55 protein-coding genes, 2 pseudogenes and 1 riboswitch (2 of these 58 cut by a window edge) are annotated in these 54,955 nt (G+C 64.7%); of the genes and pseudogenes, 34 read left to right on the forward strand and 23 right to left on the reverse strand.

The genetic code is table 11. From position 1 onward, the window contains the following. Together ACFOHJ_RS15775 and ACFOHJ_RS15780 are read left to right on the forward strand one after the other, a co-directional pair. Positions 1–505: the 3' portion of a ribonuclease T2 family protein gene (locus tag ACFOHJ_RS15775; RefSeq protein ID WP_378222074.1), read on the forward strand. It extends 236 nt beyond the left edge of the window; the window shows 505 of its 741 coding nt (coding positions 237–741); its start codon lies off the left edge, out of view; it ends in the stop codon at positions 503–505. A gap of 75 nt (positions 506–580) precedes the next feature. Continuing rightward, positions 581–1,177, forward strand: coding sequence for a glutathione S-transferase (locus tag ACFOHJ_RS15780; protein WP_378222075.1), 597 nt, complete (start codon positions 581–583; stop codon positions 1,175–1,177). Between the two features lie 79 nt (positions 1,178–1,256). Here ACFOHJ_RS15780 and ACFOHJ_RS15785 read toward each other — a convergent pair whose 3' ends face one another. The 3 genes from ACFOHJ_RS15785 to ACFOHJ_RS15795 all read right to left on the reverse strand — a co-directional run bounded on the left by ACFOHJ_RS15785 (position 1,257) and on the right by ACFOHJ_RS15795 (position 3,384). Then, entirely contained in the window at positions 1,257–1,913 is a 657-nt protein-coding gene (locus tag ACFOHJ_RS15785; protein WP_378222077.1) for an outer membrane protein, read from the reverse strand. 338 nt (positions 1,914–2,251) lie between these two features. Continuing rightward, positions 2,252–2,614 (reverse strand): dihydroneopterin aldolase, encoded by a 363-nt coding sequence (locus ACFOHJ_RS15790; protein WP_378222078.1) that lies wholly within the window; start codon positions 2,612–2,614, stop codon positions 2,252–2,254. Positions 2,615–2,616: 2 nt separating this feature from the next. Beyond that, positions 2,617–3,384: an SDR family oxidoreductase gene (locus ACFOHJ_RS15795; RefSeq protein WP_378222079.1), complete on the reverse strand. Its 768-nt coding sequence runs from the start codon at positions 3,382–3,384 to the stop codon at positions 2,617–2,619. A 192-nt stretch (positions 3,385–3,576) separates the two neighbouring features. Here ACFOHJ_RS15795 and uvrC point away from each other — a divergent pair, with 192 nt between their 5' ends. The 5 genes from uvrC to ACFOHJ_RS15820 all read left to right on the forward strand — a co-directional run bounded on the left by uvrC (position 3,577) and on the right by ACFOHJ_RS15820 (position 7,932). Further along, complete coding sequence (uvrC, locus tag ACFOHJ_RS15800; protein WP_378222081.1) at positions 3,577–5,634, forward strand: excinuclease ABC subunit UvrC; 2,058 nt, start codon at positions 3,577–3,579, stop codon at positions 5,632–5,634. A gap of 101 nt (positions 5,635–5,735) precedes the next feature. After that, entirely contained in the window at positions 5,736–6,332 is a 597-nt protein-coding gene (gene pgsA / locus ACFOHJ_RS15805) for a CDP-diacylglycerol--glycerol-3-phosphate 3-phosphatidyltransferase (protein ID WP_378222082.1), read from the forward strand. 9 nt (positions 6,333–6,341) lie between these two features. Next, positions 6,342–6,593: a molybdopterin converting factor subunit 1 gene (gene moaD, locus ACFOHJ_RS15810; RefSeq protein ID WP_378222084.1), complete on the forward strand. Its 252-nt coding sequence runs from the start codon at positions 6,342–6,344 to the stop codon at positions 6,591–6,593. A gap of 4 nt (positions 6,594–6,597) precedes the next feature. Then, positions 6,598–7,068, forward strand: coding sequence for a molybdenum cofactor biosynthesis protein MoaE (locus ACFOHJ_RS15815; RefSeq protein ID WP_378222085.1), 471 nt, complete (start codon positions 6,598–6,600; stop codon positions 7,066–7,068). Positions 7,069–7,164: 96 nt separating this feature from the next. Further along, positions 7,165–7,932 carry a YbaY family lipoprotein gene (locus ACFOHJ_RS15820; protein WP_378222087.1) on the forward strand — a complete coding sequence of 256 codons (768 nt, stop codon included), beginning with the start codon at positions 7,165–7,167 and terminating at the stop codon, positions 7,930–7,932. A gap of 95 nt (positions 7,933–8,027) precedes the next feature. Here the strand turns inward: ACFOHJ_RS15820 and ndk are convergent, their stop codons facing one another. Next, a complete protein-coding gene (gene ndk, locus ACFOHJ_RS15825) occupies positions 8,028–8,450 on the reverse strand; it encodes a nucleoside-diphosphate kinase (RefSeq protein ID WP_378222089.1) in 423 nt (140 codons plus the stop codon). A gap of 105 nt (positions 8,451–8,555) precedes the next feature. Between ndk and ACFOHJ_RS15830 the strand changes: the two genes are divergently transcribed. From ACFOHJ_RS15830 to ACFOHJ_RS15845, 4 genes are all read left to right on the forward strand, one after another. Then, positions 8,556–9,068: a DinB family protein gene (locus ACFOHJ_RS15830; RefSeq protein WP_378222091.1), complete on the forward strand. Its 513-nt coding sequence runs from the start codon at positions 8,556–8,558 to the stop codon at positions 9,066–9,068. A gap of 274 nt (positions 9,069–9,342) precedes the next feature. After that, positions 9,343–9,810, forward strand: a complete 468-nt coding sequence (locus tag ACFOHJ_RS15835; RefSeq protein WP_378222092.1) for a hypothetical protein — start codon at positions 9,343–9,345, stop codon at positions 9,808–9,810. Positions 9,811–9,925: 115 nt separating this feature from the next. Further along, positions 9,926–11,803 carry an ABC-F family ATP-binding cassette domain-containing protein gene (locus ACFOHJ_RS15840; protein WP_378222093.1) on the forward strand — a complete coding sequence of 626 codons (1,878 nt, stop codon included), beginning with the start codon at positions 9,926–9,928 and terminating at the stop codon, positions 11,801–11,803. 71 nt (positions 11,804–11,874) lie between these two features. Then, the gene (locus ACFOHJ_RS15845; RefSeq protein WP_378222095.1) at positions 11,875–13,995 is read left to right on the forward strand and encodes a molybdopterin-containing oxidoreductase family protein; all 2,121 of its coding nucleotides are present in this window, start codon (positions 11,875–11,877) and stop codon (positions 13,993–13,995) included. A 9-nt stretch (positions 13,996–14,004) separates the two neighbouring features. Here the strand turns inward: ACFOHJ_RS15845 and ACFOHJ_RS15850 are convergent, their stop codons facing one another. The 4 genes from ACFOHJ_RS15850 to purM are packed head-to-tail and all read right to left on the reverse strand — an operon-like array spanning position 14,005 to position 16,402. Further along, positions 14,005–14,298 carry a type II toxin-antitoxin system RelE/ParE family toxin gene (locus ACFOHJ_RS15850; RefSeq protein ID WP_378222096.1) on the reverse strand — a complete coding sequence of 98 codons (294 nt, stop codon included), beginning with the start codon at positions 14,296–14,298 and terminating at the stop codon, positions 14,005–14,007. Between the two features lie 4 nt (positions 14,299–14,302). Next, positions 14,303–14,575 (reverse strand): type II toxin-antitoxin system ParD family antitoxin, encoded by a 273-nt coding sequence (locus ACFOHJ_RS15855; RefSeq protein ID WP_378222098.1) that lies wholly within the window; start codon positions 14,573–14,575, stop codon positions 14,303–14,305. A gap of 52 nt (positions 14,576–14,627) precedes the next feature. Then, positions 14,628–15,341, reverse strand: coding sequence for a phosphoribosylglycinamide formyltransferase (gene purN, locus ACFOHJ_RS15860; protein WP_378222099.1), 714 nt, complete (start codon positions 15,339–15,341; stop codon positions 14,628–14,630). Continuing rightward, complete coding sequence (purM, locus tag ACFOHJ_RS15865) at positions 15,338–16,402, reverse strand: phosphoribosylformylglycinamidine cyclo-ligase (protein ID WP_378222100.1); 1,065 nt, start codon at positions 16,400–16,402, stop codon at positions 15,338–15,340. The genes purN and purM overlap by 4 nt, the downstream gene beginning before the upstream one ends. 158 nt (positions 16,403–16,560) lie before the next feature. Here purM and ACFOHJ_RS15870 point away from each other — a divergent pair, with 158 nt between their 5' ends. Genes ACFOHJ_RS15870 through hdaA form a run of 3 tightly spaced genes read left to right on the forward strand, consistent with a single transcriptional unit; the run spans position 16,561 to position 18,951 of the window. Beyond that, on the forward strand, positions 16,561–17,118 hold the full coding sequence (locus ACFOHJ_RS15870; protein ID WP_378222102.1) for a CDP-alcohol phosphatidyltransferase family protein: 558 nt from the start codon (positions 16,561–16,563) through the stop codon (positions 17,116–17,118). Beyond that, positions 17,090–18,253, forward strand: a complete 1,164-nt coding sequence (locus ACFOHJ_RS15875) for an AI-2E family transporter (protein WP_378222103.1) — start codon at positions 17,090–17,092, stop codon at positions 18,251–18,253. Before ACFOHJ_RS15870 ends, ACFOHJ_RS15875 begins: the two co-directional genes overlap by 29 nt. Continuing rightward, positions 18,253–18,951 (forward strand): DnaA regulatory inactivator HdaA, encoded by a 699-nt coding sequence (hdaA, locus tag ACFOHJ_RS15880; RefSeq protein WP_378222335.1) that lies wholly within the window; start codon positions 18,253–18,255, stop codon positions 18,949–18,951. The genes ACFOHJ_RS15875 and hdaA overlap by 1 nt, the downstream gene beginning before the upstream one ends. Before the next feature lie 27 nt (positions 18,952–18,978). On the opposite strand, the gene dprA is transcribed toward hdaA, so the two are convergent. The 4 genes from dprA to ACFOHJ_RS15900 are packed head-to-tail and all read right to left on the reverse strand — an operon-like array spanning position 18,979 to position 22,975. After that, positions 18,979–20,103 (reverse strand): DNA-processing protein DprA, encoded by a 1,125-nt coding sequence (gene dprA, locus ACFOHJ_RS15885; protein WP_378222105.1) that lies wholly within the window; start codon positions 20,101–20,103, stop codon positions 18,979–18,981. Beyond that, the gene (plsY, locus tag ACFOHJ_RS15890; protein WP_378222107.1) at positions 20,100–20,687 is read right to left on the reverse strand and encodes a glycerol-3-phosphate 1-O-acyltransferase PlsY; all 588 of its coding nucleotides are present in this window, start codon (positions 20,685–20,687) and stop codon (positions 20,100–20,102) included. Before plsY ends, dprA begins: the two co-directional genes overlap by 4 nt. A gap of 33 nt (positions 20,688–20,720) precedes the next feature. Next, positions 20,721–22,016: a dihydroorotase gene (locus tag ACFOHJ_RS15895; RefSeq protein ID WP_378222109.1), complete on the reverse strand. Its 1,296-nt coding sequence runs from the start codon at positions 22,014–22,016 to the stop codon at positions 20,721–20,723. Next, positions 22,013–22,975 carry an aspartate carbamoyltransferase catalytic subunit gene (locus tag ACFOHJ_RS15900; RefSeq protein ID WP_378222111.1) on the reverse strand — a complete coding sequence of 321 codons (963 nt, stop codon included), beginning with the start codon at positions 22,973–22,975 and terminating at the stop codon, positions 22,013–22,015. Before ACFOHJ_RS15900 ends, ACFOHJ_RS15895 begins: the two co-directional genes overlap by 4 nt. A 163-nt stretch (positions 22,976–23,138) precedes the next feature. Here ACFOHJ_RS15900 and ACFOHJ_RS15905 point away from each other — a divergent pair, with 163 nt between their 5' ends. Together ACFOHJ_RS15905 and ACFOHJ_RS15910 are read left to right on the forward strand one after the other, a co-directional pair. Next, on the forward strand, positions 23,139–24,770 hold the full coding sequence (locus ACFOHJ_RS15905) for a DNA alkylation response protein (RefSeq protein WP_378222112.1): 1,632 nt from the start codon (positions 23,139–23,141) through the stop codon (positions 24,768–24,770). 263 nt (positions 24,771–25,033) lie between these two features. Further along, the gene (locus ACFOHJ_RS15910; protein ID WP_378222113.1) at positions 25,034–25,372 is read left to right on the forward strand and encodes a DUF6105 family protein; all 339 of its coding nucleotides are present in this window, start codon (positions 25,034–25,036) and stop codon (positions 25,370–25,372) included. On the opposite strand, the gene ruvX is transcribed toward ACFOHJ_RS15910, so the two are convergent. Then, on the reverse strand, positions 25,293–25,796 hold the full coding sequence (gene ruvX, locus ACFOHJ_RS15915; RefSeq protein WP_378222115.1) for a Holliday junction resolvase RuvX: 504 nt from the start codon (positions 25,794–25,796) through the stop codon (positions 25,293–25,295). The genes ACFOHJ_RS15910 and ruvX overlap by 80 nt on opposite strands. Before the next feature lie 72 nt (positions 25,797–25,868). Here ruvX and ACFOHJ_RS15920 point away from each other — a divergent pair, with 72 nt between their 5' ends. From ACFOHJ_RS15920 to ACFOHJ_RS15965, 10 genes are all read left to right on the forward strand, one after another. Continuing rightward, the gene (locus ACFOHJ_RS15920) at positions 25,869–26,576 is read left to right on the forward strand and encodes a metal-dependent hydrolase (protein ID WP_378222116.1); all 708 of its coding nucleotides are present in this window, start codon (positions 25,869–25,871) and stop codon (positions 26,574–26,576) included. A gap of 88 nt (positions 26,577–26,664) precedes the next feature. Then, positions 26,665–26,952, forward strand: a complete 288-nt coding sequence (gatC, locus tag ACFOHJ_RS15925; protein WP_378222118.1) for an Asp-tRNA(Asn)/Glu-tRNA(Gln) amidotransferase subunit GatC — start codon at positions 26,665–26,667, stop codon at positions 26,950–26,952. Positions 26,953–27,034: 82 nt separating this feature from the next. Next, the gene (gatA, locus tag ACFOHJ_RS15930; RefSeq protein WP_378222120.1) at positions 27,035–28,516 is read left to right on the forward strand and encodes an Asp-tRNA(Asn)/Glu-tRNA(Gln) amidotransferase subunit GatA; all 1,482 of its coding nucleotides are present in this window, start codon (positions 27,035–27,037) and stop codon (positions 28,514–28,516) included. Continuing rightward, entirely contained in the window at positions 28,510–29,025 is a 516-nt protein-coding gene (locus ACFOHJ_RS15935; protein ID WP_378222122.1) for a Panacea domain-containing protein, read from the forward strand. The genes gatA and ACFOHJ_RS15935 overlap by 7 nt, the downstream gene beginning before the upstream one ends. A 12-nt stretch (positions 29,026–29,037) precedes the next feature. Then, the gene (locus ACFOHJ_RS15940) at positions 29,038–29,730 is read left to right on the forward strand and encodes a hypothetical protein (protein ID WP_378222123.1); all 693 of its coding nucleotides are present in this window, start codon (positions 29,038–29,040) and stop codon (positions 29,728–29,730) included. Positions 29,731–29,734: 4 nt separating this feature from the next. Next, positions 29,735–30,529 carry a YdcF family protein gene (locus ACFOHJ_RS15945; protein ID WP_378222125.1) on the forward strand — a complete coding sequence of 265 codons (795 nt, stop codon included), beginning with the start codon at positions 29,735–29,737 and terminating at the stop codon, positions 30,527–30,529. Between the two features lie 143 nt (positions 30,530–30,672). Continuing rightward, positions 30,673–32,076 (forward strand): L-serine ammonia-lyase, encoded by a 1,404-nt coding sequence (locus ACFOHJ_RS15950; RefSeq protein WP_378222127.1) that lies wholly within the window; start codon positions 30,673–30,675, stop codon positions 32,074–32,076. A 65-nt stretch (positions 32,077–32,141) separates the two neighbouring features. Next, entirely contained in the window at positions 32,142–32,579 is a 438-nt protein-coding gene (locus tag ACFOHJ_RS15955; RefSeq protein WP_378222129.1) for a DUF1489 family protein, read from the forward strand. 88 nt (positions 32,580–32,667) lie between these two features. After that, a complete protein-coding gene (locus tag ACFOHJ_RS15960) occupies positions 32,668–33,396 on the forward strand; it encodes a VWA domain-containing protein (RefSeq protein ID WP_378222130.1) in 729 nt (242 codons plus the stop codon). Next, positions 33,396–34,091: a DnaJ domain-containing protein gene (locus ACFOHJ_RS15965; protein ID WP_378222132.1), complete on the forward strand. Its 696-nt coding sequence runs from the start codon at positions 33,396–33,398 to the stop codon at positions 34,089–34,091. Before ACFOHJ_RS15960 ends, ACFOHJ_RS15965 begins: the two co-directional genes overlap by 1 nt. A 46-nt stretch (positions 34,092–34,137) precedes the next feature. On the opposite strand, the gene ACFOHJ_RS15970 is transcribed toward ACFOHJ_RS15965, so the two are convergent. Then, positions 34,138–35,508, reverse strand: a complete 1,371-nt coding sequence (locus ACFOHJ_RS15970; RefSeq protein ID WP_378222133.1) for a D-alanyl-D-alanine carboxypeptidase — start codon at positions 35,506–35,508, stop codon at positions 34,138–34,140. 336 nt (positions 35,509–35,844) lie between these two features. Between ACFOHJ_RS15970 and ACFOHJ_RS15975 the strand changes: the two genes are divergently transcribed. The 7 genes and pseudogenes from ACFOHJ_RS15975 to ACFOHJ_RS16005 all read left to right on the forward strand — a co-directional run bounded on the left by ACFOHJ_RS15975 (position 35,845) and on the right by ACFOHJ_RS16005 (position 41,657). After that, positions 35,845–36,174, forward strand: coding sequence for a phasin family protein (locus ACFOHJ_RS15975; protein WP_378222134.1), 330 nt, complete (start codon positions 35,845–35,847; stop codon positions 36,172–36,174). Positions 36,175–36,434: 260 nt separating this feature from the next. Next, positions 36,435–36,764 (forward strand): ATP-dependent Clp protease adapter ClpS, encoded by a 330-nt coding sequence (gene clpS, locus ACFOHJ_RS15980; RefSeq protein WP_378222337.1) that lies wholly within the window; start codon positions 36,435–36,437, stop codon positions 36,762–36,764. Positions 36,765–36,770: 6 nt separating this feature from the next. Continuing rightward, positions 36,771–39,230 carry an ATP-dependent Clp protease ATP-binding subunit ClpA gene (clpA, locus tag ACFOHJ_RS15985; RefSeq protein ID WP_378222136.1) on the forward strand — a complete coding sequence of 820 codons (2,460 nt, stop codon included), beginning with the start codon at positions 36,771–36,773 and terminating at the stop codon, positions 39,228–39,230. A gap of 251 nt (positions 39,231–39,481) precedes the next feature. Beyond that, positions 39,482–39,625 (forward strand): annotated as a pseudogene (locus ACFOHJ_RS15990) (GH25 family lysozyme); the annotation flags it as partial. 186 nt (positions 39,626–39,811) lie between these two features. Next, positions 39,812–40,513 (forward strand): annotated as a pseudogene (locus ACFOHJ_RS15995) (glycoside hydrolase family 25 protein); the annotation flags it as partial. Positions 40,514–40,622: 109 nt separating this feature from the next. Next, positions 40,623–41,141, forward strand: coding sequence for a DUF2478 domain-containing protein (locus ACFOHJ_RS16000; protein WP_378222137.1), 519 nt, complete (start codon positions 40,623–40,625; stop codon positions 41,139–41,141). 15 nt (positions 41,142–41,156) lie between these two features. After that, the gene (locus ACFOHJ_RS16005; protein WP_378222139.1) at positions 41,157–41,657 is read left to right on the forward strand and encodes a GAF domain-containing protein; all 501 of its coding nucleotides are present in this window, start codon (positions 41,157–41,159) and stop codon (positions 41,655–41,657) included. Positions 41,658–41,675: 18 nt separating this feature from the next. Here the strand turns inward: ACFOHJ_RS16005 and ACFOHJ_RS16010 are convergent, their stop codons facing one another. The 3 genes from ACFOHJ_RS16010 to ACFOHJ_RS16020 all read right to left on the reverse strand — a co-directional run bounded on the left by ACFOHJ_RS16010 (position 41,676) and on the right by ACFOHJ_RS16020 (position 46,215). Continuing rightward, the gene (locus ACFOHJ_RS16010; RefSeq protein ID WP_378222141.1) at positions 41,676–43,436 is read right to left on the reverse strand and encodes a cytochrome c biogenesis protein DipZ; all 1,761 of its coding nucleotides are present in this window, start codon (positions 43,434–43,436) and stop codon (positions 41,676–41,678) included. Positions 43,437–43,901: 465 nt separating this feature from the next. Further along, positions 43,902–45,431 (reverse strand): 3-hydroxyacyl-CoA dehydrogenase, encoded by a 1,530-nt coding sequence (locus ACFOHJ_RS16015; protein WP_378222142.1) that lies wholly within the window; start codon positions 45,429–45,431, stop codon positions 43,902–43,904. A 1-nt stretch (position 45,432) separates the two neighbouring features. Next, the gene (locus tag ACFOHJ_RS16020) at positions 45,433–46,215 is read right to left on the reverse strand and encodes an enoyl-CoA hydratase-related protein (protein ID WP_378222144.1); all 783 of its coding nucleotides are present in this window, start codon (positions 46,213–46,215) and stop codon (positions 45,433–45,435) included. A 218-nt stretch (positions 46,216–46,433) separates the two neighbouring features. On the opposite strand from ACFOHJ_RS16020, the gene ACFOHJ_RS16025 reads away from it, so the two are divergent. Beyond that, a complete protein-coding gene (locus ACFOHJ_RS16025) occupies positions 46,434–46,853 on the forward strand; it encodes a GFA family protein (RefSeq protein ID WP_378222145.1) in 420 nt (139 codons plus the stop codon). Between the two features lie 191 nt (positions 46,854–47,044). Here ACFOHJ_RS16025 and ACFOHJ_RS16030 read toward each other — a convergent pair whose 3' ends face one another. The 6 genes from ACFOHJ_RS16030 to ACFOHJ_RS16055 form a co-directional block, all read right to left on the reverse strand. Then, complete coding sequence (locus tag ACFOHJ_RS16030) at positions 47,045–47,419, reverse strand: hypothetical protein (RefSeq protein ID WP_378222147.1); 375 nt, start codon at positions 47,417–47,419, stop codon at positions 47,045–47,047. A 340-nt stretch (positions 47,420–47,759) separates the two neighbouring features. After that, positions 47,760–51,554, reverse strand: coding sequence for a vitamin B12-dependent ribonucleotide reductase (locus tag ACFOHJ_RS16035; RefSeq protein ID WP_378222149.1), 3,795 nt, complete (start codon positions 51,552–51,554; stop codon positions 47,760–47,762). 627 nt (positions 51,555–52,181) lie between these two features. After that, complete coding sequence (locus ACFOHJ_RS16040; RefSeq protein WP_378222151.1) at positions 52,182–52,673, reverse strand: NUDIX hydrolase; 492 nt, start codon at positions 52,671–52,673, stop codon at positions 52,182–52,184. A 140-nt stretch (positions 52,674–52,813) separates the two neighbouring features. Beyond that, positions 52,814–53,314, reverse strand: coding sequence for a xanthine phosphoribosyltransferase (gene gpt / locus ACFOHJ_RS16045; protein WP_378222152.1), 501 nt, complete (start codon positions 53,312–53,314; stop codon positions 52,814–52,816). Between the two features lie 309 nt (positions 53,315–53,623). Then, positions 53,624–54,061, reverse strand: coding sequence for a 6,7-dimethyl-8-ribityllumazine synthase (locus ACFOHJ_RS16050; protein ID WP_378222153.1), 438 nt, complete (start codon positions 54,059–54,061; stop codon positions 53,624–53,626). A 75-nt stretch (positions 54,062–54,136) separates the two neighbouring features. Further along, positions 54,137–54,276: riboswitch (FMN riboswitch) on the reverse strand. 149 nt (positions 54,277–54,425) lie between these two features. Beyond that, on the reverse strand, positions 54,426–54,955 hold the 3' portion of the coding sequence (locus tag ACFOHJ_RS16055; RefSeq protein ID WP_378222155.1) for a universal stress protein. The gene runs 307 nt beyond the window's last position; only the last 530 of its 837 coding nucleotides appear in the window; its start codon lies beyond the right edge, outside the window; the stop codon is at positions 54,426–54,428.

Genomic DNA, 54,955 nt, shown 5'->3' on the forward strand with positions numbered 1-54,955 from the left:
TGCCAATCGCCAGCAATGCGGGACGGCGCGGCCTTACGCCTTCGTGGTTCACGGTCTGTGGCCGCAGTTCGAGCGCGGCTATCCACAGGACTGTGCTACCGATCAGCGAAACGTTCCCGACCGCACTCTGCGGGGCCTTTTCGACATCATGCCGTCGGCCGGCCTGATCCGCCACGAATGGAAGACGCATGGCAGTTGCAGCGGCCTTTCGCAGGGCGACTATTTCGACGTGCTGCGGGCGGCGCGCGAAAGGGTCGTGATTCCCGCGCAGTTCCGTCGGCTCGACAGCTATCGCACGCTGTCGCCGAATGAGGCCGAGGCCGCTTTTCTCGAGGACAATCCCGGCTTGCCGGCCGACGGCATCGCCGTTACCTGTGACCGGCGCCTCCTGCGCGAGGTCCGCATCTGCATGACCCGGCAGCTTGCCTTCCGCAGGTGCCCCGAAATCGACCGCCGCGATTGCAAACGACGGACGGTGGTGATGCCTCCCGTCCGTGGCGGGTAGGCTTATCCGCCTGGCGAATCGTTTGCGCCGTCATTTCAGGACCGAACCATCCCTTCGAAACAACAGGAAACCGCAATGCCCAAGCTGCTCTACTCTTCCGCCTCTCCCTACAGCGCCAAGGTGCGCATGGCTGCGGCCTATGCCGGCATCGCCATCGAGGCCGTTTCTGTCCAGACGTCGGAACGGCCGGCCGTGCTGGTTTCGGCCAACCCCCTGGGCAAGATCCCGACGCTGCTGCTCGATGACGGGCGCAGCATTTTCGACAGCCGCGCCATCACCCAGCATCTCAACCGCGAATCGAAGAATGCGCTGTTTCCGCGCAACCCCGACAAGCGTACCGAGGCCGAGGTGCTGGAAGCGTTGGCCGACGGCATCTGCGATTGCGCGCTGTCGATGGTCTACGAGCAGCGGTTGCGGCCGGAAGGCATGGTCTTCCAGCCTTGGCTGGATGGGCAGTGGACCAAGATGACGGCCGCGCTCGATCTCCTGAACGCCAATCCGCCGAAACTGCCGAAGAAGATAACGGTCGGCCAGATCGCCTTGCGCGCCTGCCTCGGCTACCTGGCGCTGCGCTTTGCCGGAAAGTGGGAGAAGGGGCGCAGCCGGCTGGTGCGCTGGGTGGCGCGCTTTGACGAAAAGTTCCCCGAACTCAAGGCCTACGCCCCGGCCTGAGCCGCAGGCAGGAAAAACGAAGGCAAGAAAAAAGGCCGGGCATCGCTGCCCGGCCTTTCATGTAAAGTGATCGGTTCGATCAGAACTTCATACCGATGCCGAAGGTCACGCGGTTGTCGCGTTCCTTGACCTTGCCGGCGACGTTGTCGAACGTCTTGGAACCGTAGTCGGTGTAGCGGTACTCGACGCGGCCGAACACGTTGTCCGTCAGCTTGATGTCGGTGCCGACACCAGCGGTCCAACCGAACATGCCCTTGCTCTCGCTGTCGCCGGGAACGCTTACCTTCACGTTCTTGCCAGCGCCGCCGGCGGTGCCGTAGAGCAGGATTTCCGGCGTCACGGCGTAGCCGAGACGGGCGCGGATCGAGCCCTCGAAGCCCGACTTCGACTTGATGCCGCCCGACGAGCCCTTGACGCCATTATAGCCGAGGTCGCCTTCGAGGCCGTAGACGAAGTTGTCCGACTGCCAGTTGTAGCCGGCAAAGGCGCCGCCGATGAAGCCGTCGGTCTTGATGTCCGGGCCGCCGTTGGGGATACGGGTGCGGCCGCTGAAGCCGTAGCCGAGGTTGATACCGGCATAAGGACCGGCCCAGGAGGCTACCGGCAGCTCAGCGACGGGCGCGGGCGCCGGCGGCTCTTCCGACACGACGTCAGCAGCGAACGCGGGGACGCCGGCGAAGGCGATGAGCCCAAGGGCCGCCGCGAGCGGCCGCGCAAATTTCAGATTGGCTTTCATTTATTCCTACTCCTTGAGCCAGGATACACAGGCTGGTTTGTGAGCGCCCCCACTCGTCCGGGAGGAAAAACAGTCTGGCCGCTCATCGGTTCCAAATGTCGTGTCGAAATGCGGCCGAAGCGAACCTGAAAGCAGGTCATTCCTTGGCAGCGATGTGGCAGAAATCGGGCGTTGCCCATAAGCAACAGAAATGCGCTCAATCGCTTGGAACACCGGGGTTTTGCGGCGTTTTCAGCCGCCCACTGGGAAGGCCAAAAACGCCGTTCGAAACGCCTTTGCCGCTATTTAGCCGTATTAATTGAAGGTTTCTTGCGATGATGGTCGCAATTGAGGCGAGTCTAGCCCTTGGTGCCGAAGAAGCGGGTTCCGACGAAGGCGCAGTCCTTGAAAATGTCGGGCTTGCGGGTCTCCACGAGGGCGGAATCGACCCCCGGCATGGCCAGGACGAAGGCGAGTATCCGCCGCGCGACCGTTTCCTGCAGTTCGATATGGTCCTCGCGGCCGATCGCGCGGATGAAGTCGCAGATCTTGTCGTAGTCGAGCGTGGCGGCGATGGCGTCGGCCGCTTCGCCTTCGCCTTCCAGCGTCGCCTCCACGCTGACGATCAGTCGCTGCGGTGCTTTCTTCTCGTGGTCGTGGACCCCGATGCTGATCGTCAGCTCGAGGTCGCGCACGATGACGGTCCGCTGGGTGATCTTCATTGTCATTCCACCACGAAGGCGACGTCGCGCTGCAGCCCCATCAGGTGCTGGCCGCCGTCCAGCGTCAGGATCGAGCCGTTGAGCGAGCGGGTGTTCCAGATGAATTCGACCGCGCCGGCGATGTCCTGTGGCGTCGGCCCGCTGCCCGTCAGCGTATGACGCCAGCTTTTCTCGAAATTCTCCGGCGTCTGGTCGCCGCTGATCAAGGTGACGCTGGGGGCGATGCCGCAGACCCGGACCCGGCCACGAAACTGCATGGCCTGCATGTCGATCGCGCTCTTCAGGGCCATCTTGGCGAGGCTGTAGCTGAAAAAGTCCGGATTGGGCGAAAACACCTTGCTGTCCAGCATGTGGACCAGGGTCGCCTGCGGCGTGCCGGCGCGGGCCAGTTCCCGCCCCAGCGTCATCGGCGCGACGAGGTTGACGGCGAGGCTTTTCAGCATGGCGTCGGTCGAGAAATCGGCCGGGTTGTCGTAGTCGAACAGGGAGGCGCTGCTGACGACCAGGTCGACGCGGCCGAGTCGCTGCACGATTTCCGGGATGAGGCCGGCCGCTTGCGCAGGATCGGCAAGGTCGGCCCGAAAGATTTCCGCCCGACCGCCTTCGCGAAGCAGGGCGCGCGCAAGTTGTTCGGCATCCTCCCCCGAGGAGCGGTAGTGGATCGCAAGGTCGAAGAGCGCCGCCAGATGGGTGGCAATGGCCGCGCCCAGCCGGAGGGCGCCGCCGGTGACCAAGCAGACCGGCCTTGATTCGTCGCTTACCTTCGCCAAGCGGCACTCCTGCTTTTCTGCCCGCGCGACCTGTCAGCAGCCTGTCGCCGTTGCGGCGATGACGCTTCCTCCCCACGGCCAGGCCCTATAATGGTTCGAGGCGAGTCGTTTTTGAACGATGAAACAGCGCCCGGCAATTCTTAACTGGTAAAGAGTGTTGACGCATATACCCGAACTGTCAGGTGAAAGGCCATGAAGGCGCGCGAGAGCAGGCGCGGCACGCGCGGTTTGGCGGCGGGCGACGACCTGCCGGATACCGATATCGACGATGACGGCCCCGAGCCTGCCGAAGCGCCTTCCGGCCCGGACGTCTCCTTCACCGCCATAGACTGGACGCCGCCCGCCGGCGACGGCGGCAACAAGGTCGTCGGCGCCGAAGTCATCCAGGCGCTGGTCAAGCGGCTGCCCAACGCGCCGGGCGTCTACCGCATGATGAACGCGGCCGGCGACGTGCTCTACGTCGGCAAGGCGCGCAGCCTGAAGAAGCGCGTCACCGCCTATGCGCAGGGTCGCTTCCACACCAACCGCATCGGCCGCATGGTGCGCGAGACGGCGACGATGGAGTTCGTCGTCACCCGCACCGAGATCGAGGCGCTGCTTCTGGAAGCGAATCTGATCAAGCGCTTGCGGCCGCGCTTTAACGTGCTGATGCGCGACGACAAGTCGTTTCCCTACATCCTGCTTACCGGCGACCACCCGTCGCCTGGCATCTACAAGCATCGCGGCGCGCGCTCGCGCCAGGGCGACTATTTCGGCCCTTTCGCCTCGGCCGGCGCGGTCGGGCGCACCATCAATTCCCTGCAGCGGGCGTTCCTGCTCAGGACCTGCACCGATTCCTTCTTCGAGAACCGCACGCGCCCCTGCCTGCTGTTCCAGATCAAGCGCTGCTCGGCGCCGTGCACCGGCGAGATCTCCCATGCCGACTATGCTGCGCTGGTCGCCGAGGCCAAGGCGTTCCTGTCGGGCCGCAGCCAGAAGGTGAAGACCGAAATCTCGGAGGCCATGCAGGAGGCTTCGGAGGCGCTGGATTTCGAGCGCGCGGCCATCTACCGCGACCGGCTCGCCGCTCTTTCGCATGTGCAGAGCCATCAGGGCATCAATCCGCAGAGCGTCGAGGAGGCCGACGTCTTCGCCATCCATCTGGAAGGCGGGCAGGTCTGCATCCAGGTGTTCTTCTTCCGCACCGGGCAGAACTGGGGCAACCGCGCCTATTTCCCAAAGGCCGACCTGGCGCTGGGCGCGGCCGAGATACTGGGTTCCTTCATCGCGCAGTTCTATGACGACAAGCCGGTTGCTCGCACCATCCTGTTGTCGCAGGAAGTGGCCGAGCAGGAACTTCTGGCCGAGGCCCTGTCCACCCGCGCCGGGCGCAAGGTGACGGTTTCGGTGCCGCAGCGCGGCGAGAAGAAGGAACTCGTCGACAACGCCTTGCAGAACGCCCGCGAGGCGCTTGGCCGGCGGCTGGCGGAAACCTCGACCCAGGCGCGGCTGCTTGCCGGCTTTGCCGAGACCTTCGGGCTGGAGAAGCCGCCGCAGCGCATCGAGGTCTACGACAACTCGCATATCATGGGCACCAATGCGGTGGGCACCATGATCGTGGCCGGGCCGGAAGGCTTTGTGAAGAACCAGTACCGCAAGTTCAACATCCGCTCGACCGAGATCACCCCCGGCGACGATTTCGGAATGATGCGAGAGGTGATGGAGCGGCGCTTTTCGCGGCTGCTGAAGGAGCATGGCGAGGAGGCCGCCGGCGAGCAGGCGGAAGAGGGAGTGGAGATCGAGGGCAACGGCTTTCCGGCTTGGCCGGACGTCATCCTCATCGACGGCGGCCAGGGCCAGATGACGGCGGTGCGCCAGATCCTTTCCGACCTCGGCGTCGAGGATCGCGTCGTCGCCATCGGCGTCGCCAAGGGCCAGGATCGCGAGGCCGGCCGCGAGCGGTTCTTCGTCAAGGGCAAAAGCTCGTTTTCGCTGCCGGTTCGCGACCCTGTCCTCTACTTCGTCCAGCGCCTGCGCGACGAGGCACACCGCTTCGCCATCGGCACGCACCGCGCCCGCCGCAAGAAGGAACTGGTGAAGAACCCGCTCGACGAAATCAGCGGCATCGGGCCGGGCCGCAAGCGCGCGCTGCTCCTGCATTTCGGCACGGCCAAGGCCGTCAGCCGCGCGGCGGTCGAGGACCTGATGGCCGTGGAAGGAATTTCCGAACAGATCGCCAAAGTGGTCTATAACCATTTCCATGAAAATTGAGGGGATATGCGCGCTTCGATAGGGCCAATCGATTTCGCCTGTTGACCCCTGATGCGGCCATCTGATTTCTAGTAGGCAGGACACGAAGAGTTTTCAAAGACATGGCCAAGCGCGCATTCAACCTGCCTAATATTCTCACCTACGCCCGCATCATCGCGGTGCCGCTGGTGGTGTTGTGCTTCTTCCTCGAGGGCCACCTGAAATCGAGCGACTTCGCGCGCTGGTCGGCGCTCGCCATCTTCGTCGCGGCCAGCATCACCGACTATTTCGACGGCTATCTGGCGCGCGCCTGGCAGCAAACCTCTAATATCGGCCGCATGCTCGATCCGATCGCCGACAAGCTGCTGGTTTCCATCTGCCTGTTGCTGCTGGCTGCCGATACCGACCGGGCCGGCGGCATTGCCGGCTGGTCGCTATGGGCGGCGGTCATCATCCTGTGCCGCGAAATCCTGGTGTCGGGCCTGCGCGAATATCTGGCGGCGCTGAAGGTCAGCGTGCCGGTGACGAAGCTGGCGAAGTGGAAGACGACGATCCAGATGATCGCCATCGCCTTCCTGCTCGCCGGGCCGGCGGGCGACAAGATATTTCCCTTCACCACGCAGACCGGCCTGGTGCTGCTTTGGGTGGCGGCGCTGGTCACCCTATATACGGGCTATGACTATTTCCGTGCCGGGCTCAAGCATATCGTCGACGAATAGGGCGGCGCGATGAAACTGATCTACTTCGCCTGGGTGCGCGAACGCATCGGCAAGCCGGAGGAGGAGGTCGAGCTTCCGGCCTCCGTCGCGACGGTGGCAGACCTTCTGCAATGGCTGCGCGCGCGCGGCGATGAATACGAGAACGCCCTGCAGCAGCCGCAAGTGATCCGGGTGGCGATCGACCGCGAGCATGTCGACCATGCCGAAGAGATCGCCGGCGCGCGCGAGATCGCGCTGTTCCCACCGATGACCGGAGGCTGATGCCGTGACCGGCGCCGTCCTGCCGATGGTCCGCATCCAGCGCGACGATTTCGACGTTGCCGCCGAGATCGCCAGGCTGACGGCCGGACGGGCCGATATCGGCGCGGTCGTCACCTTTTCCGGCCTGTGCCGCGACGAGGCCGGCGCGCTTTCGGCACTGGAACTCGAGCATTATCCGGGCATGGCCGAGGCGGAGATCAGCCGCATCGCCCAGGAGGCGCTGGCGCGCTGGCCGTTGCAGGGGCTCGTCGCGATCCACCGCTACGGCAAGCTGAAACCGGGCGAGAACATCGTGCTTGTGGTGGCCGCTTCCACGCATCGCCACGCGGCTTTCGAGGCAGCCAGCTTCCTCATGGATTTCCTGAAATCGCGCGCCCCGTTCTGGAAGAAGGAGCATCGCGCCGACGGCGCCGAGGGCGATTGGGTGGACGCCAAGGAAGCGGACGAGGAAGCCGCGCGGCGGTGGAAACGTTAATTTTCATTTACCTCAAATCCGAATTATGCCCATCCGTCGCCACGGATTGTCCGTAATCCTGCGTCCTCTTTAGCCCTCGGAAAACGGGGCAAGGCCATGCTGGACAGGATCGCGGAACTACTCATTTTCGGCTTCACGCCGCTGGTGATCGGCATGCTGATCGCGCCCGGGGCACCCAGGGCGGCCGAGCATGTGCTGCACGGCGAGGTTCTTTATCGCGAGCGCATCGCGCTGCCGCCCAACGCCGTGGTTTCGGTGCAGCTTGCCGACGTTTCGCTGGCCGATGCGCCGGCTGCGATCCTGGGCGAGCAGAAGATCGACCCGGCGGGCCAGGTGCCGGTCAAATTCGAGATCAGGTTCGATCCCTCCGTCGTCCAGCCGAACATGAGCTATGCCTTGCAGGCGCGCATCACGGTGGACGACAAGCTGTGGTTCATCACCGATACGCGCCATTCGGTCGATCCGCTGACCGACGAGCCACAGACGGTGCTGGTCAGGAAGGTGGACGGGCAGGCGCAATCCGGCGACGGGCCGGCGATCTACGGCAAGGACTGGAAGGTCGAACGGGTCGACGGCATCGAGAGCCTGCCTGAGCGGCGTGCGACCTTCCGCATCGCCGAAGACGGCGCGATCGGCGGCAAGGGCTTTTGCAACGGCTATTTCGCCAGCGCCAAGATCGAGGCGGAAAAGATCGAGATCGGGCAGGCCGGCGCCACGCAGATGGCTTGCGCGCCGGAATTGATGGCGGCCGATACCGCACTGTTCGACGCCTTCGCCCGGGCGGCAAGCTTCCGTGCCGAAGGCAAGGACCTCGCGATCGCCGACAAGGAAGGCCGTGACATCCTGCGCTTCAGCCCCATGTAAGGCTGTTGCGCCTGTCCGGAATAAGAAAAGCCGGGGCAGGACCCCGGCTTTGCTTTTTTAATCAGCTATTTGCGCGGTAGAAGTCGCCTTTTGAATCAGCCGACGATTTCGGTGTCGGAGAACCAGTAGCGGATTTCCTGCGCGGCGGTTTCCGGGGCGTCCGAGCCGTGCACGGAGTTTTCGCCGATGGAAAGGGCGTGCACCTTGCGGATGGTGCCCTCGGCGGCCTGGGCAGGGTTGGTGGCGCCCATCACTTCGCGGTTCCTGGCGATGGCGTTGTCGCCTTCCAGTACCTGCACGATGGTCGGGCCGGAGGACATGAACTCGACCAGCTCGCCGAAGAAGGGGCGCTCCTTGTGGACGGCGTAAAAGCCCTCGGCCTCGCGGCGGCTCATCCAGACGCGGCGGGAAGCGACGACGCGCAGGCCGGCGTCCTCCAGCATCTTGGTGATGGCGCCGGTGAGGTTGCGCCGCGTAGCGTCCGGCTTGATCATGGAAAAGGTGCGTTCGAGCGCCATGGGAAGTCCTTCTGGATTGGTAATTGATGGGTGGCGGCTCTATACAAGCGCGCCGGCCCATTGCCAAGGCCGGAAGAAACGTCGAAGCGGGGAACCATTATGCCGATGAAGCGCCATTTTATGATGTTCGCCGCCTATAACCGCTGGGCCAACCGCCTCGTCTATGAGGCAGCGGCCGATCTTGCGGAGAAGGAATTCAACTACGATACCGGCGCCTTCTTCGGCTCGATGATGGGTACGCTCAACCATATCCTCACCGCCGACCGCATCTGGATGAAGCGGTTCACCGGCGAGGGGGATGCGCCGGCGCGGCTCGACGCCATCATCCATGCGGCGCTGCCCGAGCTTGCCGTGGCGCGCGAGGCGGAGGACCAGCGCATCATTGACTGGGTGCAAGGCCTGGACGATGCCGCGCTCGCCGGCCGCTTCACCTATATGCCGATGACCGACATGCGCACCGTTTCACAGCGGCTGTCGCCGGCGCTTGCCCATTTCTTCAACCACCAGACCCACCACCGCGGCCAGGCGCACATGATCCTGACCACGCTCGGCCGCCCGTCGATACCGCTCGACCTCAGCTATTTCCAGCGTAGCGAAGAAGGCAGGGCCTTCGCGTAACTTCATTATAGTCTTATTTTGAAATAAATTTCTATAAATGACAATATTTTCCAGCCATTAATTGCTGACGGCAATTGCGGCATTTTATTGGCCTAAAGGTCAATATACAGATCGACGTTCCTGTCACTCAATGGCAATCGTAAATTCCTAGTCCATTGGAGTGAACAGGAGGCCTTCGATGACTTATTCCTCAGGTAAAGTAACGAACATCTTGGCGGGAGGATTAATTCTTGCCGGACTTTGCTGCCTTCCGGCGAATGCAGGAGGGCTCGGCGTGAGCGCTTCCATTGGAGGAAGCGGCGGCATCGGCGTAGGGGTTGGTGCCTCGGTCGGTGGTAAGAGCGGTATCGGAGCAGGTGTCGGGGCCTCGGTCGGAGGCAAGAGCGGCATCGGTGCCGGTGTCGGCGCGTCGGTCGGCGGCAAGAGCGGCATCGGTGTCGGCGCCGGGGCCAATGTCGGCGGCACGAGCGGCCTCGGCGTGGGGGCTACCTTGGGCATCGGCAGCACCGGGATCCGGGCGGGCGTCGGTGTCGGTACCAGCCCGACGGCACCCGGAAAGCCGGGAACGTCTGGAAATCCGTCGAACCCTAATGCTCCGCAACTTGCGAGCGTGGTGTCCGGCATGTCCGCCGCCCAGCTTGCCAAATACCGCGTCCGCTGCCGCGACGTCCTGAAAGGGCAGGGCAATTACGATCAGGCGTTGCGCGAACTGTGCCTGATGATCCGGACAGCCGCCCGCTGACCGGGCGAGGATAGGATCGGCGCGGCCCGCTTCGGCGGGCCGTTTGCTTGTTCGGGGCCGGCGATATGCCGGGGCAGGCTTGCACTTCGCGCCGACCTCCGCCAAAAGCGCAGCCATGCTGACCATCAACGACCTCACGCTTCGAATTGCCGGGCGCCTGTTGCTCGACCACGCTTCGCTGGTGCTGCCGGCCGGGGCCAAGGCGGGCCTTGTCGGCCGCAACGGCACCGGCAAGACGACGCTGTTTCATGCCATCACCGGCGACTTTCCGTCCGAAACCGGCTCGGTCACCCTGCCGAAGAACACCCGCATCGGGCAGGTCGCGCAGGAAGCGCCGGGCACGGAAGAGCCGCTCATCGACATCGTGCTCAAGGCCGATGTCGAGCGCGCGGCCCTCCTGGCCGAGGAAAAGACCGCCAGGGACCCCAACCGGATCGCCGAAATCCACATGCGGCTTGCCGATATCGACGCGCATTCAGCGGAAGCGCGCGCGGCGACTATCCTGGCCGGCCTCGGTTTCGACGAAGCGGCGCAGCAGCGCCCGGCCTCGTCCTTTTCCGGCGGCTGGCGCATGCGCGTGGCGCTTGCCGCCGTGCTGTTTTCCGAGCCTGACCTCCTGCTTCTCGACGAGCCGACCAACTATCTCGACCTCGAAGGCACGTTGTGGCTCGAGAACTACATCGCCAAATATCCGCACACCGTGCTGCTGATCTCGCACGACCGCGACCTGCTCAACCGCTCGGTCAATTCCATCGTTCATCTCGACCAGAAGAAGCTGACCTTCTGGCGCGGCGGCTACGACCAGTTCGAGCGGCAGCTGACCGAACAGCGCGAATTGCAAGAGAAGGGCCGTATCAAGCAGGAGGCGGCGCGCAAGCACCTGCAATCCTTCGTCGACCGCTTCCGCGCCAAGGCCTCGAAGGCCAGGCAGGCGCAGTCGCGCATCAAGGCGCTGGAGAAGATGAAGCCGATCGCGGCACTGGTGGACGACCAGGTGCGGCCGTTCTCCTTTCCTGAGCCGGTCAAGACGGTGGCCTCGCCGATCGTCGCGCTGGAAAAGGTCGAGGTCGGCTACCAGCCCGGCCATCCGGTGCTGAAGCGGCTCAATCTGCGCATCGACGCCGACGACCGCATCGCGCTGCTGGGCGCCAACGGCAACGGCAAGTCCACCTTCGCCAAGCTGCTGTCCGGGCGCCTGAAGGCCGAAGCCGGCACCATGACCGTCGCGCCCGGCCTCAAGGTGGCGATCTTCGCACAGCACCAGCTGGACGATTTGCGGCCGGAGGAAAACGCCTATGAGCATGTGCGCCGGCTGATGCCGGAAGCGCCGGAGGCGAAGGTGCGCGCCAAGGTCGCGCAGTTCGGCCTTGCCACCGAAAAGATGAACACGGCCGCGAAAGACCTTTCGGGCGGCGAGAAGGCGCGGCTGCTGATGGGGCTGGCGGCTTTCGACGGACCGAACCTGTTCATCCTCGACGAGCCGACCAACCACCTCGATATCGATTCGCGCGAGGCGCTGGTGCATGCGCTGAACGAGTTTCCAGGTGCGGTGATAGTCATTTCGCACGATCGCCACCTGCTGGAGGCGACCGTCGACCGGCTGTGGCTGGTCAAGGACGGGCAGGTCAACCCCTATGACGGCGACCTCGAGGACTACAAGACGCTGGTGACCGGCGTTTCCGGCGACCGCCGCGAAAAGCGCGAGGCGGAGAAGGCGTCCAAGGCCGACCGTCGCCGCGAGGCCGCCGCGCGCCGCGCAGCACTGGAGCCGCTGGCCAAGGAAATCCGGGCGACGGAAGGGCTGATGGAGCGGCTGCGCAAGCGGGTCGACGCCATCGAGGACCAGCTTGCCGATCCCGCGCTGTACGAAAAGGATCCGGTGGGCGCCACGCGGCTTGCCAAGGAGCGCTCGGACCTTGCCGGCCAGATTGCCCGGCACGAGGAAAAATGGCTGGAAATGAGCGCGGAATACGAGGAAGGCGTCGCGGAATAGGGGCGAACTGGCGCAGAGGCTGCGTGACATTTGCCCTACACGCGATCGGCAAAACGCTATAGGTTTTGCCCATGAACCAGCATGTCGCGCTTCGTATCGGTCATTCGGCCTGCCCGCATGATTGCCCTTCCACCTGTGCGCTCGAGGTCGAGCTGCTCGACGAGCGAACCATCGGGCGCATCCATGGGGCGAAGGCCAACAGCTATACGGCGGGCGTCGTCTGCGCCAAGGTCGCCCGCTATGCCGACCGCGTCCACCATCCCGACCGCCTCACCAAGCCGCTGATCCGCTCCGGCGCCAAGGGCGAGGGCGGCTGGAAGGAAGCAAGCTGGGAAGCCGCGCTCGACCTGGTCGCCGAAAAGTTCATCGCCGCGGAGGAAAAATACGGCTCGGAGACGGTGTGGCCCTATTTCTACGCCGGCACCATGGGCCTGGTGCAGCGCGACGGCATCGAGCGGCTGCGCCATGCCAAGAAATATTCCGGCTTCTTCGGCTCGATCTGCACCAATCTCGCCTGGACCGGATGGATGATGGGCACCGGCAAGCTCGCCGGTCCCGACCCGCGCGAAATGGCGAAGTCCGATTGCGTGGTGATCTGGGGCACCAATGCGGTGGTGACGCAGGTCAACGTCATGACCCACGCCATCCGCGCCCGCAAGGAGCGCGGCGCGAAGATCGTCGTCATCGACGTCTACGAGAACGCGACGATGAAACAGGCCGACATCGGCCTCATCGTGAAGCCGGGCACCGATGCCGCGCTCGCCTGCGCGGTCATGCACATCCTGTTTCGCGACGACCTGGCCGACCGCGCCTATCTCGAAAAATACACCGACGATCCCAAGGGGCTCGAGGCGCATCTGCGCGACAGGACGCCGGAATGGGCGTCCGCCATCACCGGTCTGCCGGTGGCCGAGATCGAGGCGTTCGCGCGGCTGGTCGGCACCACTAGGCGCACCTTCTTCCGCCTCGGCTACGGTTTTTCGCGGCAGCGCAACGGTTCGGTCAACATGCATGCGGCCTCCTGCATCGCTGCCGTCACCGGCTGCTGGCAGTATGAGGGCGGCGGCGCGTTCCATTCCAATTCGGGCATCCTGAAGTTCAATACCGAGCTTTTGGAAGGCACGAAGCTGCGTGACCCCAACATCCGCTATCTTGACCATTCGCGCATCGGCCCGGTGCTGACAAACGCCGAGGACGCGCTTTACGGCGGGCCGCCGGTCACCGCCATGCTGATCCAGAACACCAACCCGGCCAATGTCGCGCCCGAGCAACGACTGGTGAAGCGCGGCTTCCTGCGCGACGACCTATTCACCTGCGTGCACGAGCAGTTCATGACCGACACGGCAAAACTCGCTGACGTGGTGCTGCCTGCGACCATGTTCCTGGAGCATGACGACATCTACAAGGGCGGCGGCAACCAGCACATCACGCTCGGCCCCAAGCTGATCGAGCCGCCGGAAGGGCCGCGCACCAACCATTTCGTCATCGAGGAACTGGCCAAGCGGCTGGGCGTAGCGCATTTGCCGGGCTTCGGCATGACCGAGCGGCAGCATATCGACGTCATGCTGGCCAAGAAGGGGTTGGGCAGCTTCGACACCTTCCGCGAGGAGAAATGGGCCGACCTGCAGCCGCCTTTCGAGGAGGCGCATTACATCAACGGTTTCGGCCACGCCGACCGAAAATTCCATTTTCGCCCGAACTGGACCGGACAGGCCGCGCCCAACAGGCCGCCGAGGCGCATGGGCGTGCTCGGTCCCCATGAGCGCCTGCCGGAATTCCCGGACCATGTCGACCTGATCGAGGTAGCGGACGAGGAGCATCCGTTCCGGCTGGCGACTTCGCCGGCGCGCAATTTTTTGAATTCCAGCTTCACCGAGACGCCGGTTTCCAAAGCCAAGGAAGAACGGCCGCAACTGCTGATCCACCCGGATGACGCAAACGGGCTTGGCCTCGGCGAGGGCGACCGCGTCGAAATCGGCAACCGGCGTGGCGAGGTGGTGTTGCACGCGAAGCTGTTTGCGGGCGTGCGCCGCGGCGTGGTGATCGCGGAAGGCGTGTGGCCGAACAGCGCGCATGAGCGCGGTGAAGGCATCAACGTGCTGACCGGCTCCGATGCGCCCGCGCCCTACGGCGGCGCGCCGGTGCACGACAACAAGGTGTGGGTTAGGGCAGCGCCGCCGCTTACGGCGTGATGCGGGCTACTACAGGAGCGACGTGAGATCACGGGCGCCATGGACGATGCGAATGATATCGACCTGACGTTGTTTGACCGTGTACAGGATAAGATAGTTGCCTTCGGTCAGGAAACGCGCGCTAGCAGCGATTTCCGGTCGCAGGTGGCCGGAGTTTGGGAATCTTGCCAATTGTTCGGTGCGTTCTCTGATCGTGTCGATCGTCCCATCGGCCGCTAGGAGGTTATGCTGGGCAATCTCCCACCAGATGTCGTCGAGGTCTCTTTCTGCTGCGGGCGTAAAGACGACGGCAGCAAGACGCATCCTATTATTTTCCAGCGCGTGCCAGGCGCTCGCGGCCGCGCCGCTTTATTTCTTCAAAATCTAACGGTCGCGGCTTGCCGCTCTCGACGCCTTCCTGCCATGCCTTTCTCAGCCGCTCGATTTCCGCTTCGCGTAGCGGCTTGCGGAGGTTCCATTCACGGAGCGCCTCGCGGATGACTTCGCTGGTCGACGCATAGGCGCCGCTTGCGACGGCCTCCTTGGCGATCCCAAGCAGTTCGGAAGACAAGGCGACGCTTACTTTTTCGATCTTGCCCATGTTGGTCTCCATTGCGGATAAGGTAGTAAAGCTAACCACCGCAATGCAAGTCCTAAGGCGTGATGCGGGCCAGTTGCTCGAGGTCCACGGTGCCTTCGAGGGGGGTGGGCGCAGCGATGGTCGTCTCGCTCTTGTCGCTGTCCTCGGTGAAGCCGGAAAAGGCGGTGCGGCCGGCTTCCATGCGTGCCTTGCCCTCGGCCACCAGCTTCAGCGCCACCGGATAGAGCCGGTGTTCGGCCTTGAGCACGCGCGCGGTCAGGTCGTCCTCGCTGTCGCCGACCAGCACCGGCACCGCCGCCTGCGCGATGATCGGGCCGTCATCCATCGCCGGTGTCACGAAATGCACCGTGCAGCCATGGATGCGCACGCCATCCGCCAGGGCGCGCTTGTGCGTGTCCAGGCCCTTGTAGGAGGGCAGTAGGGCAGGATGGATGTTGATGATGCGGCCCTGCCATTTTTCGACGAAGGAGCGGCCGAGAATACGCATATAGCCCGCCAGGACGATGATTTCGGCGCCGAGCGCGCCAAGTGCGGTGTCGATGGCCTCGTCGTGGGCCTGCTTGTCGGGATAGTCGGAGCGGGCGATCGCCTGCGCCGGCACACCGCGCGCGGCGGCCATGCCGAGGCCGGGGGCGTTGGCCTTGTCGGAGATCACGCCGACGATCTCTGCCGGGTAATCGGGGTCGCTCGCCGCTTCGATCAGCGCGGTCATGTTGGAACCGCGCCCGGAAATCAGGACGGCGGTGCGTTTACGCGGCGTTTTCATAGATCGATCGCACCCCGGTAGATGACGCCACGGTCGCGGCGCGGCACGATGCGGCCGATCGGTTCGGCCTTTTCGCCGGCTTCCTGCAGCACGGCGGCGACCTGCGCGGCCTGGCCGGAGGCCACCACGATGATCATGCCGATGCCGCAGTTGAAGGTGCGCATCATCTCCTCGGGCTCGACGCCGCCGGTCTTGGCCAGCCAGGAGAACACCGGCGGCACGTCGATGGCGTCGAGGTCGAGTTCGGCCGAAAAATCCTTGGGCAGCACCCGCGGAATGTTCTCGGGGAAGCCGCCGCCGGTGATGTGGGCGAGCGCCTTGATGCCGTGCGTGTTGCGGATCGCCTTGAGGATCGACTTCACGTAGATGCGCGTCGGCTCCAGCAGTGCCTCGGCCAGCGTCCGATCCTCGTCGAACGGCGCGGGCGCGTCCCAGGCAAGGCCGCTTTTCGCCACGATGCGGCGAACCAGCGAGAAGCCGTTGGAGTGGACGCCCGACGAGGCGAGGCCGAGAAGAACGTCGCCCTCGACGATGTCGTCGGTGGGCAGGAGCTGGCCGCGCTCGGCCGCGCCCACGGCGAAGCCGGCGAGGTCGTAGTCGCTGCCGTGATACATGCCCGGCATCTCGGCCGTTTCGCCGCCGATCAGCGCGCAGCCGCCCTGCCGGCAGCCTTCCGCAATGCCGCTGACGATGGCGGCCCCCTGGTCCGGGTCGAGCTTGCCGGTCGCGAAATAGTCGAGGAAGAACAGCGGCTCGGCGCCCTGGACCACGATGTCGTTGACGCACATGGCAACGAGGTCGATGCCGATCGTGTCGTGCTTTCCGGCCTCGATGGCGATTTTCAGCTTGGTGCCGACGCCGTCATTGGCGGCGACCAGGACGGAGTCGGAAAAGCCGGCCGCCTTGAGGTCGAAGAGGCCGCCGAAGCCGCCGATCTCGCCATCGGCGCCGGGCCGGCGGGTCGACCGCACCATCGGCTTGATCTTCTCGACCATGGCATTGCCGGCGTCGATATCGACGCCTGCCTGTGCATAAGTGAGCCCGCTTTTCTTGTCGCTCATCGCCGTTTCCCTGACTCCGGCCCGGCTCTTCGCATGAACGGCTGCCTGCCGCAAGACAAGCCGCGTCGCCGGCCGCCAAAACCGTGGACAGTATAACACCCCTTGCCGCAACCGATGCAGTTGGCCATCTATCGCGAGGCTAACGGGTAAGAAGTGTGGTGACCATTCCCAACCTGATCACGATCCTGCGCTTCCTGCTGGTGCCCGCGGTCGTGCTGGCGATGTTGCAGGCGCGCTGGGACTGGGCCTTCGCGGGATTCGCCATCGCCGGCATCTCGGACGGTGTCGACGGCTTCATCGCCCGCCATTTCAACCAGCACTCGCGGCTTGGCGCCTATATGGACCCGATGGCGGACAAGCTCCTGCTGGTCAGCGTCTTCGTGGTGCTGGGCATCGCCGGCGAACTGCCGCTTTGGCTGGTCGTCCTCGCCGTTTCCCGAGACGCGCTGATCGTGTTCGCGGTGCTGCTGTCGAGCGTGATGGGCCAGCCGATCGAGATGAAGCCGCTCGTGGTTTCCAAGCTCAACACCGCCGTGCAACTGGTTCTGGTGGCTCTGGTACTGGCCGAACTCGCCTTCGGCACCGGCATGGGAATGGTCCGTCCCGCCTTGATAATCCTGTCCGGCCTCTTGACCGTGGCTTCGGCGGCAGCCTATCTCGTGGCCTGGCTGAGACATATGAGTGGTTATGGCGAAGGCGGCACCTCCAGCACCTGAAGAACTCGCCGTCGCTGTCGAGGCATCGACAGCCTTTCGACGCCATGTCTTTTTCTGGCTGGCGGCGGCCATCGTCCTGGTGCTGTTCCTTTATCTATTCCGCGACATCCTGCTGCCCTTCGTGGCCGGGTTGGCGCTGGCCTATTTCCTCGACCCGGTGGCGGACCGCCTGCAGCGGCTCGGCCTGTCCCGCATCATGGCGACGGTGGTCATCCTCATCGCCTTCATCATCGTCCTGGTGCTGGCCTTCGTCATCCTGGTGCCGGTGCTGGCCACCCAGATGGCCGATTTTTCCGGCAAGCTGCCGGATTACCTGACGCGCTTGCAGGCGCTCATCACCAGTTTCGATCCGAAATGGCTGGAGCAACGCTTCGGCGTCGATGCCAACAGCCTGAAGGAAGGGCTGAATTCGGTGCTGACCTCCGGCCTCGGCCTCGTGACGACGGTTTTCTCGTCCCTCTGGAGTTCCGGCATGGCGCTGGTCTCGGTGGTGAGCCTGTTCGTCGTCACGCCGGTCGTGGCTTTCTACATGCTGCTCGACTGGGACCGGATGGTCGCTACCGTCGATAGCTGGGTGCCGCGCGACCATGTGGCGACGGTGCGTGCGATCGCCACCGACATCAACACCGCGACCGCCGGTTTCGTGCGCGGGCAGGGCACGCTGTGCCTGGTTCTGGGCGCCATGTATGCCGTCGGGCTGACCCTGACCGGGCTGAATTTCGGCATCCTGATCGGGCTTTTTGCCGGCCTGATCAGCTTCATCCCCTATGTCGGTTCGCTGACCGGGCTGGTCCTTGCGGTCGGCGTCGCCGTCGTCCAGTTCTGGCCGGACTGGCTGATGGTGGTCGTCGTGGCCTGTGTGTTCTTCGTCGGCCAGTTCATCGAAGGCAACATCCTTTCCCCAAAGCTCGTCGGCAAGAGCGTCGGCCTGCATCCGGTGTGGCTGATGTTCGCGCTGTTCGCCTTCGGCGCGCTGTTCGGGTTCGTCGGCCTGCTGATCGCGGTTCCCGCAGCCGCCGCGATCGCGGTGTTGGTGCGCTTCGCCATCGCCCGCTACCTGGAATCGCCGCTTTACAAGGGCCATGGCGCGAAGACGCCGGCTCAGGACGGCGGATCGAAGCGGACGCGCCCATGATGCGCGAGGCCGAAAAGCCGCGCCAGTTGCCGCTCGACCTTGGCCACGGCACCGGCTATTCGCGCGACGACCTCGTCGTCTCGCCGGCCAACAGCGAGGCCGTGGCCCTGGTCGACCATTGGCCGGACTGGCCGTCTCCCGTCGTCGTGCTGGCGGGGCCGATCGGCTCGGGCAAGACGCATCTGGCGTCGATCTGGCGCGAGCAGGCGAACGCGGTGCGGCTGGAGGGCCGGGCGCTCGGCGAGAGCTGGCCGGGGCTCGGCGACCGTCCGGTGCTGGTCGACGACATCGATGCGGGGCCGTTTTCCGAGCAGGGGCTGTTTCACCTCATCAACACGGTGCGCGGGGCCGGTTCGCATCTTCTCCTGACCGCGCGGCGCTTTCCTTCCGCCTGGGAGGTGACGCTGCCCGACCTGTCGTCGCGGCTGAAGGCGGCGGCGACGGTGGAAATCCACGAGCCCGACGATCTCCTGCTTTCGGGCGTCATCACCAAGCTCTTCTCCGACCGGCAGGTCGAGGTCGAGCCGCATGTGGTGCAGTATCTAGCGCGGCGCATCGAGCGGTCGCTGGCAACCGCGATGCGGGTCGTGGACAGGCTGGACCGCATGGCGCTGGAGCAGAAGACGCGCATCACCCGCGCGCTTGCCGCCGAGGTGGTCAGCGCGATGGACGAGGGGCAGGGCGAGTTCGATCTCTGAACCGCTTACCGCGCGCCGTGAAGGCCTTCAGAAGACCAGCGAGACGTGGCCGCCGGCATGCCGCTCTAGGCGGCCGGCAAGGTCGAGTTCCAGGAGCACCATGAACACCTGCGCCGGATGCAGGCCGGTGTGCCGGATGATTTCGTCGGGCGCCACGGGCGTCGTCCCGAGTGCTTCGACGACGCGGGCGCGGTCTTCCTCGCCGGGCGGCGGCGTGGCGCTGAAATCGGGCGGTTCCTCGAAGCGGTCCGGCAGCGAAGGCGGCCGGCCGGCGAGCGGGGCGAGCGCGCCAGAGACGTCCGCTGCCTCGGTGACGAGTGTGGCGCCGTCCTTGATGAGGCCGTTGGTGCCGCCGGCGCGCGGGTCGAGCGGCGAGCCGGGAACCGCGAACACCAGACGCCCCATCTCACCGGCAAGCCGCGCGCTGATCAGTGAGCCGGAGCGCTTTGCCGCCTCAACGACGACGAGCCCCAGCGCGCCGGCTGCGACGAGCCGGTTGCGGCGCGGAAAATCCTGCGCGCGCGGCTGCCAGCCGAAGGGCATTTCGGTGATCACGGCGCCGCCATGGTCGCAGATTTCCTCGATGAGGCCGGTGTTCTCGGGCGGGTACGGCCGATCGAGGCCGCCGGCGAGCACGCCGATGGTGCCGGTCGACAGGCTGCCCTGATGCGCCGCCGTATCGATGCCACGCGCCAGGCCGGAGATGATCGCATAGCCCTCGCGGCCGAGTTCGGCGGCCAGCGTGCGCGCCATCTTGATGCCGGCGAGCGAGGCGTTGCGTGCACCCACGATCGCCGCCGCGGGGAGATCGAACACGGCCGCTTCGCCCTTGATGGCAAGTAGCGGCGGCGGATGGTCTATGGTCTTGAGGAGCGGCGGATAGCCGGGTTCGCCGATGCCGACGAAACGGGCTCCGGCCTGGCCGGCGGCCTCCATCTCGGCTTCCGCTTCGTCGACGGAAGGAATGCGCACCAGCCGGTTGAGGCCGCCCGATAGCATCAGTTCCGGCAGCATTTCCAGCGCGGTTTCGGCGGAGCCGAAGCGGTTGATGAGATCGCGGAAGGAGGCGGGGCCGACGTTCTGGGTCCGGATCAGCCTCAGCCAGGCGAGCCGCTGGCGGTCGCTGAGGCGCGGGGCTGCCCGCGCTTTCATCCCTTCGCGCCGATCCGGCCTTCCGTGCCGGAGAGCAGCCGCGAGATGTTGGCGCGGTGCTTGATGAAGACGATCACGCTCATCACCGCGAACAGGGCCGCGACCTGCGGCGACGCCTGGAACCACAGCGCGACCGGCACCGCTATCGCCGCCGTCAGCGCCGCCAGCGAGGAGTAGCGCAGGACGATCGCCACGATCAGCCAGACGGCGGCGAAGACCAGCGCCGTTGGCCAGGCCAGGCCGATCAGCACGCCGAGATAAGTGGCCACGCCCTTGCCGCCCTTGAAGCCGAGCCAGACCGGGAAAAGGTGGCCGGCGAAGGCGCCGAAACCTGCCCACAGCCCGAGGCCAGGGCCGAAATGCTCTGCGATGAGGACGGCCGCAGTGCCCTTGAGCGCGTCGAGGATCAGCGTCGCGGCCGCAAGGCCCTTGTGGCCGGTGCGCAGTACGTTGGTCGCGCCGATGTTGCCGGAGCCGATCGAGCGCACGTCGCCGAGGCCGGCCGCGCGGGTAAGCAGCAGGCCGAAGGGTATCGAGCCAAGCAGATAGCCGAAGACAAGGGCTGCGATCGGCAGATAGGTCATGTTTCCCCCGGTCAGTCGGTCTGTGTGGGCCGGTCAGTCAGGCTCAGCCTGGAACACTGTGCGGCCCGAAACCATGGTTTGCAAGACCTTGCCTTGCAGCCTGGCACCTTCGAAGCAGGTGTTTTTCGAGCGCGAGCGGATGCCCGCCTCGTTCACCACCCATGGTTCGTCGAGGTCGATCAGCACCAGGTCGGCCGCGGCGCCCGGCTTCAGCGTGCCGCCGGGCAGGCCGAACAGTTTCGCCGGAGCGGTCGACAGGAGTTCGACCAGCCGGGAAAGCGTGACCTCGTCGTTGTGGTAGAGGCGAAGGGAAGCCGCCAGCAGCGTTTCCAGCCCGATGGCGCCGGCCGCCGCATCGGCGAACGGCAGGCGCTTGGTGTCCACGTCCTGCGGGTCGTGCGAGGAGACGATGACGTCGATGGTACCGTCCCGCACGGCCTCGATCATCGCCAGCCGGTCGTCCTCGGCCCTGAGCGGCGGGGTCAGCCGGAAGAAGGTGCGGTATTCGCCGACGTCGTTTTCGTTGAGGCATAGGTTGTGGATCGACACGCCGGCGCTCACGTTCGCCCCGTCCGCCTTGGCGCGGGCGACCGCCTTGGCGGCCATGGCGGTGGAAATCTTGGCGGCATGGTAGGCGCCCCTGGTCAGCCGCGCCAGCGCCAGGTCGCGCTCCAGCGGGATCAGTTCGGCTTCGCGTGGAATGCCCGACAGGCCGAGCCAGCTTGCGTAAAGCCCCTCGTTCATCACGCCCGAGGAAGCGAGATCGGCATCCTGCGTCTCATGCGCAATCACCGCGCCGAAATCGCGCGCATAGGTGAGCGCGCGGCGCATGACCAATGAATTGGCGAGCGTATGGCGGCCATCGGTGAAGGCGACCGCACCCGCCTCGCGCAGCAGGCCGAATTCGGTCATCTCGCGCCCTTCCAGCCCCTTGGTGATGGCGGCGGCGGGGTGGATGTTGACGCTTGCGGTGTCGCGGGCCGTGCGCAGCACGAACTCGACCAGCGCGACGTTGTCGATGACCGGGTCGGTATCGGGCATCATGACGATGGAGGTGACGCCGCCGGCCGCCGCGGCGACGCTGGCGGAGGCGATGGTTTCGCGGTGCTCCGCGCCCGGTTCGCCGATGAAGACGCGGCTGTCCACCAGGCCGGGAAGGATCGCCTTGCCGGCGCAATCGACGACCGCCGCCCCGGCCGGCGCGCCCTGGTTGAGCGCTGCCTTGCCGGCGGCCGCGATTGTGTTTCCGTCAACGATGACGGTGCCGGTCTCATCGATGCCGCGTGACGGATCGACAACGCGGGCGCGCTCGAAAACGGTGACGGTCATTGCGCGCGGCCCTCGTTACGGCGGGGGTCGAGGAGCGCTTCCATCACGGCCATGCGCACCGCGACGCCCATTTCCACCTGCTCCTGGATGACGCTTTGCGGGCCGTCGGCGATCTCCGAGGCGATCTCGACGCCGCGGTTCATCGGCCCTGGATGCATTACCAGCGCGTCGGGCTTGGCCGCCTTCAGTTTCTCGGCGTCGAGGCCGAAATAGCGGAAATATTCGCGGATCGAGGAGACGAAGGCACCGGCCATGCGCTCGCGCTGCAGGCGCAGCATCATCACCACGTCGGCGTCCTTCAGGCCCTCCGCCATGGTTTTGGCGACGATGACGCCCATGCGCTCGATGCCGGAGGGCAGCAGCGTCGAGGGCGCCACGACGCGCACCTGCGCGCCCAGCGCATTGAGCAGGATGATATTGGAGCGCGCCACGCGCGAATGCAGGATGTCGCCGCAGATCGTGACGATCAGCTTCGACAGGTCGCCCTTGGCGCGGCGGATGGTAAGCGCGTCGAGCAGCGCCTGCGTCGGGTGCTCGTGGGCGCCGTCGCCGGCGTTGACCACCGAGCAGCCGACCTTCTGCGCCAGAAGGGCGGCGGCCCCCGCCGACTGGTGGCGGATGATCAGGATATCGGGCCGCATCGCGTTCAGCGTCATCGCCGTGTCGATCAGCGTTTCGCCCTTCTTCACCGAGGAACTGGCGACCGACATGTTCATGACGTCGGCGCCGAGCCGCTTTCCGGCCAGTTCGAACGACGACTGCGTGCGGGTGGAGGCTTCGTAGAAGAGGTTGATCTGCGTGCGCCCGCGCAAGGTCGTGGTCTTCTTCTCCGACTGTCGCGAAATCGCCACCGCGCGGTCGGCGCGTTCGAGCAGCAATTCTATGTCGGGAGGAGAAAGGGCGCCGATGCCAAGCAGGTGGCGGTGGGGGAAAAGCGGCAGGGCAGGGGCGTCGGTCATCTCAAAGCGCTGCTATAGGGTGCTGTCCGGGGTCCCGCAAGCGCCGGAGCCACATTAGCGGGCTTGTCCCCGCATTTTCATTGCGCAGGCGGTTCGCTCATGGGCTATAACCGGCGGCCGCGCGGATTCTCCGGTGCGGCCTTGCCAGGACCAAGGAGAAGGCGTGAGCGACGACGTGACCAACCAGCCTCCGCCGCTGACAGGCGGCAATGCCTGGCGCGGCGACCCGTTGCTGATCCAGCTTGCCGACGAGTTTTCCGAGCCGGTGCGCAGGGATCTCGACGCGCTCGGCCGCTTCGTCCTGACGCATGAGGCGCAGGATCTTGCCCGCCTCGCCAATACGGAACTGCCGAAGCTCAGGACCCATGACCGGCAGGGAAGGCGGCTCGACCAGGTCGAGTTCCATCCCGCCTATCACGCGCTGATGCGCCGCTCGATCGCCAACGGGCTGCATTCCTCGATCTGGGAAAACGGCGATGCCGAGATCGGCCGTCGCCACCAGGTGCGCGCGGCGCGCTTCTACCTTACCGCCGAGCTGGAAACGGGCCATCTGTGCCCGATCACCATGACCAGCGCTTCGCTGGCCGCGCTCATGGCGAGCCCAAAGCTGTTCCGCGAATGGGCGCCGCGCATCACCACGCGCAAATACGACCAGAGCCAGAAGCCCCCGGTCGAGAAGACCGGGCTGACGCTCGGCATGGGCATGACCGAAAAGCAGGGCGGCACCGACGTGCGCCTCAACGTGACGCGCGCCGAACGGGCCGGCTCGACCGGCTTTTATCGCCTGACCGGCCACAAATGGTTCATGTCGGCGCCGATGTCGGACGCCTTCCTGGTGCTGGCACAGGCCTCGGAAGGGCTGTCTTGCTTCCTGGTTCCGCGCATCCTCGGCGACGGTTCGGGCAATGGCTTCCGCTTCCAGCGGCTGAAGGACAAGCTCGGCAACCGCTCCAACGCCTCGGCCGAAGTCGAGTTCGACGGCGCCATCGGCGAGATGGTCGGCGAGCCGGGCGCGGGCGTCAAGACCATCATGGACATGGTGACGCTGACCCGGCTCGACTGCGCCATCGCTTCCTCTGCGCTGATGCGGGCGGGGCTGGCCGAGGCCGTCCACCATGCCCGCCATCGCCAGGTCTTTGGGACGAAGCTGATCGACCAGCCGCTGATGCAGCGCGTGCTGGCCGACATGGCGCTCGACGTCGCGGCGGCGACCGCACTGTCGTTCCGGCTGGCACGTTCCTTCGACGAGGCGGCGGGCGACCGGGGCGAGGCGGCGTTCGCGCGCGCCATGACGCCGGTGGTCAAGTACTGGGTATGCAAGATCGCGCCGCCGCTGCTCTATGAGGCGATGGAGTGCCTGGGCGGCAATGGCTATGTCGAGGAAGCGCCGCTTGCCCGCTACTACCGCGAGGCCCCGGTCAATGCGATCTGGGAAGGCTCCGGCAACGTCATGGCGCTCGACGTGCTTAGGGTGCTGTCACGCGCGCCCGGCCTGTTCGACGAGGTGCTTTCCGGCATCGAGCGGGATCTCGGCGTGGGCGGCCATGGCACCATCGGCGTGCTGAGGGCGGCCATGCAGGTGGCGGGCAGCGACGAGGGCTCGGCCCGGCTGCTTACCGAGCAACTGGCGTTGTCGGCGGCGGCGGCGGAACTGCGGCGGCTGGGCGCGGGGCGCATCGCCGATGCCTTCGTCGAGACGCGGCTTGCCGGCCAGTGGCGCAACACCTACGGCATGCTCGACGCCCGTCACGACGCGCGGGCGATCCTGGACACGCTCTACCCGGCGACGAACTGACACCTGCTGCCTGGCTTGGCAGGGCGGTCCGCTCGCCTTGTGGATTTCCGTTAACCTTAACCAATGGTTTCTGTTGCGGCGTATTCGGCCAGGGCTCACTGTCATGGTTACCGAAAAGAAAACGCCATGCCACAGATTCTCGCCGTCTCATTCCCGTTGTTCTGGTCAGGCCTTGCCGTCCTGTCGGCCATGGCCTGGGCTGTGAGGGGCAGGGCGCGGCCGGTGCCGGTCCGTGCCCGGGCAAGGCAGGCAAGGGTGGTCCGATGCGCTACCTGATCGCTGCATGGGTGGCGCCGCTGGTCCTTTTCTGGGGCTGGTACTTCCTGTCGCTCTACGACATCAATTTCGGCTACGTCATGCTCAGCCGGCCGCTTCATGACCTGGTGTTCGAGCTTTACGGCGAGATGCTGGGCATCGACCCGGCGACCATTCCGGGCATGATCGCCAAGGCGTGCGTGTTCGATTCGTTCATCGTCGCCGGCATCTGGGCGTTGCGCCGCCGCCGCGTCATCGCCGGCTGGATCAGGACGCTTCGGGAGCGCTGGGCGGGGCAGCCGTCGCGGCCAATGCTCGAAGGCGGTCCAAGGCTCCCTGCAGAATAAAGGCGGCCGCCGCCGAATCGATCTTGCCGGCGCGCTTTTTCCGCGAAAAGTCCATTTCGATCAGCGTGCGCTCCGCCGCGACCGTCGACAGCCGTTCGTCCCACAGCACGAAGGGCAGGGCGCTGAGCGGCTTCATGTTGCGCACGAAGGCGCGAGAGCGTTGCGCGCTGGGGCCTTCAGAGCCGTCCATGTTGACCGGCAGGCCGATGACGACGGCGCCGGCGTTTTCCTTTTCCAGCAGGGCAAGCAGCGCGGCCGCATCCTGCGAGAACTTCTTGCGCACGATGACCGGGCGGGGGTGGGCGAAGGAAAGGCCGCGGTCGGAAACGGCGACGCCGATGGTCTTGTCGCCGAGGTCGAGGCCGGCAAGGACCTTGCCGCCAGCGAGCGCGGCCGCAACCTCCTCTATCGTGATGATGGCCACCGGCTTTCCCTTTTGACTTGAACCGCGAGCGTTCTATCCTTCATCACACTGAAAATCGAGGAGACGCCTGCAATGAAGCTGACCTGGTACGGCCATTCCGCCTTTCGCATCGAAACCGGCGACGCCAAGATCCTCATCGATCCCTACCTCATCGGCAACCCGTCTTGGAACGGCGGCTGGGAAGGCCCGGCCGAGGGCGCCACCCATGTGCTCCTTACGCACGGCCACGACGACCATATCAGCGGCGCAGCCGAGGTGCTGAAGAAAAGCGGGGCGCAACTGGTCGCCAATTTCGAGATCTGCATGTATCTCGTCGGCAAGGGTGTTTCCGGCGACAAGATCAACCCGGGCAATATCGGCGGTACCGTCGATTGCGGCTCCTTCACCACCACCTTCGTGCAGGCGCTGCATTCCTCCTCGTCGCAGGGCGAGGGTGGGAAAAACACCTATCTCGGCAATCCCGGCGGGCTGGTGCTGCATTTTTCGGAGGACAAGACGCTCTACCACATGGGCGACACCGACATTTTCTCCGACATGGCACTGATCCACGAACTGCACGAGCCGCAGATCGGCATCGTGCCGATCGGCGACCGCTTCACCATGGGCGGGGCGGTAGCGGCGCTGGCCTGCCGGCGCTACTTCAGGTTCGACACGGTGGTGCCGTGCCATTTCGGCACCTTCCCGATGATCGACCAGAGCGCCGACAAGTTCATTGCCGGGATGGAGAACTCGGGCGTCGATGTGGCATTGCCCAGGGTCGGCGAAACCATCAGTCTGTGAGCGGCACATTCACCGAACCATGTTGCGCGCCTTGTCCGGCCCCGCTATAGCCGGGCCATGTTTTCAAGGCTGACTTGCGGGGCTGACGATGTCCGTTGATCTGGCGACTGTGAAGCGCGTGGCGCGCCTTGCGCGCATTGCGGTGAGCGAGGACGACGCCTCGCGCATGGTCGGTGAACTGAATGCGATCCTCGGCTTCGTCGAGCAATTGCAGGAGGTCGATGTCGATGGCGTCGAGCCGATGACCTCGGCGATGCCGATGGCGATGAAGAAGCGCCAGGACGGCGTCACCGACGGCGACAAGGCCAGCGACATCGTCGCCAACGCGCCCGCCACCGAAGAGAATTTCTTCCTCGTGCCGAAGGTCGTGGAGTAGCGGCCGGCTCGTCCGCCGCCGCTTTCCCGCGAACCGATCCCTATCAAGCAGCCTCTGGCCGCCCGAACCGAAACGAACCGCCATGACCGATCTGACCAGACTGACGATTTCCGAGGCCCGCGAGCGTCTGCGCGGCAAGGAAATCACGGCGAGCGAGCTGACCGACGCCTATCTCGGCGCGATCGAGCAGGCAAACCCGGCGCTCAACGCCTATGTGACGGTCACCCCCGACCAGGCCAGCGCCATGGCCAAGGCTTCCGATGAAAAGCTGGCAAAGGGCGAGGGCGGCGCGCTGGAGGGCATTCCGCTCGGCGTCAAGGACTTGTTCGGCACCGAAGGCGTGCATACCCAGGCGGCGAGCCACATCCTCGACGGCTTCAAGCCGCGCTACGAATCGACCGTCACCGCCAATCTGTGGGCCGACGGCGCGGTGATGCTGGGCAAGCTCAACATGGATGAGTTCGCCATGGGTTCGTCCAACGAGACCTCCCACTACGGTCCCGTCATCAACCCGTGGCGCGCCAAAGGCTCCAACAAGCAACTCGTCCCGGGCGGCTCGTCGGGCGGCTCGGCTGCCGCCGTCGCCGGCTTCCTGTGCGCGGGCGCCACCGCCACCGATACCGGCGGCTCGATCCGCCAGCCGGCGGCCTTCACCGGCACGGTCGGTATCAAGCCGACCTATGGCCGTTGCTCGCGCTGGGGCATCGTCGCCTATGCCTCCTCGCTCGATCAGGCCGGACCGATCGCGCGCGACGTGCGCGACGCCGCCATCCTGCTCAAGTCGATGGCCTCGGTGGACGACAAGGATACGACCTCGGTCGACCTGCCGGTGCCCGACTACGAGGCGGCGCTCGGCCGCTCGGTCAAGGGCATGAAGGTCGGTATCCCGAAGGAATACCGGGTCGACGGAATGGCGCGCGAGATCGAGGACCTTTGGCAGAAGGGCATCGCCTGGCTGAAGGACGCGGGCGCCGAGATCGTCGAGGTGTCGCTGCCGCACACCCGATATGCGCTGCCGACCTACTACATCATCTCGCCGGCCGAGGCCTCGTCCAACCTCGCGCGCTACGACGGCGTCCGCTACGGCCTGCGCGCGCCGGGCAAGGACATCGTGGAGATGTACGAGAACACCCGCGCCGCCGGCTTCGGCAAGGAAGTGAAGCGCCGTGTCATGATCGGCACCTATGTGCTGTCGGCCGGTTACTACGACGCCTACTACATCCGCGCGCAGAAGGTGCGCACGCTGATCAAGAAGGACTTCGACGACGTGTTTTCGGCCGGTGTCGATGTCATCCTGACGCCCGCGACGCCCTCGGCCGCCTTCGGCATCGCCGACCAGGAGATGACCGCCGATCCGGTCAAGATGTACCTGAACGACGTTTTCACGGTGACGGTGAACATGGCCGGCCTGCCGGGCATCGCCGTTCCGGCCGGGCTCGACGGCAACGGTCTGCCGCTCGGCCTGCAGCTGATCGGCAAGCCGTTCGAGGAAGAAACGCTGTTCCAGACCGCGCATGTCATCGAACAGGCGGCGGGCCGCTTCCAGCCGGAAAAGTGGTGGTAGTGCCATACGATGCGCGAGAGGTAGCCAATTTTTTTCTCGACTACGCTGATAGCCGAGAGGTTCCGCTTACGCATCTTGGATTGCAAAAAATCCTTTACTTTGCGCATGCGTGGTATCTTGCGAAGTACAATGTGCCGTTGATAGGCCATAAATTCGAAGCTTGGGAGTACGGTCCGGTAATTCGTGTTGTGTTTGATCAATTAAAGTTTTTAAATAGGAGAAAAATAGACGTAAGACTGAAAAAGATTGACCCATTTACGGGAGCGCCCTTCGATGCGAAGTATGATTTTAACGATAATACCAAAGTCTTCTTAAAAAATATATTTGATTATTATGGTCGAATCGATCCTCGCGCATTGGTTGATCTCACACATGAAGCTGGCGGGGCATGGGAAAAGGTGTGGAAAAGTACATCGCAACGCTCAGTTGTTGGGATGTATATTCCCGACGAAGCCATTAAGCTATGGATTCTTCGTGATGGGGGGCGCGAAGGCATGATTCGCCATTAGGCAGAGGATTTAATGCACCATACGCCTTCGTTGCCGGAAATAGTACGGGTAGATACTTCGAGCTTAAAGTCTGCTATTTCCCACTTGGTTTCATTTCTCGAGCCCATTGACGGCGGCTTTAATTACCTTGATGCGACCAGAAGGGTTCAGACCGCATATAGGGGACTCCATTCTCTTTCGGGGCTGACTGCGTCGCCAACAGGAAGACAATCTCGCGTCGGGCATTTGCCGAATATGGATGTTGTAAAGACGGCGGCCCCGCTTGCGTTCGGTAGATCAACGAGAGTCTTTCATCTTTCAGCAAGGAAGCTTCCCTACGGGGATGGGCGCCTAGCGTCCTTTCGAATACCATTCTTCTTTGCTGAGGATGGCAAATTTTTTGCTTATTTCTTGCAGCCTCGAAAGAATACACACTTTACCCCTAAGCAGTTCGGTCTGTTGGCCACTGTGGTAAAAAGCAACTTGCTGGAAAGTGAGTTCTATGGGGAGCAATTTGACGTAGAATTGGTCGATGTTTCGAAACCAATTGGTGCCAAGGATCGGATTGCTACGATTTTCTCGTTTGCTAATTTGGAACTATGGTCAGATGTAGAGGTTAGTGAGCACTTTAGAGTGGTGAATGAAGCGCTCAGAATTATCGAGAATGAGCACCTCGTTACTAAGGCTAGGAGACCACTGAAGGATTCTCAACTGCCAATGTTTTGAATAGATGTTCTTCATTCTCTCCAAGGTTTTCGGCTTTTTCATCCAGCCGCTGAATTTCTCCATCCTGCTGCTGTCGATCGCGCTGCTGGCCGTGATGGTCAGGCGGCGCAGGCTGGCCGTCGCGGGCATGGGGATCGCCTTCTTCGTGCTGGCCATGGCGGCGTGGACCTCGCTCGGCGCCCTGATGCTGACGCCGCTGGAGGAGCGCTATCCCAAGCCGCCGTTCCCGGCCGAGGTTGCCGGCATCGTCGTGCTTGGCGGCGGGTTCGAAGGGGCGATCAACCTGGCGCGCGGCGGCCATGAGCTGAATTCCAGCGGCGACCGCTTCGTCGAAACCGCCATTCTCGCCCGGCGCTATCCGCAGGCGAGGATCGTGGTCAGCGGCGGCACCGGCGCGCTGCTGCTGGAAGGCGAGGACGATGCGTCCACGGCGCAGCGCCTGCTGACGGCGCTGGGCGTGGCGCCGGAGCGTCTCGTCCTCGAGCACCGCTCGCGCAATACCTATGAGAACGCCGTCTTTACCCATGACATGGTGTCGCCGAAGCCCGGCGAGACATGGCTTCTGGTGACATCGGCCTTTCATATGCCGCGCGCCAAGGCGCTGTTCGACAAGGTCGGATTTGCGACGCTGCCGTGGCCGGTCGACTACCGCACGACCGGCCGGGAAGGGATCAGCCTGTTTTCCGACAATGCCGCAGATTCCGTCCAGAAGACCACGCTCGCCATCCGCGAGTGGATCGGCCTCGTGGCCTACTGGCTTTCCGGCAAGATCGATACGCCGTTTCCCGGGCCGAACTGACCGTTTGCCGCGCAATGTCGCGGCGGGATCAGGGAAAGTCGGCGGACGCGGCGCAGCCGGGCGCGAAACAGCGGAAACATCGTGCTAGTTGCCCTATCTATGTCTATGTTCCCCCCTTGGGATAGACTCTGGAGTTCTCGCGATTGTTCCTTTCGGTTTTCGACCTGTTCAAGATCGGCATCGGTCCATCCAGTTCGCACACGATGGGGCCGATGACGGCCGCCGCGCGTTTTCTGGACGAACTCCTTGGCGGTGACTGGCCGCGCCCGGCGGGAGTCGCGGTCGACCGCGTCGGCGCCAGCCTGCACGGCTCGCTCGCCTATACCGGGGTCGGCCACGGAACCGACCGCGCCGTCATCCTCGGCCTGACCGGCCTGGTGCCGCTCAACGTCGACCCGGACAAGACCGACGCGGTCATTGCCGAAGTCACGGCAACCAAGCGGGTCTCGCCGCCCGGCCACCCGTCCTATCGCTTCGACCCGGCCACCGACCTGGTGATGGACCGCAAGACCAAGCTCACCGGCCACGCCAACGGCATGGCGTTCTACGCCTATGACGCGGCCGGCCGCCTGCTGCTCAAGCGCATCTACTATTCCGTGGGCGGTGGCTTCGTCATGTCGGAGGAAGAACTGCAGCGTGCCAAGACGGCCGGCTCGGTCACCACCGAGGGCAAGAAGGTGCCGTATCCGTTCAAGCGCGCCGACGAAATGCTCGCCATGGCGAAGAAGAGCGGCCTTTCCATCGCCGAGATGAAGCGGGTGAACGAGGAAACCCATATGTCGCGCGAGAAGCTCGACGAGGGGCTCGACGCCATCTGGGACGCCATGCGCCGCTGCATCGAGCGCGGCCTGTCGCAGGAAGGCATCATGCCGGGCGGGCTCAAGGTTCGCCGCCGCGCCCGCATGCTGCACGACAAGCTGCAGGAACAGTGGGGCCAGAACAAGCCGAACCCGCTGCTCGCCAACGACTGGCTTTCCGTCTACGCCATGGCGGTCAACGAGGAGAATGCCGCCGGCGGGCGTGTCGTCACCGCGCCGACCAACGGCGCCGCAGGCACGCTGCCGGCGGTCATGCGCTACTGGCTGCATTTCCATCCCGAGGCCGACCAGGCCTCGATCCGCGACTTCCTGCTGACGGCCGCGGCCGTTGGCGGCATCATCAAGACCAACGCCTCGATTTCCGGGGCGGAAGTCGGCTGCCAGGGCGAGGTGGGCTCGGCTTCGGCGATGGCCGCGGCCGGCTTGTGCGCCGTCATGGGCGGCACGCCCGAGCAGGTGGAGAACGCCGCCGAGATCGCGCTTGAACATCATCTCGGCATGACCTGCGACCCGGTCGGCGGGCTTGTGCAGGTGCCTTGCATCGAGCGCAACGCGCTCGGCGCGGTCAAGGCGGTGACGGCGGCCTCGCTCGCCATCAAGGGCGACGGCACGCATTTCGTGCCGCTCGACGCCGCCATCGAGACGATGCGCCAGACCGGCCGCGACATGAACGAGAAGTACAAGGAAACCAGTCTCGGCGGCCTTGCGGTCAATGTGGTGGAATGCTGACGAACTGCCTGTGCAAAACGCGCCGCGGCGTTGAAGGCCGCCGGCGCCGGCGCTAAGTTCGGGCCATGCCACTCAACATCCTGAAACTGTGCGTCGGCAGCGACAGCATCGAAGACCTCGAGGAATGGATCGAATCCTGTCTCGAGGACAGGCGGCGCAAGGGCGAGCCGCTCGAGCACTGGCACACCACCCGCATGGTGCCGACGCGCGGGGCCGAGATCGTCGACGGCGGCTCGCTCTACTGGGTCATCAAGGGCAACGTCCAGTGCCGCCAGCGGATCACCGAAATCCGCCCGTTCACCGATGCAGACGGCATCGGCCGCTGCCGGCTGATGCTCGACCGCACCATCGTGCGCACCGAATGGCAGCCGCGCCGGGCCTTCCAGGGCTGGCGCTACCTGAAGCAGGAAGACGCACCGGCCGATCTCGGCAAGGGCAGGGCCGGCCTTGCCGAAATGTCGCCGAAACTGCGCGCGGAACTGGCCGAACTCGGCCTTCTATAGGCAGGCGGGCTGCAAAATTCCCGGCGCCGGGTTACTGGCCCAGCATGACGGGCTTGCAAGCCTTCCGGCAACGCCACATCTTGTTTCCATGACGGACAGGAAACTATCGGTAACGGGCACCGGTTCGGTTCCGGCAGCGCGCCAGTCGGACAAGAACGAGATCGATGCCTTCGTGCGGCAGGCCCGCGCGCTCGGCGCGACGGCCGGCGGATCGGGCCGGCTGATCCTTTCGCTCGACGCGACCATGAGCCGGCAGCCGACCTGGGACCTGGCGTGTTCGCTGCAAGGCGAGATGTTCGACGCCGTCGGCAAGGCGGGATCGCTCGCCGTGCAACTGGTCTATTTTCGCGGGCTCGGCGAATGCCGGTCGTCTTCCTTCGTCACCGATACCGGAAGCCTGAAGCGGTTGATGACGCGCATCGAATGCCGCAGCGGCCATACCCAGATCGCCAAGGTGCTGGCGCATGCCTTGAAGCAGACGGCGACGGCCAAGGTGAATGCGCTGGTCTATATCGGCGATGCCATGGAAGAAAACGTGGACGATCTTGCCGAGAAGGCCGGCAGGCTGGGCCTGCACGGCGTGCCGGTGTTCGTCTTCCAGGAAGGCCGTGACGGCACCGCGGAAAAGGCATTCAAGGAAATCGCGCGGCTGTCGAAAGGCGCGTGGTTCCGCTTCGACCGCAGCGCCGCCGCCAATCTCGCCAATTTGCTTTCGGCGGTCGCGGTGTACGCGACCGGCGGCTTGAAGGCGCTGGAGGCGAGAGGCCGGCCCGAAGACCGGCTCATGATCCAGAACCTGACCGGAGGCGGGCGCTGATGGGGATCCTGATCGGCCTTGTCGCGCTGCTTCTGGTCGTGCTTGGCGCGATCGCCGTTTTTCTGCGCGCCGATCCCGCGAAACTGGCCGGCGGCATGAGAACGCTCGGCCCGCTGCTTCTCGGTCTCGTCGGCGTCGCGGTGCTCTTGGTCGGGCGGGAAGGGCCGGGCGGCCTGCTCTTGTCGGGGGCGATCGCCTGGTACGGCTCGATGCGGATGCGGCGCGGGGTCCAGCCGTCACGGCCCAGGCATTCCACGGTGCGCACGGCGGCGCTCGAAATGGAGCTCGACCACAATACCGGCGCGCTGGACGGGCTGGTGCTGGCCGGGCACCATGAGGGCAAGGTGTTGAGCGCGATGGGACTTGCCGAGCTGAAGCAGCTTTACCGCGAACTGCCGGGCGACCCCGAGAGCCGGCAGTTGCTAGAGACGTATCTTGACGGCCGTTTTCCCGTCTGGCGCGAACACGCTGAGGCGGATCGTGGCGACGGGCTGGGTGTGTCGCCAGGTTCTGGCGCCATGACTAAGGAGGAGGCTTACAAGATCCTTGGTCTTGAAGCGGGGGCCGCCGCGACGGATGTCCGCAAGGCGCACCGCCGCCTGATGCAGCGCCTGCATCCCGACCTCGGTGGTACGTCTTTCCTGGCGGCGCGCATCAACGAAGCCAAGGACGTCTTGCTCTCCGATCACCACTGAATCCTCCTTCGACTGCACAACATTCCCGGGACAGGGATGACGAGCGCTACTGCTCGATGGCGTAGCAGGAAATCTTCTGCTTCTTCAGACCGTTGCAGGCCTTCCAGGCCGCATCCTTGCTGCCGAAGCCGCCGAAGCGGGCGCGGAAATACGTCACGCCGTCCTTGCGGAAGGGCACGGTAAAGGCCGAGGCGTCGGCGAGCAGCTTCGGCGCCTGCTTCGAGACCTTGTCGAGGATGATCCTGGCCTCGCCGTTGCTCGGCGAAGAAGCGACCTGGACGGCCCAACCGGAAGGAACCGAAGCGGTGTTGACCGGATCGACGGCGGCTTCGGCCTGGGCGTAGGCGGTCGCGACCACCGGGGCCTGCGCCTTCTCGATGGGCGCCCGCTGCTCGGCCATCTTGAAGGGGATCTTGTCCTTCGCCAGCCTCGGGTCGTCCTGCTTCAGCGGCTTCACGTTGTCCGGTGCGGAGGCGAGTTCCTGCGAAGCCTCGCTGTCGGTGGCGGAAGCGAGTTCGACGCTGTCGGGCTTCGCGTCTGGGGTCGGCGCGTCATGCTTGGGCAGCAGCACCTTGGCCAGCGCCACCATCGGGGTGTCCTTCGTCCTGGCGATCAGGTCGCCGCCACCGCCGCGCGAGGACGCCTTCGGCAGGTAGGTCTGGATCAGCCGCGCCATTTCGTTGTCGCGGCTGCCGCCGGAGGTCCCGCCCATGACCACGGCGACGAGGCTGCGGCCACCGTCCTTGACCGAAGTCACCAGGTTGAAGCCGGATGCCCGCGTGTAGCCGGTCTTGATGCCGTCGACACCCTTGATGCGGCCGAGCAGCCGGTTATGGCCGTTGATGCGGCGCTTGCCGTACATGAAGGAGCGCTGCGAGAAATAGTCGTAATATTGCGGGAAATGCTCGCGCAGCGCGATGCCGAGGATGGCCATGTCGCGCGCGGAGGTGAACTGGCCGGGATTCGGCAGGCCGTTGGCGTTGCGGAAGACGGTGCTGCTCATGCCGAGCGCGCGCGCCTTGGCCGTCATCATGCGGGCGAAATTCTCTTCGCTGCCGCCGAGCAGTTCGGCCAGCGCGGTCGAGGAATCATTGGCGGACTTCGTCACCATCGACAGGATCGCGGTGTCGACGCTGATCGAGCCGCCCTTGCGCACGCCGAGCTTCGTCGGAGGTTCGGCCGCGGCATTGGCGGAGAAGGGGACCTGCGTCGACTTGCTGATCTTGCCCCGCGAAAGCGCTTCGAAGGTCAGGTACAGCGTCATCATCTTGGTGAGCGAGGCCGGATAGCGTCGCCCGTTGGCGTCCGAGGCGTAAAGCGTCTTGCCGGTGTTGGCGTCGATCACGACTGCCGACTGGCGCGCGGCGAGCGCCGCTGTCGCGCCGCTGAGCATCATGGCCGCGGCGAGCGCGACCATCGTGATCGACCTGAAAGAAAACGCGGTTTTGGAAACGCTGCCCGACGACGCCTGACGCACTGTCACATCCCTTTGAATTTTGCGTATGGGAAGCGGCAAAGGTCCTGCTTCCCTTTTCGGGCAAACTACGCAGGCAGCGTTACCAATCCGTTTATGGTAACCGCCGCGTTCACCATTTCTGTCGGCTTTGAGCCGAATTTAGTTAAATTTCACTGTTGCCCGGGCGGCGGGCGGCCGAAGCCGGCTAAAATTGACACCTTGTGCGCTGCACAATATATTTTTCTTGCGCCGCACCATGACGCGAACCGTTCACTGCTGTCAGAAGGAAGCCCTGAGATGCCCGAGACGTTTGAGGAATTCGGAAAATACGGCAAGGAATTCGCCGAGTCGGGCCTGAACAGCCTTGCCTCGCTGTCCAAGGGCGCACAAGCCATCGCGGCCGCGACCAGCGACTATACGAGCCGCAGCGTCGAGGAAGGCGCCGCCACGGTCGAGCGGCTGCTTTCGGCGAAGTCGCTGGAAGAGGCGTTCGAGGTCCAGACCCAATACCTGAAGCGCGCCTACGAAGGTTTTATCGCCGAGACGACCATGATCGGCAATCTCTATGCCGATCTTGCCAAGGACACCTACAAGCCGTTCGAATCTGTCATTGCCAAGGCGAGCTGACCAGCTACCCCTGCTGGAGCTGTTTTTGGAACCCGGCTGGCGCCAAGGCAGCCGGGTTTTTTGCGCCGCGCGGTTCGCTCACGATTTGGAGAATCGCCGCAGTACCATGAAAGGCCGTATTGTCAGCCGATGAGAAGGGCTTAAAATCCAGAAGTGAGTACCCTACATGTCGAACACACGCATGGGGCTCAGCTAGGACCCGAGGCAAGAGGCAGGACGACGTGACGACAGGGCTTTCTGCCACAAACGGCGTGGCGCGCATGCAGGAAGGCGAGCGGGGCGGCAATGGCGCCGGCCGCGGAACGGCCGTCATCACGCGCACCAAGACCAAGACCAAGAAGCCTAGCCTTTATCGAGTGCTGATCCTTAACGACGACTACACGCCCATGGAGTTCGTGGTCCACGTTCTGGAACGATTTTTCCAGAAGGACCGCGAAGCCGCCACACGCATCATGCTTCATGTTCACAATCATGGAGTGGGCGAATGCGGCATCTATACATTCGAGGTGGCCGAGACCAAAGTGTCCCAGGTCATGGATTTCGCCCGACAGAATCAGCATCCGCTTCAATGCGTGATGGAGAAAAAGTGAGGTAACATGCCGGCTTTCTCCCAAGGCCTGGAAAAGGCGCTGCATCAGGCGCTGACGCTCGCCAACGAACGCCACCATGAATATGCAACGCTGGAGCACCTGCTGCTGGCGCTGATCGACGACGCCGAGGCCGCGGCCGTCATGCGCGCCTGCAACGTCGATCTCGACGATCTCAAGCACACCGTGCTCACCTATATCGACACCGAGCTGGACAATCTCGTTACCGGCTATGACGAGGATTCCAAGCCGACCGCCGGCTTCCAGCGCGTCATCCAGCGCGCGGTGATCCATGTGCAGTCTTCCGGCCGGGAAGAAGTGTCGGGCGCCAACGTGCTCGTCGCCATCTTCGCCGAGCGGGAGAGCCATGCGGCCTATTTCCTGCAGGAACAGCAGATGACCCGTTACGACGCGGTCAACTACATCTCGCACGGCATCGCCAAGCGTCCCGGCGCCTCGGACAACCGTGCGCCGCGCGGCGCGGAGGAAGAGCAGGGCGGCTCCAACGCCGACCCGCAGGACGATTCGGCCAAGAAGAAGCAGCAGGACGCGCTGACCGCCTACTGCGTGAACCTCAACAACAAGGCCAAGGCCGGCAAGATCGATCCGCTGATCGGTCGCGATTCCGAGATCAACCGCACCATCCAGGTGCTGTGCCGCCGCTCCAAGAACAACCCGCTCTATGTCGGCGACCCCGGCGTCGGCAAGACGGCGATCGCCGAGGGCCTGGCCAAGCGCATCGTCGAGGGCGACGTGCCCGAGGTGCTGCTCGACGCCACGATTTTCGCGCTCGACATGGGCACGCTGCTCGCCGGCACCCGCTATCGCGGCGACTTCGAGGAGCGCCTGAAGCAGGTCGTGAAGGAACTGGAGGATTATCCGGGCGCGGTGCTGTTCATCGACGAGATCCACACGGTGATCGGCGCCGGCGCGACTTCGGGTGGTGCCATGGATGCGTCGAACCTTTTGAAGCCGGCGCTGTCTTCGGGCGCGATCCGCTGCATCGGCTCGACCACGTACAAGGAGTTCCGTCAGTTCTTCGAGAAGGACCGCGCGCTGGTGCGGCGCTTCCAGAAGATCGACGTCAACGAACCGACCGTCGAGGACGCCATCGAGATCATGAAGGGCCTGAAGCCCTATTTCGAGGAGTTCCACAAGGTCAAGTACACTAACGACGCGATCAAGGGCGCGGTGGAACTGTCGGCCCGCTACATCAGCGACCGCAAGCTGCCGGACAAGGCGATCGACGTGATCGACGAGAGCGGCGCCTCGCAGATGCTCCTGCCCGAACCGAAGCGCAAGAAGACCATCGGCATCAAGGAGATCGAGGCGACCATCGCCACCATGGCCCGTATTCCGCCGAAGACGGTGTCGGCCGACGACGAGAAGATCCTGTCCGGCCTCGAGGTCGAGCTGAAGCGCGTCGTCTATGGCCAGGATACCGCGATCACGGCGCTCACGTCGGCGATCAAGCTGGCGCGCGCCGGCCTGCGGGAACCGGAAAAGCCGATCGGCTCCTATCTTTTCTCCGGCCCGACGGGCGTCGGCAAGACCGAAGTCGCCAAGCAGTTGGCGGCCTCGCTCGGCGTCGAACTGATCCGCTTCGACATGTCGGAATATATGGAACGCCACACCGTTTCGCGGCTGATCGGCGCGCCTCCCGGCTATGTCGGCTTCGACCAGGGCGGCCTTCTGACCGACGGCGTCGACCAGCATCCGCACTGCGTGCTGTTGCTGGACGAGGTGGAAAAGGCGCATCCGGACCTGTTCAACATCCTGTTGCAGGTGATGGACCACGGCAAGCTGACCGACCATAACGGCAAGCAGATCGACTTCCGCAACGTCATCCTGATCATGACGACGAATGCGGGCGCTTCCGACATGGCCCGGGCGGCGATCGGCTTCGGTTCGACCAAGCGCGAAGGCGACGATGTCGAGGCGATCAACCGGCTGTTCACGCCGGAGTTTCGCAACCGCCTGGATGCGATCATCCCGTTCGGCTCGCTGCCGGTGCCGGTCATCCACCAGGTGGTGCAAAAGTTCGTCATGCAGCTGGAAGCCCAGCTTGCGGACCGGGGCGTCACCTTCGATCTCGCGCCGGAAGCGATCGCCTGGCTCGCCGACAAGGGCTACGACGAACGCATGGGTGCGCGGCCGCTCGGCCGTGTCATCCAGGAGCACATCAAGAAGCCGCTGGCGGACGAGGTGCTCTTCGGCAAGCTGAAGAAGGGCGGCACGGTTCGCGTTACCGTCGAGAAGAAGGAAACCGGCGAGTCCGGCCTGAAGCTCGAGACGCTGGCCGACGAAACGCCGGTCAGTCCCAAGCGGGAACCCGAGGAAGGGCCGAAGCCGCGCAAGGCGCCGGCCAAGAAGGCCACCGCCAAGAAGGCCGTGGCGCAGAAGCCGGGCGGAAAAGGCAAGGACGGCGGCAAGCGCAGCCTTGTCCCGCAACTGCCTCGCAAGAACTGACAGGAATAAAAGCCCCGGAAACGGGGCTTTTTTCTTGGCGGGGAATGCGCAGCACTGTTTTCGTCGCCGGATACGCGTCGCGTTTTTTAGGTGGACTGCCGGCCCGGAAGCGGATGGCGCGGCGTTGATGCCGGCCACATGGTAAAAATTCGATTCAAACTTTGTTGGTAATTTCTTGTTAGGGGTTGGGCTCGGCTTTGTGCGGTGGCGGTGTTTGCCACCGATCTGTTTTGTTTCGAGTACAGGTCCTCATGCGAACGCCCAGCGTCGTCGCCCTCATCTCCGCTTTGTGCCTGGCAGGCTGCTCGTCCACATCGGCGATCGACTCCCTGCAACTGGACAAGCCTTCGAACGAGATCACCAGTTCGGTGGTGCGACCGAGCGCGCCGGTCGCGACGCAGGCGGCGAGCGAGGAGAGCATCACGCCGCTCAGCGCCGAGGTCGCCTCCTATGGCGCACCGACGCCGCCGATGGCGCTTGCCGACCCGGACGGCAGCGCGCAGCGGGCGGCCGAAGCGATCACGCTGGTGGCGCCGACGCGGCCCAAGGTCCAGAAGGCCTCCCTGATGGGCGGCACGATCTACAGCTACGGTTTTCGCGATGCCAAGCCGATCAATTTCGGCACGCGCTCGCCGCGCAAGCTCGCCGTCCACGGCGTCGACGTCTCGCGCTGGCAGGGCGACATCGACTGGATGAGGCTGCGCAAGCAGGGCGCCAATTTCGCCTATATCAAGGCCACGGACGGCGGCGATCACCTTGATCCGATGTTCAAGAAGAACTGGCGCGGCGCCCATGAGGCCGGCCTCAGGCGCGGCGCCTACCATTTCTTCTACTGGTGCCGCACCGCCGGCGAGCAGGCCGATTGGTTCATCCGCAACGTGCCCAAGGTCGAGGGCGCGCTGCCGCCGGTGATCGACGTGGAATGGAACCACCTGTCCAACTGCAAGCGCCGGCCTTCCCGCGCCACGGTGCTGGAAAAGATGCAGGTGTTCATGGACAAGCTGGAGCGTCACTACGGCCAGCGGCCCATCATCTATACCGCGCCGGATTTCTACGAGGACAACCTCAAGGGCGCGTTCAAGAATTATCCGTTCTGGCTGCGCTCGGTGGCCCGTCACCCGAGCAAGGTCTATGGCGACCGTGACTGGGTATTCTGGCAGTATTCCGGTTCCGGCCTGTCGCACGGCGTCACCGGCAAGATCGACCTCAACGTCTTCAACGGTAGCGAGCGGGAATGGCGCGCCTGGGTCGGCGGCCAGCAAATGGTGGCCACGGCCGACTGACCAACGGCCCCGCCGATTTCTTCAAACGCCTTCTTCCTTGCGCTGGTGCATGCGGGCTCGTGGTTTTGGTGCTATAAGCATCCTGTCCACGCATTGCCGGTCCCTCGCCATGCCCAGTCCAAGCAACGTCGCCGTTATCGCCAACCATGAAGGCCTGGATTCGCAGGCGCTGCTGGCGACAGCAACGGCGCAATGGCAGGCGTCGGGCATAAACGTCGTCGGCGTCGTGGCCGAGAACAACAACGTCCCAGGCGAATGCAGCGCCGGCTTCGTGCGCGACATCGCTTCCGGGAAGCCGTTTTCCATCCATCTCGACCAGCCGCCTCCCGGCAAGACTTGCCATCTCGATGCCAGCGGCGTGGAAGATGCGGGCTCGGGCCTGCTAGCCCAGATCCCGGCGGCCGATGTCGTGGTCTTCAGCAAGTTCGGCAAGCTTGAGGCGATGCAGGGCGGCTTATGGGCGGCCTTCATGGCCGCGATGGCGGCCGGCAAGCCGCTGCTGACGACGGTTTCTTCCAAGCACCTCGAAGCATGGAAGGCTTTTGCGCCACGCACCTTGTGGCTCGAGGGAGAGGCGGCCGCCATCGACGGTTGGTGGCGCGCGCAACACGGCATTGAGCCGCGATAGCAAGGGAGCCAGTCCATGTTTGCCGCGCAAACGATCCTGCCGGGTGACAAGCCGGCGCTGTATCGCGAGCTTTCGAGCCAGCTTGCGGGGCTTCTCGAGGGCGAGGCCGACCCGATCGCCAACGCCGCCAACACCTCGGCGCTGGTTTTCCAGCAGGTGCCCGACCTGAACTGGGCCGGCTTCTATTTCCTGAAAACGCCGGGCGAACTGGTGCTCGGTCCGTTCCAGGGCAAGCCGGCCTGCGTGCGCATCGCGGTCGGCAAGGGCGTATGCGGAACCGCGGTCGAGCGGCGCGCGTCGGTGCTGGTCGAGGACGTCTACGCCTTTCCCGGCCATATCTTCTGCGACGGCGGTTCGCGCTCGGAACTGGTGGTGCCGCTGATCCATGAGGGCAGGATGCTCGGCGTGCTCGACCTCGACAGCCCGACCCCGGGCCGTTTCGACGTCGACGACCAGGCCGGCTTCGAGAAGATCGCGCAAATCTACGTCGCTGCGAGCAACTGGTCTGCGTCCTGAGCCGCCCGGTACCCGAGCCTATCCGAAAGTGAAGGCGTAGGCCGAGACGCCGGGGTCGAGGAATCGGATTTCGAACGTACGGTCTCTGATTGCCCCGCCTTGCCGGATCAACTGGTAGAGACGTTGGCCGGTCACGGTGCCCTGGCCCTCGGCATCGGTATCCATGCCGTGGTCATTACCGGGAGCCTTGCCGTCGATGGTGACGCGAAAGCGCACCGGCTTGCCGTCCGCCGCCGGTCCCAGCACCAGGTGCAGGTCGCGGGCGTGGAAGCGGTAGACGATGCCGCCGCCGGCCTCGTTGAGCACCGCCTGCTCCTTCCCCACCGTCCAGTTGCCGGAAAGCCCCCATTCGTTGAGGGCCGGGTTGCCTACGCTGTAGGCATGGGCCTCGTCGCTGACGGCGCCGCCGGGCGAGATGAAATTTTCGGCGCGCGAATAGCCGACATAGGTTTCAGGCGAGGCAACCTCATTCCAGTCGGAGGCGGCCTCAGCGCCGGTCGCCTTCACGCTTACCAGGTCGCCGGACATGGGCTTGCCGTTCGCTTCGGCCAGAAGCTGCTGGATCACGCGTTCGGACTGGTCATATTCGCCCTCGCCGAAATGGTGGTGGCGGATGCGGCCTTCGGCGTCGATGAAATAGTGGGCGGGCCAGTACTGGTTGTTGAAGGCGCGCCAGACCGTGTAGTTGTTGTCGATGGCGACAGGATAGGTGACGCCGAGATCGGCCGCCGCCTTGCGCACGTTGTCGACGTTCTTCTCGAAGGCGAATTCGGGCGTGTGCACGCCGATCACCACCAGCCCCTGATCCTTGTATTTGTCGGCCCAGGCGCGCACATAGGGCAGGGCGCGCAGGCAGTTGATGCAGGAATAGGTCCAGAAGTCGACCAGAACCACCTTGCCTTTCAGCGCCTGAGGCGTCAGCGGCGGCGAGTTCAGCCATTCGATCGCGCCGCCCAGCGAAGGGAACGTGCCCTCTACGGGTAGCGCTTCGGTGGACAGGGCCTGCGGCTGCATCGCCACCGTGGTTTCGCCGTTTTGCGGTGCGCCCGACCCCGATGCGACATTGAAGCGGTCGAGCAGGCCCTGTTCCAGCTTCGTGGTGCCTGCCAGCGAGACATTGGTGAGGAAACCGGTGTCGAGGCCGAGCGCGATGGCGACGACGGCGGCGAGCACCGCCGCGCCGAGGCCGCGCCGGATCCATTCCCCGATGCCGAGCGAGCGCTTCATCGCGGCAAAGACCCGGCCGCCGATCAGCAGCGCCAGCGCCAGCGAGGTGGCCGCGCCGGCCGCATAGGCGGCGAGCAGCAGCGAGGTTTGGGCATTGGCGCCCTGGAGGGCGGCGCCGGTGAGGATGAGGCCGAGCACCGGGCCGGCACAGGGCGCCCACAGCAGGCCGGTGGCGACGCCGAGCAGCAGGGACGACCACACGCCGCCGCGCTTGCCCTGTTCGGCCGAGAGCGACAGCTTTGCGCCGAGATCGACCAGGGGACGCGTCAGCCGCGCCGACAGGCCGGGCAGCAGCAGCGTCAGGCCGAACAGCGCGAGCAGCGCCATCGCCGCGATGCGCCCCCAGCGGTTGGCCTCTACTGCCCAGCCGCCGGCGACGGCGGCGAGGCTCGCGACCAGCGCAAAAGTCAGCGCCATGCCGGCGAGCATCGGCAGGCCGTTTTGGACGAACGGCTTGTCGGTGCGCGCGAACACGAAGGGCAGCACCGGCAGGATGCAGGGGCTGACGATGGTGAGTACGCCGGCCAGATAGGCGAGAACGAACAGCGTCATCGCCTGGCACTCCGGGTAGGGGCAGGGCTGTCGTATACTGTCTTACCCCCACCCCTGGCCCCTCCCGACAAGGACAGGGCGATCGCATATGGCATGGTGGACCCCCACTCCGGTTTGCTTCGCAAACCACCTCTCCCCCTCAAAAGGGGAGAGGAAGGGCGCCGTGCTCGCGGCCAGTGTTTCCTCTCCCCCGTCGAGCGGGGGAGAGGTGGCGCGAGAAGCGCGACGGAGTGGGGGTCGAACCTCATAGGCGATCCATCTTCCCCAGTTGGGATGGGGGTAGGCCGCAATGAAAATCCATACGCATCTCCCCTGTGGGAGACGGGGACATTGTCGTTCAGCATGGGCACTCCTGCGAGGAAGCCTTTTCGGCCTCCGTTGTCGCGGGAGCATACGCATACCAGCGCGGTTTTGCTGGAAATTTGCAGGCTTTCACACGCTATTGACCGGGCCGTGAGGCAACGGTCAGCGTGCGTCGGCGAGCGCGAGCCCGAGTTCCGCCCGCCGCCGCAACCAGAGGCTGGCGCGGTAGCGGGGGTCGCGCGTGCGGGCATGGATGGTGTCGAGAATGCGCAGGATACGGGCTGGCCCGAGCCTGTCTCCCCATTCCAGCGGCCCGTGCGGGTAGCCGAGGCCGAGCCGGACGGCGGCGTCCACGTCCGATGCCGAAGCGATCTTCTGCTCCACGATCAGGCAGCCGATGTTGACGATCATGGCGACGACGCGCTGGCAGACCGCGCCGCAACTGTCCTCGACCAGCGTGGCGCAGCGGCCGGCACCCGCCATGAGCGCCGGTGCAGCGGCGCGAGTCTGCGGGGAAGTCGCGGGCGAGGCGACCAGCGTGACATGCCGGTCGAGGCCGAAACAGGCGTCGAAGCCGACGGTTGTTGCCGCCGGCAGCCCGAGCCGCGCCACCGCACCAGCCGTGTCTTCGCCTTCCAGGCCGACCAGGACGAGGCCGTTGCCGGCCTCGACGGGATCAACGCAGACCCGCTGCCCCGCTGCTTCCAGCAGGCTGCGCATTTCGCCGGTGGCGGTGTCGGCGACGATCGCGACCGTATCCGGGACCACCGTGGCCGGATGTTCCGGTATCTCCGGCTCGATGCGGCGCTTGTCCTCGTAGGCGTAAAACCCCTTGCCGGTCTTCCTGCCCAGCAGGCCCGCCGTCATGCGCTGCGCGGTGATCACCGAGGGACGATAGCGCGGGTCGTGGTAGAACTGGCCGTAGATGCTTTCCATGACCGGATGCGAGACGTCGAGCCCGGTCAGGTCGAGCAGTTCGAACGGTCCCATGCGAAAGCCGGCCGCCTCGCGCAGCACCGTGTCGATTTCGGCAATCGAGGCGACGCCTTCGCCGAGCATGGCCAGCGCCTCCGTGCCGAAGGCGCGGCCGGCATGGTTGACGATGAAGCCGGGCGTATCGGCGGCGCGCACGGCGCGGTGGCCGAAGCGGCCGGCGAGGGCGACGAGCGCGTCCTCGACCTCGGCCGCCGTATGCGCGCCGGAAATGACCTCCACCACCTTCATCGCCGGAACGGGATTGAAGAAATGATAGCCGGCGATGCGTTCGGGGCGTGCGGAGCCGGCGGCGATCGCCGTCACCGACAGGGAAGACGTGTTGGTGGCGATGATCGCCTGCGCGCCGACGATCGCCTCCAGCGCGCGCACCAGCTCCCGCTTCGGCTCCAGGCGCTCGACGATGGCCTCTACGACAAGATCCGCCCCGGCCAGTTCCTCGAGCCTTTTGATCGGCCGGATGCGGGAAAGCAGGCTTTCGACCGCGCCCGGGTCTGCCTTTCCGGCCGCGGCGCGGGCTCGCCGCCGCGTGGCGATCTGCTCCAGCGCAGCCCTGGCCTTGCCCGGTTCGCCGTCCATCAACAGTACGGTGAGACCGGCCGAGGCGAAAACCTCGGCGATGCCCGCGCCCATGACGCCGGCGCCGACGACGCCTGCGGTGTCGATGCGGATCTCGCGGGAGGGCGCGCCGGTCGTCATGCTATCGCCCGGTGAAGGAAGGCTTGCGCTTTTCAAGGAAGGCGGAAATCCCCTCGCGCTTGTCGGCCGTGTCGAACAAAAGCTGGAACGCCTTGCGTTCGAGCCGCAGCGCGGTTTCGAGCGGCGCATCCTCGCCGTTGAGCACCGCCTCCTTGATCTGCGCGACGGCGAGCGGCGCCAGTTGCGCGATCTTTTCGGCCATTTGCAGGGCCTGCGCCAGCGCTTCGCCTTCCGGTGCAAGCACGCTTACCAGCCCGGCGCGCTCGGCTTCCTCGGCCGGAAAAAGGTCCCCGGTCAAAAGCAGCATCAGTGTCTTGTACTTGCCGATGGCGCGCAGCAGCCGCTGCGTGCCGCCCGCGCCGGGCATCAGCCCGAGCTTGACTTCCGGCTGGCCGAATTTCGCGGTTGTTGCCGCCACGATGATATCGGCATGCATGGCAAGCTCGCAGCCGCCGCCGAGCGCATAGCCCTCCACCGCCGCGATGACCGGCTTCGGGCAGCGGGCGATCACCTCCCAGTAGCGATGCGCCTGCTGGGCGAGCATGTCGGCCGCGCCGAGCTTTTCGAACGCCTTGACGTCGGCGCCGGCGGCGAAATTGCTGCCCCGGCCGCTGAGGACGATGGCGCGGATTTCGGGCTCCTCGGAAAAGCCGGCGACCGCCGCCGCAAGCTTTTCGCGGACTTCGAGATTGATGGCGTTGCGCGCCTCGGGCCGGTTGATCTCGACCAGCCCGACCTGCGGGGAAGGCCGGCTTGCTATCACGACCTCAGCTTGAGCGTTCATGCCGGTTCAGTCCTGGCTGGCTACCGATGGAGGGCAGGTTATTTCATGCTTAAAGGATTATAGGCGGCGCAGGAGGAGGCCGCAACAGGCAATCGGCGTGTTGCGGGCGAGGCGGCGAAGCGCTTTACCTTCTGCGGGGAAATTCCTTTGGGCCGGTGACGGCGAATAGATAGGAACGAACCGGCGGCCGCGCCGTTTGAGCGCAAAGGAGACTTGCCATGCAGGACCACGTTGCAACGCTGGTGCGTTCCGGAAGCTGCCTTTGCCGTGGGGTGACGTTTCGCGTGCGGGGCAATCCGCTCCGGGTGGGCATCTGCCATTGCGCCGACTGCCGAAAGAGCAACGGTGCGCCGTTTTCGGCCTATGGCGTGTGGGCCGTAGAGGCCTTCGAGCAGGAGGGCGGCTTCACCGGTACCTATGCCAACCGAACCTTCTGCACGACCTGCGGCGGCCGCGTTCCATGGGTGAGCGAAGATGAAGCCGAAGTCCCGCTCGGCAGCCTGGACGAAGTCCCGACCGATCTGGTCCCCGCCTACGAACTCTGGGTCAAGCGGCGAGAGCATTGGCTGAGCGCGCTGCCCGATGCGGCCCAGTTCGGTGAGGATCGAGTTGAGGGGGAGGTGGCTAAGGGGGCGTGACGTGCGCCGTCGTTACCTTCTCCCTTGAGGGAGAAGACATCGCCGCCGTTGACGGTGATCGGTATCGCCTACCTGGAGTACCCCCTCATCCGACCTCGCTACGCTCGGCCACCTTCTCCCCCTGGGGAGAAGGGGTGGACTTGGCCGAACCCACGTATTCGCCCAAGTCCTTTTTGAGTTTCAGTATGACTTTACGCCAACTGGGTCAGCATCCAGGTTACCGCACGGTCGCCATATGGCGGCATACGGTTGCCCTTTGCGATCGGTGCAGTGGTCGTTGGTGTACCAACCACTTTCCACACGCCGCTTTCCGGGCAGATTTCGCCGGTTTTTGCAGTGGTACCAATAGGCATCGCTTGCTCTCCTTTCTCTCGCATCTCTTCATGGCAAGCATCGTGGTTGCTTGACATTTGGTTGCACATAAGAACAGCATGCCCACGCTTTAGCGAGCGAGTGGACGCAAGGGTGGCGAGTCCGCCTTGGCTGTTCACGAAGGGCGGTGCAAGAAATTGCACCGCCTTTTTCTTTGATAGATTTAGTCTCTGCCACGAATCGCCCTTTGCCAAGCCCCATAGTTATCCACAGGTAGCTGTTGACGAATCGGTGCGCCCACTGTTACTCCTCTTGTACTAAATATGCGTGTACGCACCTCTAATAGATACCATATCTATGCACGAAGACCAGTCAATGTCTTCGATATGTAATTTGTGGAAAACTAACTTCATCCACAGCTTCCCTTCCGTGATCTAATTGCTTCTGCGCCTTGGGCGAGGCCGATTCGATTCGGGTGAATCTAAGACTAGTTCATGGGCCGGTAGGTAGCAATTTTTCGTTTCACGATTTGTTCTTTATACTACATCGGCCCGATCTTGCGATCGAGCCGATGACGATATTACGATCTATCTTTTAGCTGCACCCACTCGTCGCGCCGCAGGTGTCGCACTTCTCGCAGGTGCCGTTTCTAACCATCGTGAAATTCTGGCACTCTGAGCAGCTGTTGCCGGTGTAGCCTTGCAGCAGCGATTTGGCGCGGCGGTCGGCGGCCAGTTTCTTGGCCTCGGCCGCTTCGTTGGCGGCGGCGTCGGTGAACAGCGGCTCGACGGCGGAGACCGCCTCGCGTAGCTGGCTCTCATCCGACAGCTCCTTCGCCCGCTCCTCGTAGTCGCGCTTGAAGGCTACCGCTTCGTCCTGTTTCGGCGCGGTGGCCAGCGCCAGCACGTTGGAGCCGGAAAAGGCCGTGGGGGCCGCGCGCTGAGGGGAGGATTTCTCGCCCGCAGGCCCCCCGGCAAACCCTTTCGGCTCCGCGCTCATGCCGGATACCAGCTTGACCGGTGAAACGCCGCGATAAAGTCCCTTGGAGAAGGGTGTCGCCTTGCCTTCGCTGATGCCCTTGCCCAGCGACGTGTTGGAAAAGTCGGTGTCGACATGGGCAAGGTCGGTGCGGTCGAGATAGCTGACCGCCAGTTCGCGGAACACATAGTCGATGATCGACGTCGCGCTCTTGATGGCGTCGTTGCCCTGCACCATGCCGGCCGGCTCGAACTTCACGAAGGTGAAGGCCTCGACATATTCCTCCAGCGGCACGCCGTATTGCAGGCCGAGCGAGATGGCGATGGCGAAGTTGTTCATCATCGCGCGGAAGGCGGCGCCTTCCTTGTGCATGTCGATGAAGATCTCGCCGAGCCGCCCGTCGTCGAACTCGCCGGTCCGCAGGTAGACCTTGTGGCCGCCGACGATCGCCTTCTGGGTATAACCCTTGCGGCGGTTCGGCAGCTTTTCGCGGTCGCGGTAGAGACGTTCCACCACGCGCTCGACGATCTTCTCGGTGACCTGCGTGGCGCGCGCGGCGGCCGGGGCCGCGATCAGCGCCTCGACGGCATCGTCCTCATCCTCGTCGTCATCGGCGATCAGCGAGGCGTTGAGCGGCTGCGACAGCTTGGAGCCGTCGCGATAGAGCGCGTTGGCCTTCAGCGCCAGCTTCCAGGACAGCATGTAGGCGTTCTTGGCGTCCTCGACCGTCGCCTCGTTGGGCATGTTGATGGTCTTGGAAATGGCGCCGGAGATGAACGGCTGGGCGGCCGCCATCATGCGGATGTGGCTGTCGATGGAAAGCGAGCGCTTGCCGATCTTGCCGCAGGGCGTGGCGCAGTCGAACACCGGCAGGTGCTCCGCCTTGAGGAACGGGGCGCCTTCCAGCGTCATCGCGCCGCAGACATGGATGTTGGCGGCCTCGATGTCCTTCTTCGAGAAGCCCAGCGCCGGCAGCATCTCGAAGGAGAAGTCGCCAAGCTGCTCGTCGGTGAAGCCGAACGTCTCCTTCACCCAGTCGGCGCCGAGCGTCCACTGGTTGAACACGAACTTGATGTCGAAGGCCGACTTCAGCGCGGCGTTGAGCGCCTCGATCTTCTCGTCGGTAAAGCCCTTGGCCTTGAGCGAGCCGGGGTTGATGCCGGGCGCCTGGTTGAGGTTGCCGTGGCCGACCGCATAGGCCTCGATCTCGGCGATCTGGCTTTCGGAATAGCCGAGCGAGCGCAGCGCCTCGGGAACGGCGCGGTTGATGATCTTGAAATAGCCGCCGCCGGCCAGCTTCTTGAACTTCACCAGCGCGAAGTCGGGCTCGATGCCGGTGGTGTCGCAGTCCATGACAAGGCCGATCGTGCCGGTCGGCGCGATCACGGTGGCCTGCGCGTTGCGGTAGCCGTGCTCCTCGCCAAGCTCGATGGCGCGGTCCCAGGCGGCGCGGGCATGCGCGACGAGGTCCTTCTGCCAGACATGGTCGGCGTCGAGCGGCACCGGGTTGACCGAAAGCTTCTCGTAGCCGTCCTTGTCGCCATAGGCGGCGCGGCGGTGGTTGCGCATGACGCGCAGCATGTTCTGCGCGTTGCGGTCATAGTCGGGGAAGGCGCCGAGTTCGGCGGCCATCTCGGCCGAGGTGGCGTAGGCCACGCCCGTCATCAGCGCGGTGAGCACGCTGCACAGGCCGCGCCCTTCCTCGGAATCGTAGGGGATGCCGGCCGTCATCAGCAGGCCGCCGATATTGGCGTAGCCGAGGCCGAGCGTGCGGTATTCGTAGGAAAGCCGCGCGATCTCCTTCGACGGGAACTGCGCCATCATCACCGAGATCTCGAGCACCATCGTCCACAGCCGCACCGAATGCTCGTAGGCGGCGATGTTGAAGGTGCCGTCGGCGTTGCGGTAGGGCAGGAGGTTGATCGAGGCGAGGTTGCAGGCCGTGTCGTCCAGGAACATGTATTCCGAGCACGGGTTGGAGCCGCGGATCGGGCCGGCCGCCGGGCAGGTGTGCCAGTCGTTCATGGTGGTGTTGAAGTGCAGGCCCGGGTCGGCCGACGCCCAGGCGGCGTAGCCGATCTTTTCCCACAGCTCGCCGGCCTTCATGGTCTTCAGGACGCGGCCGTCCTTGCGGGCGGTCAGGTTCCAGTCGCCGTCGTTTTCGACGGCGCGCAGGAAGTCGTCCTTGAGCGAGATCGAGTTGTTCGAGTTCTGGCCGGAAACGGTGAGGTAGGCTTCCGAATCCCAGTCGGTGTCGTAGGTCTTGAAGTCGATCGAGGTGTAGCCCTGGCGCGCGAACTGGATGACGCGCTGGATGTAGTTCTCCGGCACCGCGTCCTTCTTGGCGGCCTTGATCTCGCGCTTCAGCGCGGTGTTGACCGAGGGATCGAAGCAGTCGTCGTCCTGCCCTTCGCAGTTGACGCAGGCCTTCATGATGGCGTCGAGGTGCTTCTTGACGATCTTGGAGCCGGTGACGAGAGCCGCCACCTTCTGCTCTTCCTTCACCTTCCAGTCGATGAAGGCCTCGATGTCGGGATGGTCGGCGTCGACGATGACCATCTTGGCGGCGCGGCGCGTGGTGCCGCCCGACTTGATGGCGCCGGCGGCGCGGTCGCCGATCTTCAGGAACGACATCAGGCCGGAGGAACGGCCGCCGCCCGAAAGCCGCTCGCCTTCACCGCGCAGGTGCGAGAAGTTGGAGCCGGTGCCCGAGCCGTATTTGAACAGGCGCGCCTCGCGCACCCAAAGGTCCATGATGCCGCCCTCGTTGACGAGGTCGTCCTCGACGCCCTGGATAAAGCAGGCGTGCGGCTGCGGGTGCTCATAGGCCGACTTCGAGCGGGTCATCTTGCCGGTGAAGGGGTCGACATAGAAATGGCCCTGGCCGGGGCCGTCGATGCCATAGGCCCAGTAGAGGCCGGTGTTGAACCATTGCGGCGAGTTGGGCGCGACGCGCTGGGTGGCGAGCATGTAGGCGAGCTCGTCGCGGAAGGCGCGCGCGTCCTCTTCCGAATTGAAATAGCCGCCTTTCCAGCCCCAGTAGGTCCAGGTACCGGAAAGCCGGTCGAAGACCTGGCGGGCGTCGGTCTCGGAGCCGTAGCGCTCGGCTTCCGGCAGCTTCGCAAGCTCGGCCTCGTCGGCGACGGAGCGCCACAGGAAGGCGGGGACGTCGTTCTCCTCGATCTTCTTCAGCCGCGCCGGCACGCCGGCCTTGCGGAAATATTTCTGCGCCAGGATGTCGGCCGCGACCTGGGAGAACTGCGCCGGCACGTCGATATTGTCGAGACGGAACACCACCGAGCCGTCCGGATTCTTGATCTCGGAAAGCGCTTTGCGGAATTCGATCTCCGCATAGGCGGCCCGGTCGTGGCCAGCCTGTCCGCCCTTGGTGAAATGCCGCTCGATGCGCATCGCTCTCGATCCTTCGGTTATGTCTACATATAGCACGCCCCGGCGGGGATTTCCGCCCCGGTTTCGAAACGCGCACGTCCGCCGCCCCGCGGCCATCCGAGAACGGCCGGAAGTCGTTTTCCCTTCGGTTTTTCGCCCTTGGTGCCTTTGGCCCCGTAGAGAAGCCTTGCCAGCCGCGGGCGTCCCCGAAATTCCTCGAAACTGAAACTTTTGACGTTTCCCTCATTGGAGGGAAGTTCACACTATCTAGCGCCCACTGTGCCTGCAAACACTAAATATAGTATTAACAGACAATTTATTCCACCCTAAAAATTGCCCCCTTCGCCATTTAGGCGCGCCGAAAAACCCACGCCTCGGCCGCCCGGTTAAACGGGCTGGATGCGGTTGAAACGCAGGAAAACCAGGAAAAAGGCCGGATTTTGAAGTTTCCGGTCACGCCTTTAACGCAAGCGCATGGCCTATAAAAAACGACTCGGTTTTCGCCGTCAAGGGTTGGTTGCCGTAACTTTTGAGGCCTACAATATATTGTGTACCCCTTATGTGGATAACGGGGAAACAGCGAGCCGGCAAAACAGGCGGAAGCGGGGCCGAATGGAGCGCCTGGCATGCAGGCGCGCCGCGTTCTCCTCAAGCGGCGAAGCGGTCGGGATCGGTGCCGAAATAGGCGATGATCTGGCTGAGGTCGGGTTCGGCGACCATGGCGGCCGCCTCGGCGGCGGACACCCATTTGCGCGTGCGCGAACGCTTTTCCTTCCAGTCGTCGGCAATCGCATCGACCTGGAGCGGAAAGACCGGCACCTCGCAGGGCACTTCCTCGCCCGAAGCCAGTGCCTTGGCGTAGAAATAGCGCCCGATTTCGAGCGGCGAGACCTTGCCGGTCAGGCCCGCTTCCTCGGCGGCCTCGCGGGCTGCCGCCGTGCATAGCGGTTCGCGCGCTTCCGGCCAGCCCTTGGGCAGGACCCAGCGGCCGGTGTCGCGACTGGTGATCAGCATGATTTCGAGGGAATCGTCACGCCTGCGCCAGGGCAGGGCGGCGACCTGGAGGCGCATGGGCACCGTGCCGAAGAGCTTTCGCACCCGTTCGGCGAGATGGTCGTGCATTTGCGGCCCGGTCAGCACTAGAACCCATCCCCCTCGTGAGAATCATTTGCCAACTCACGAAGTTTACGGCCAAATGGACGGGATAATAGTAAAAATCGCAGCCCGAACCGGCAAAAACGCCGCTTTCGGCGGCGTTCCGGCCTGTCGGGAGGCCGCCGTCAGCCGACCTCGTCGTCGGCGATCGGCTTCTGATAGGTGAAGCCCATGTCCCAGGGGAAGTAGATCCAGGTGTCCTGGCTCACTTCGGTGACGAACGTGTCTACGAGCGGCCGGCCTTTCGGCTTGGCGTAGATGGTGGCGAAATGCGCCTTCGGCAGCATGGCGCGCACCACGCCGGCGGTCTTGCCGGTATCGGTCAGGTCGTCGATGATCAGCACGCCTTCGCCTTCGTTGGCCAGCAGGCTCGGGGTGATCTCCTTCAGGATCTGCATCTGCCCCTGGTTGGCATAGTCGTGATAGGAGGCGACCGAGACCGTCTCGATGACGCGGATGCCGAGTTCGCGCGAGATCACGGCCGCCGGCACGAGCCCGCCGCGCGTGATGCACACGATCGCCCGCCACTGGGCTTTGTTGGAGCCGGCCAGTCGCCAGGCCAGGGCGCGCGCGTCGCGGTGGAACTGATCCCACGATACGGGGAAAGCTTTATCGGGAAGGGACATTTTTCAGGCACTCCCGCGCGGACGCCGCGCGACTGACGGGTTGGGAATGCGGGCTGAATTAGCCGGAAAGCGCCGGGTTTGGCAAGCGGCGCCTGCAGGAAAGCGGCGTGCGCGTCGCCAAGTGGGCGAGGGGACCTTACCGACATTTAACCGGCGGCGGGAAAGTGCGCCGCAAACTTGTCGAAATCGTCCCTTCCGTCTGAGGCCGGACGGGAGTTCGAAATGGCTTCCACCGCCTATACGGCGTTCTTCGCCGCATGCTGCCCGACGGAGGACGCTGCGGGCCGGCGTCCTCCGCGTCGCAACGGCTCAGGCGGCGGCCAGCATCGCCCGCGTCCTGCCGATCACCAGCGCGGCCTGCGCGGCCTCGCGCCCTTTCTGGACGAAGTGCTCGCGGAAGATGCGCGTATGGTGCTCGGTCTCCTGGTAGTGGTGCGGGGTCAGCGATACCGACAGCACCGGTACGCCGGTGTCCATGCCGGCGCGCATCAGCCCGTCGACCACCGCCTGGGCGACGAAATCGTGGCGGTAGATGCCGCCGTCGACGACGAAGGCGGCCGCCGCCACCGCCGCATAGCGGCCCGAGGCGGCAAGATCGCGCGCCAGAAGCGGCATTTCGAAAGCGCCGGGAACGTCGAAGACGTCGACCTGATCGCGGGGAATGAGTTCGAGGAAACCGTCGAGCGCGCGGTCGACGATATCGGCGTGCCAGCCGGCTTTGACGAAGGCATAGCGGGTGTGTGTCATCGGGATCACCTTTCTCGTAACGGACACGTCACCCAAGGCGATCACGGCCAAGCCGACGGCGCTGCCGCACGGATGGCACGTTCTCTTTCATCCGGACTGTACCGTCGGCCCAGGCATCGCACCTGATCTGCACCTTCCTCGCGAAAGGCGCTCGCGGGCTCGCGGACTGGCCGCATACCGCCGGTGGGGAATTTCACCCCGCCCTGAGAACGAGGCGAAAATAGATGCGCGCGGTCTTTCCCGCAAGGGCAAAAGACAGGCTGGAGCATCGGGCGTTTCGGCGAACGCGGTCCCGCTGCCCCAGCTTGATTTCCCAGACGTATTTGTGCGGACGCCAGACGATTCCGTCTGGCTGCAAAATGCTTCAGCGCGACAGGAAGGCGGCCACCTGGCCGGAGCGCAGCATCGAGTTGGTGACGCCGCCGAAGAACAGCCGGCGCAGCCATGAATGGCTATAGGCGCCGAGGACGAGCAGGTCCGCCCCGGTTTCGGCCAGCCGGCCCTGGATGACGTCCTCGATGGCCTTGCCCTGCGATTTCTGGTTGGAAACGCTGACATTGATGCCATGGCGGGCCAAGGCGGCGGCGATTTCGATGCTCGTGGTGTCGGTGGTTTCCTCCTCGAGCATGTCCGGCGGATCGATGACCAGGATTTCGGTCTTCTCTGCCTCGGCCATGAACGGCAGCGCGTCGAAGGCCGCGCGGGCGGCCTCCCTCGTGCCGTTCCAGGCAAGCACGATGTTCCTGAAATGGCTGATGATCGGCCCCGAATGCGGCACCACCAGCACCGGCCGGCCCGAATCATAGACCAGCGAGCCGATATCGGCCTTGCCGTCGCCGTCGGTTTCGTGGTGCGCCGCCACGATCAGGTCGGCGGCGCGGGCCGTGGCAATGC

Origin of the sequence: Aquamicrobium soli (assembly GCF_042646345.1) — a bacterium.
Classification (GTDB): Bacteria; Pseudomonadota; Alphaproteobacteria; order Rhizobiales; family Rhizobiaceae; genus Mesorhizobium; species Mesorhizobium soli_A.

Excerpts from the sequence above, each read along its gene's own strand:
- ndk (WP_378222089.1), bottom strand. The coding sequence starts at position 8,450 with ATGGCGCTCGAACGCACCTTTTCCATGATCAAGCCGGACGCTACGCGG.
- ACFOHJ_RS15845 (WP_378222095.1), top strand. The coding sequence starts at position 11,875 with ATGAACCAGCATGTCGCGCTTCGTATCGGTCATTCGGCCTGCCCGCAT.
- purM (WP_378222100.1), bottom strand. The coding sequence starts at position 16,402 with ATGAGCGACAAGAAAAGCGGGCTCACTTATGCACAGGCAGGCGTCGAT.
- ACFOHJ_RS16010 (WP_378222141.1), bottom strand. The coding sequence starts at position 43,436 with ATGACGCTGTTCGTTCTCGCCTATCTGGCCGGCGTACTCACCATCGTC.
- ACFOHJ_RS15970 (WP_378222133.1), bottom strand. The coding sequence starts at position 35,508 with ATGGTCGCGCTCGCCGCGGCCATGATGCTCAGCGGCGCGACAGCGGCG.
- ACFOHJ_RS16035 (WP_378222149.1), bottom strand. The coding sequence starts at position 51,554 with ATGCGCATCGAGCGGCATTTCACCAAGGGCGGACAGGCTGGCCACGAC.
- ACFOHJ_RS15875 (WP_378222103.1), top strand. The coding sequence starts at position 17,090 with ATGGCGAAGGCGGCACCTCCAGCACCTGAAGAACTCGCCGTCGCTGTC.
- ACFOHJ_RS15920 (WP_378222116.1), top strand. The coding sequence starts at position 25,869 with ATGAAGCTGACCTGGTACGGCCATTCCGCCTTTCGCATCGAAACCGGC.
- ACFOHJ_RS15850 (WP_378222096.1), bottom strand. The coding sequence starts at position 14,298 with ATGCGTCTTGCTGCCGTCGTCTTTACGCCCGCAGCAGAAAGAGACCTC.
- ACFOHJ_RS16020 (WP_378222144.1), bottom strand. The coding sequence starts at position 46,215 with ATGAACGCTCAAGCTGAGGTCGTGATAGCAAGCCGGCCTTCCCCGCAG.
- ACFOHJ_RS15840 (WP_378222093.1), top strand. The coding sequence starts at position 9,926 with ATGCTGACCATCAACGACCTCACGCTTCGAATTGCCGGGCGCCTGTTG.
- ACFOHJ_RS15820 (WP_378222087.1), top strand. The coding sequence starts at position 7,165 with ATGCTGGACAGGATCGCGGAACTACTCATTTTCGGCTTCACGCCGCTG.
- gpt (WP_378222152.1), bottom strand. The coding sequence starts at position 53,314 with ATGTCCCTTCCCGATAAAGCTTTCCCCGTATCGTGGGATCAGTTCCAC.
- ACFOHJ_RS15975 (WP_378222134.1), top strand. The coding sequence starts at position 35,845 with ATGCCCGAGACGTTTGAGGAATTCGGAAAATACGGCAAGGAATTCGCC.
- hdaA (WP_378222335.1), top strand. The coding sequence starts at position 18,253 with ATGCGCGAGGCCGAAAAGCCGCGCCAGTTGCCGCTCGACCTTGGCCAC.
- ACFOHJ_RS16050 (WP_378222153.1), bottom strand. The coding sequence starts at position 54,061 with ATGACACACACCCGCTATGCCTTCGTCAAAGCCGGCTGGCACGCCGAT.
- ACFOHJ_RS15790 (WP_378222078.1), bottom strand. The coding sequence starts at position 2,614 with ATGAAGATCACCCAGCGGACCGTCATCGTGCGCGACCTCGAGCTGACG.
- ACFOHJ_RS15855 (WP_378222098.1), bottom strand. The coding sequence starts at position 14,575 with ATGGGCAAGATCGAAAAAGTAAGCGTCGCCTTGTCTTCCGAACTGCTT.
- ACFOHJ_RS15830 (WP_378222091.1), top strand. The coding sequence starts at position 8,556 with ATGAAGCGCCATTTTATGATGTTCGCCGCCTATAACCGCTGGGCCAAC.
- ACFOHJ_RS15780 (WP_378222075.1), top strand. The coding sequence starts at position 581 with ATGCCCAAGCTGCTCTACTCTTCCGCCTCTCCCTACAGCGCCAAGGTG.
- ACFOHJ_RS16015 (WP_378222142.1), bottom strand. The coding sequence starts at position 45,431 with ATGACGACCGGCGCGCCCTCCCGCGAGATCCGCATCGACACCGCAGGC.
- ACFOHJ_RS15785 (WP_378222077.1), bottom strand. The coding sequence starts at position 1,913 with ATGAAAGCCAATCTGAAATTTGCGCGGCCGCTCGCGGCGGCCCTTGGG.
- clpA (WP_378222136.1), top strand. The coding sequence starts at position 36,771 with ATGCCGGCTTTCTCCCAAGGCCTGGAAAAGGCGCTGCATCAGGCGCTG.
- ACFOHJ_RS15940 (WP_378222123.1), top strand. The coding sequence starts at position 29,038 with ATGCACCATACGCCTTCGTTGCCGGAAATAGTACGGGTAGATACTTCG.
- clpS (WP_378222337.1), top strand. The coding sequence starts at position 36,435 with ATGCAGGAAGGCGAGCGGGGCGGCAATGGCGCCGGCCGCGGAACGGCC.
- gatA (WP_378222120.1), top strand. The coding sequence starts at position 27,035 with ATGACCGATCTGACCAGACTGACGATTTCCGAGGCCCGCGAGCGTCTG.
- purN (WP_378222099.1), bottom strand. The coding sequence starts at position 15,341 with ATGAAAACGCCGCGTAAACGCACCGCCGTCCTGATTTCCGGGCGCGGT.
- ACFOHJ_RS16000 (WP_378222137.1), top strand. The coding sequence starts at position 40,623 with ATGCCCAGTCCAAGCAACGTCGCCGTTATCGCCAACCATGAAGGCCTG.
- ACFOHJ_RS15965 (WP_378222132.1), top strand. The coding sequence starts at position 33,396 with ATGGGGATCCTGATCGGCCTTGTCGCGCTGCTTCTGGTCGTGCTTGGC.
- ACFOHJ_RS16005 (WP_378222139.1), top strand. The coding sequence starts at position 41,157 with ATGTTTGCCGCGCAAACGATCCTGCCGGGTGACAAGCCGGCGCTGTAT.
- plsY (WP_378222107.1), bottom strand. The coding sequence starts at position 20,687 with ATGACCTATCTGCCGATCGCAGCCCTTGTCTTCGGCTATCTGCTTGGC.
- ACFOHJ_RS16025 (WP_378222145.1), top strand. The coding sequence starts at position 46,434 with ATGCAGGACCACGTTGCAACGCTGGTGCGTTCCGGAAGCTGCCTTTGC.
- dprA (WP_378222105.1), bottom strand. The coding sequence starts at position 20,103 with ATGAAAGCGCGGGCAGCCCCGCGCCTCAGCGACCGCCAGCGGCTCGCC.
- ACFOHJ_RS15960 (WP_378222130.1), top strand. The coding sequence starts at position 32,668 with ATGACGGACAGGAAACTATCGGTAACGGGCACCGGTTCGGTTCCGGCA.
- uvrC (WP_378222081.1), top strand. The coding sequence starts at position 3,577 with ATGAAGGCGCGCGAGAGCAGGCGCGGCACGCGCGGTTTGGCGGCGGGC.
- ACFOHJ_RS15895 (WP_378222109.1), bottom strand. The coding sequence starts at position 22,016 with ATGACCGTCACCGTTTTCGAGCGCGCCCGCGTTGTCGATCCGTCACGC.
- gatC (WP_378222118.1), top strand. The coding sequence starts at position 26,665 with ATGTCCGTTGATCTGGCGACTGTGAAGCGCGTGGCGCGCCTTGCGCGC.
- ACFOHJ_RS15955 (WP_378222129.1), top strand. The coding sequence starts at position 32,142 with ATGCCACTCAACATCCTGAAACTGTGCGTCGGCAGCGACAGCATCGAA.
- ACFOHJ_RS15945 (WP_378222125.1), top strand. The coding sequence starts at position 29,735 with ATGTTCTTCATTCTCTCCAAGGTTTTCGGCTTTTTCATCCAGCCGCTG.
- pgsA (WP_378222082.1), top strand. The coding sequence starts at position 5,736 with ATGGCCAAGCGCGCATTCAACCTGCCTAATATTCTCACCTACGCCCGC.
- ACFOHJ_RS15910 (WP_378222113.1), top strand. The coding sequence starts at position 25,034 with ATGCGCTACCTGATCGCTGCATGGGTGGCGCCGCTGGTCCTTTTCTGG.
- ACFOHJ_RS15900 (WP_378222111.1), bottom strand. The coding sequence starts at position 22,975 with ATGACCGACGCCCCTGCCCTGCCGCTTTTCCCCCACCGCCACCTGCTT.
- moaD (WP_378222084.1), top strand. The coding sequence starts at position 6,342 with ATGAAACTGATCTACTTCGCCTGGGTGCGCGAACGCATCGGCAAGCCG.